This is a genomic window from Streptomyces sp. NPDC001415 (assembly GCF_053597395.1).
The window spans coordinates 1-47,600 of record NZ_JBSFIE010000045.1; the positions used below are offsets into that span (position 1 = coordinate 1).

Below are 47,600 nucleotides of genomic sequence, written 5' to 3' on the forward strand. Positions count from 1 at the left end.
CCTGCGCCATCTGGCACAACCGCACCATCGACGCACCCATCACCAGGTCACTCATCGCCTACGACCACTGAGCCACAACGGAACTACTCGTCTAGTTGACGGCGACGGCCGACCATGCGGCAGCGACCGCGTTCTGCTCGGCGCTGCCCGCGCCGTACAGGTCCTTCGCCGCGTTCAGGGTCGCCGTTCGGGCGGCCGCGTAGTTGGTGGAGGACGTCATGTAGACGGTCAGCGCGCGGTACCAGATCTTGCCGAGTTTGTCGTGGCCGATGCCGGAGAGTGAACTGCCGTCGCAGGTCGGGCTGTTGTAGGAAACCCCGTTGATCACCTTCGCGCCGCTGCCTTCGGAGAGGAGGTACGCGAAGTGGTTGGCGACGCCCGAGGAGTAGTGGACGTCAAGGTTGCCGACCCCCGAACTCCAGCAGTCGGCGGACTTGCCGTCGGTGGACGGCTTGTCCATGAAGCGCAGCGCGGGTTTGCCGAAGCCGGGCTTCACTATCTTCTCGCCGATGAGGTAGTCGCCCTGGTCGGAGCTGTTGTTCGCGTACCACTCGACGAGCGTGCCCATGATGTCGCTGGTGGCCTCGTTGAGACCGCCGGACTCACCGGAGTAGGTCAGCGCCGCGGTCTTCGAGGTGACGCCGTGCGACATCTCGTGCCCGGCCACGTCGAGGGCGACCAGCGGTCCGAAGGTCGTGCCGTCGCCGTCCCCGTACGTCATGCAGAAGCAACTGTCGTCCCAGAAGGCGTTGTTGTAGTTGCTGCCGTAGTGGACGCGGTTGTACGAGCCCTTGCCGTCGCCGCCGATTCCGGTGCGCCCATGGACGTTCTTGTAGTAGTCCCAGGTGGTGTTGGTGCCGTACTGGGCGTCGACGGCGGCCGTCGCCCGGTCGGAGTTGGTGCCGTTGCCCCAGTGGTTGTCGGCGTCCGTGAACAGCACGGCGGGAGCCCGCACGAAGCAGATGCCGAAGAAACACAGGTCGGTCTTGTTCTGCGCGTCCCCTGTGTACGTGTTGCCGCGCGTCGGGTCCTTGAGCTGGTACGTGGACCCCGCCTGGGTGGTCTCCAGGGGAACGGTTCCGCTGTACAGGGACTGTCCGTCGCCCGTCGCGGTCTCGATGGAGTCCCAGGCGTCGATGCGAGCACCGGTGCGGGCATCGATCAGCACGACCCGGGCGACCGGGTTGCCGAGCGAGTCCTTGGCCGCGGTCTGGGTGCGCCAGGCGAGCCTCGGCGTGCCGTGCAGGGCGTCGACGATGAGCTGCGGCTCGGCGGTCAGCTGCTTGAGCGTGCCGGGGTGGGCCGCGCGCAGCTCGGCGGAGGCGAGGCCGGCGGCCTTGGGCGCGGAGACCTCGGGGGTGGTGCTGGGCACGGAGAGATCGTTCGTCACCGCCCGGTCGGCGCCGCGGTAGGCCCCGGCGGGCGTGAGGTGCACCACGAAGTCGCCACCGAGGACGGGCAGTTGGCGGAAGGTCCGGTCGTAGCGCACGTGCTGGCTGCCGTCGGAGTCGACGATCACATCGCGTACCGAGGTCTGCTGGGCAGCGGTGAGCGCGAGCTGGGCGGCGTGCGCGGAACTCGCGGCGTTCGCGTTGCGGATGGCGGTGGCGCGGTCCGGCGTCGGGTGCGCCGCCCCCGCCCCGGTCTGCGGCAGGGGGGTGCTCGCGGCGGACGCGCCGGTGGAGAAGGCGGTGGCGAGCAGGGTGGCGGCCGTGACGGCCACGCCGGCGGTGGTGAGGCGCGATGTTCTCCGGTTCTGTCTCATCGGTCTCCTCTGAGGGGGCAGTCCAGACGTGATGCTGATGCCGTCTCAGATTTAAGGGGGCATGACAACTCGCTGTCCATAGCCGTCCACCAGACTGTTCCGAACGTTCGACAACTCATGGTGTCGGAGGGGGAGTTGATGCCACAGGGAGGGTTCGCCGTGGCCGGAATTCGGCTCGATTGCATGCCGGGCAGGGCGACGCACGCCACCGTCAACCAGGAATCCGAGCCGTCGTCGCTGAACTGCCCGCTGAGCCGGGCCGGACTCCACGGCTTGCGCGTAGTCGCAAGGCGCTGGGCAAAACCGGCGGCACTCCAGGGGGGCCGGCCGTGTGTGTCGGCGCCGAGGGGCATAATCCGGGCTGTGGACCTGAGACCGGAGTTGTTGCCCCCGCCGGTGAGTCGGCAACGACTGGACGAGCTGTGTTCGGAGATCGAGCGTATCGCTGACCTGCTGGCATCGAGCCCGGAGGCGGCGGACAAGGCGATCGCGGCCTTCAACGTGACGACCGGGCACGATTACGAGGCTCTCGACTGCGCCGAATACCACGGCAGCAGGAGCCTGGAGGAGTTCGCGAGGGAGGCGGCCCGGCCGGCTCACCCGGTGATCGCAGACATCTCCCGGGATGAACTGGTTGAGATCGTTCGCAGACTTCTGACGGCCTCCCCGGAGAGCGATTACTATCTGCGGCTCCTGGAGGCGAACGTGTCGCATCCCCGGGTGAGTGACCTGCTCTTCCACCCCTCGGACACCCTTGAGGATGCGTCTGCGGAGCAGATTGTCGACGAGGCTCTGAAGTACCGACCGATCGTGCTCTGAGCTGCGGGGGAGGTCACCAGAACCGCGGCGAGTGGGGCAGGGCTGCTGTGCTCACCGGTGTGTGGCCCCGGGGCGGGGCGTTCCGTCACGCCGGCATACGACCGGCCGCCTGCCCCGGGGCGGATGCAGCATGTCACGCTCGGACCGTGCCGGTCGGGTCGATCGGTTCAGGTTGGCTGGCAACGATCGTGTGTGCAGGGCCTGTTGGGCTGGTGCTCGGCGATTTGGTGACCCGGGCACGATCGAGTTGGCCAGGGCGGGTGTGCTGCCCTGCTCTCCAGGTGAGGCTGAGTTTGGCCAGTGCTGTCCGTCCAGCCCGTCGGGATGGCGTTCTGCGCTGCCGTGAGCTGGCCCTTGCCGGAGCGGGCCGCGGTCGAGAGTTTGGCTTCCGCGCTGTCCTGGGGGTGGTTGGAGCCGTCGCCGGGCTTATGGTTCCACACCCCGGCCCGGCGCCACGTACGACTACGCACCTGCTCGGCAGCCGGTCATCGGCCGGGCAGTGCGGCTCCTCACGGTCCGCGAACGCCACGGCATGCCGCTGAGCGCTGTCGCGCTGCGCTTCCCGTTCCGCCGTTCCGCCGTCGCGCGGTCGCGAGCGTCCTGACGGGCGCGCATTCCTGAGGAGGTGCGCGACGTGGTGGAGCAACTGCGACGCCTGATTCCGGACGGCCTTCCGATTCCGGACGGCCTGTGGTCGCGTTGAAAGGGGACGTACGGTGAGCGGCGCCGACAAGGCCGTATGGCTGGGCACCCCGGCCTTCCTCAAGGCGGCGCGCACCGTGCTCGCCGACCCCAGCTGCGGGCGGACCCGCGCCGGGCCGTGGGAGGAGTGCCTGCGCGCCAAGTCGCCGTCTCCGGCGCCGACTTCGCCGCAGCCGACATCGGAACGGTCGTGCTCGTGGAATCGGAGGGCGGCGACGAGCGGCGGTGCCTGACTCTGTCCGAGACGCTGATCACTGTCATGGGTAGGCCGACGCCGTCAACACCACGATCGCCGCGGCTATCGCCGCCACCTCCACGCTCACCGACTGGTGGACCCGGGCCGACGGTCTGGACCTGTACAACTGGCTGATCGCCCGGAAGCCCAACCTCGTCGTCAACGAGCGGGTCAAGCGCGACCTCGGTCTGGGTGACTTCGCCTGCCCGGAGCAGACCGTGCCCGCCGCTCCGCTGGACCGGCCCCGGGAGACCTGCGCCACCATGAACGGTGCATGGGGCTACAGCAGTTGGGCCGAGAACTCCTACCGGTCCGTCAAGGACATCGTCCAGGAGCTGGTCACCGTCGTCTCCCGTGACGGCAACTACCTGCTCAACATCGGCCCCAAAGGCGACGGCACCGCCACCTCCGGTTCCGTGACCGTCCTCAACGGCCTTTGCCGTTCTTCTTGGTGATCCTGCCCCAATCGGCACAGCGGCAAGGTGCTGGACAACGGCAACACCGACACCGAGGGCAGCACGGGCATCCAGTGGTCCGACAACGGCGGCTCCCCGCCGAAGTGGACCTTGACGAAGATCGGCTGACTGACCTATGCGTGATCTTCGTTCAGCCCGCGGAAGAGGTTGAGGAGGCCATTGGGCGCGTCGGCGCCGAAGATCAGGTCGATCGTCCGATGTGCGGAGAGGGCGGCGGCTTCACTGCGCGGGAACATGGCTTTCTCGTAGTCGGCCAGCGCGGCCTCGATGTCGTCGGGGTTGGCCACGATGGCCTGGGCGAGTTCGGCTCCGTCCAGCATGGCGAGGTTCGCGCCATCGCCTCCGGGGACGGTCGCGTGGGCGGCGTCCCCGATGAGTGTGACCCCGGAGACTCGGTTCCACCGGTGACGGTCGGGAAGCTGGTAGATGCTGCGAAGAACGGGCGCTCCCTCGCCTTCCCTGATCAGGGCCGTCACCTCGGGGCTCCAGCCGTCGAACTCGGCTGCGACTTGAGTCCTTGAGGCGGTGGCGTCGGTGAAGTCGATGTCGTCGAACCACTCGACGGGTCGGTGGAGGATGACATAGGTGTGGATGACGTTCCCGGCCTCGCGGTGGGCAAGGAACCCCTTGCCGGGAACGAGGGCGTAGAAGGCGCCGTCACCGACCGTGTCGGCCACGCCGGGATGCTGTGCGTCGACATCGTGGAGGTGGGTGTCGACGTAGCTCATGCCGGTGTAGGTCGGCTGCTCGTCCGAAAGCAGACCACGAACCTTCGACCAGGTGCCGTCCGCGCCGACGAGGACGTCAGAGAAGACCGTCGACCCGTCCTCGAACGCCACTTCATGCCGACCGTTCCCGACAGCGGTCGCCGAGAGGCATTTCTTTCCCCACTGAACGGTCCCGGCAGGCAGCGATTCCAAAAGGATCCGCCTGATGTCCCCGCGGAGAGCTTCCGGCCGTTCCATGGTGCCGTCATCGGGTAGCTCGACGAGGATCCGGCCGTGCGGGTCGAGGACCCGCTTGGCGCCACCGCCCTGGTGGATGATCGACCGGTATTCCTCGGTCAACCCCGCGATTTCGAGGGCGAGTTGGCCATCGTGCTCGTGAAGGTCGAGTTGACCCCCTTGGGTGCGTGCGTCAGCGGAGGCTTCCGCGTCGTAGACAGTGACGGGAACGCCGTGGAGGTGCAGGACGCGAGCGAGCGTCAGGCCGCCGAGGCCCGCGCCGATGATGGTGACCGAGGTGGTCATGGTGTTCCTCTCGGAGAGACGGGTCGAGCTTCCTGATGTTCGCCGGGTGACTTATCCGATCAAGTAGACACGAACAATGTTCCATACGATCATTGTTCGTGTCGAGTGGTAGGGTGGAGACCATGGCTGGCAGGCGGGCATCCCGAGACGCCATCACTCGGGAACAGTGGGCGGAGCGGATCGCCGCTGCGGCATCAGCGGATGCCGAGAGTGCGACCGGCAGCGGCGAGGGGGCTCGTGGTCATCGGCGATCGCGAACACCGATCTCGGTCGAGCGCATCGTCGCCGCAGCGCTCGACGCGATCGAGATCGGCGGCTTCGACGATCTGACGATGCGCACAGTGGCCGCGGCCTTGGACACGGGACCGGCATCGCTGTACGCGCACGTCCGGAACAAGGCCGAGCTCGGAGACCTCCTCATCGGTGAGCTGTGCTCGCGTGTAGAGCTTCCGACGCCGGACGCCGGGCGCTGGCAGGAGCAGTTCCTCGATCTCTGCGCGCAGCTGCGTGACCAGTTCCTGCGCTACCCGGGAGTCGCCCGAGCCGCACTGGCCGCCGTTCCCGCTGAACTCGCGTCCCTGCGCCTCGGCGAGGCAATGCTGACGCTGCTGCTCCTCGGTGGCGCATCGGCGCGGGACGCGGCGTGGACCAGCGACGCCGCTTTCCTTTACGTCACCGCTTACTGCTTGGAGGCCGCCATCGTCCAGCGGCAGAGTCAGGATCTCGAAGGCGCAAGCATCGACCGCGCTGAGATCGTAGAGCGCTTGCGCATGCTCCCGGCCCAACAGTTCCCGAACACGGTCGCGCACGCCAAGGAGCTCACGGCGGGCGCAGGACATGACCGATTCGACTTCGCACTCAGTCTCATGCTGCGCGGACTGACCTGACACCAGGTCGGTACCGCTCTACGAACGGCTCTCAACTGACGAGCCGACGGCTTTTCGCCCTGCGCTGTAACCCGCTCTGCTATCTCCTGTTGGGGAATGCCGTTGCCCGGGGAGGGAGCGGCGGGCCGGGATGGTGAGGCATGGTGATTCGCCGACCGAAGGGGCGCGGGCGCGAATCCGGCGGCCGGGACGCTCCGGCGCGCTCGGGGGACCGGGGCAGGCCGGACGACGGCGCGGATGCGCAGCGGCTGCGGCTCGTGCGTGGTGAGGTGTACGCGGACTGGGAATCGGTCTACCGGGACAACGTGAGCTTGGTGTTCCGGGTGATGTTCGCCAGGGTCGGCAACCGAATGGACGCCGAGGACCTGACCACGGAGGTGTTTCTCGCCGCGCTGGGCCCCCTGCGTACGACGGCGACCGTGCCTGAGGTACGTGCCTACTTACTGGCCACCGCCCGCACGGTTCTTGCCGCGCACTGGCGGCGTGTGCTGGGGCACGAGGTGACGACGCTGGCAGCTGACTACCTGGACGAGCTCGCGGTGCGCGAGCCTTCCGACCAGGTGTCGGACGCGCCGCGGCGGGCCAGGGCGATACTCGATGCTCTTCCGGAACGGTACCGGCGCATCCTCGAACTCCGTTTCCTGGAAGCGCGATCGGTGAAGGAGGCGGCAGCCGAACTCGGAGTGTCCGTGACCAATGCGAAAGTGCTCCAGCACCGTGCGTTGCGCCAGGCGGCCCGTGGTGCGGCACCGGCCAAGCAGCGGGAGGGTGAGGGCGATGAGCTCTGACGCGTTGTGGCGCTATGTCGAAGCGTTGCTGCGGTCGAGGCGACCCCGTCCCTTCCGGACGCGACCGCAGGACACCGAGGTGCTGCGCACAGCCATCACCCTGCGCGCGGCTCGGCCGGGGAGCGACGTACCGCGCGAGGAGTTCGTCAGCGCGCTGCATGCCCGACTTGCCCGGGAGATGACCGAGGCGGCGACGTCGGGGGCTCGCCCCGTGGCGGAGCGGCGGACAGGCAGTGCGCGCAGACGCGTCGTGCAGGGTGCGGCACTTGTGGCCGCGTCGGCTGTTGGTGTCATCGTGGGGCGATCGCTCGACGGTGGTACGACGGACGCGCAGGAGCGAGGGGGGTCGGCGTCGGCGACGCTGCAGCCGAATCGGGGCGAGTGGCGGACGGTCGCGGCCGGCGCCGACCTTCCCAGCGGTGCCGTACGCGCCTTCGAGACCGAGGCGGTGTCCGGCTTCGTTTCGCGCGAGGGTACGCGGCTGCGAGCGGTCTCCGGGGTATGCACCCACCAAGGCTGTGCGCTTGTCCTGGACCGAGCGGCCCAGCAGCTCAACTGCCCTTGCCACAACTCCGCCTTCGCGGTCACCGGCGAAGTACTGCACCATCAACTCCCCATCCCCCTTCGGGCGTTGCCGCGCATCGCGGTGCGCGAGGCGGATGGGCAGGTACAGGTGTACCTGCCGCCGCCATCGGGTGTAACCCCGCCTCCTATCCAAGGGTGAGGCCCGCACAACGGGGGGTCTGCCGGGTTCGCCGCAGGGGCGGGCCGAATGCGGGGGGATCAGATGCGCACACCGAATCTCGCACGCCGGACAAGTAGGCGTGGACGGGCGATCGCGACGGCTGCGGCCATGCTTGCCTTGGCCGCCGCATGCGGCTCGCCCCAGGGAGGTGGGAGCGCATCCGCACCGGCCGGGCACTCTGCGATGCCCGACACCGGTGCACCCGCGGCGAGTGGTTCCCGGCAGACCGGAGCCGGCGGTGAGAGCCCTTCCACCGCCGGCTCCGTATCCATCAGGAACGACGCCTTCACACCCAAACTCCTGACAGTCAAAGCGGGCACCACGGTGACCTGGACCAATGCCGACGAGGAACCGCACACCGTCACCTCGGACGCGAACGGCCCTCTTCACTCACCCGGCCTGGATGCGGGAGCGGTCTACCACTTCACCTTCACCGCACCGGGGACGTACACCTACCTGTGCACGATCCACCCCTTCATGCACGGCACCGTGACGGTGACGCCGTGACCGGGCAGGACGAGGGACGGCAGCGCATGTCACGGCGCCAACTCCTGCGACACGGCGCATGGTTCGGCTCAGCGGTCGTCCTCACCGTCGGCGGCGGTGAGATCGTCAGCCACCTCGTAGGGTCGGGGCACAAGCAGGCGGAGCCGGGACCGGGGACGCTCAGCATCGTCCAGCTCAGCGACAGCCACCTCGGCTTCCACGGCGCCGCCAACGCCGATGTCACCGGCTCCTTCTCGCGCGCGATCGAACGGGTCAACTCCCTTGATCAGCGCCCCGATTTCGTGATGCACACCGGCGATCTCACCCATCTGTCGACACCGGACCAGTTCGACCAGGTGAAGCAGATGATGACCGGCCTGAAGACCGGGCAGGTGCACACCGTGCCCGGGGAACACGACGCCATCGACGACGCGGGCCAGAAGTACCGGACCGCTTTCGGAGCCGGAAGCCGGGGCGACGGGTGGTACAGCTTCGACGCCAAGGGCGTCCATGTCATCGCGCTCGTCAACTCGCTGAATCTGAAGAAGCTGGGGCACCTTGGCACGGATCAGCTCGACTTCGTACGCAAGGACGTCGCGGGGCTGTCCAGCGACACACCCATCGTGGTGTTCAGCCACATCCCGCTGTTCGCGATGTACCCGGCCTGGGGCTGGGGCACGGACGACGCGGCCCAGGCGCTCTCCCACCTACGCCGCTTCGCCTCGGTGACGTGCCTCAACGGCCATGTGCATCAGCTCTTCACCAAGACCGAGGGCAACGTGACCTTCCACAGCGCCACCACCACGGCCTACCCCCTGCCTCACCCCGGCGATGGACCCGCCCCCGCACCGGTCACCCTCCCCGCAGGCCGACTGCGACAAGCACTCGGCATCCGGGACGTGACCTACAAGCGAGGCTCAGGTGCTCCGGCCGTCAGGGACAGCGACTTGGCATGAGAGCCCGGCTGCGCGCCGCGGTGCGTTCATGCGGCAACGCTCGCCGCTGCCGGCCCTGGCTTCGCGGTACTCGGCGGTGGCTGCGGAAACCCACGCCGCATGACCGCCCGCCTCGTCGGACGGCACGGTCTGCCTCTTGACATCGTGGGGCCTGTTGTGGCTGGTCAGGGCGGTGAAAGGGCCTTTTTTGCCCTCGGTCATAGTAGGGCCATGGACTATGACGTAGTAGTGGCCGGAGGCGGCCCGGTCGGACTGATGCTGGCCTGCGAGCTCCGGCTCGGAGGCGCGCGGGTGGCCGTCCTGGAGCGCCGCACAGAAGTGGACGCGACGATCAAGGGCGGGGTGATCACCGCCCCCTGCGCCGAGGCGCTCTACCGCCGGGGCATGCTGCCCGCGCTGGCCGAGGTGCAGCGGCAGGCGATGGACCGCTTCCACGCGTTCATGCGTGAGCGCAACGGCGGGGAAGGAGGCGGGGCCGCGGGCCAAGGGCTCGGGTACGTCGGGCACTTCGCCGGGATCATGCTGCGCGCCGACCTGGTCGACCGTACGGAGCCGGGCCTCGGCGACGCCGGACCCGCCGCCGAGATCTCTCTCGTGGCGCAGCAGGACATCGAGCGGCTGCTCGGCGAGCGGGCGGACGAACTCGGCGTCGACGTGCGCCGGGGAGTGGAGCTGACCGGCTTCGACGCGGACGAAGAGGCCGTCACCGTGCGGACGAGCGGCGGGGCGATACGCGCCGGCTGGCTCGTGGGCTGCGACGGAGGCCGCAGCACGGTCCGCAAGCTCGCGGGGTTCGAATTCCCGGGTACAGACCCGGAGATCACCTGTCACCAGGCGGTCGTGGAGATGACCGGCGCCGAGGACCTGCCGGTCGGCTGGGCGACCACGGATACCGGGGTGTACGCCCATGGACCGATGCCGGGCCGCATCGTCACGGTGGAGTTCGACGGCCCGCCGGCCGACCGGAACGCGCCGGTCACCGCCGAGGACCTCCAGGCGCGGCTGCGCCATGTCTCCGGCGTGGACGTCACGATCACCGCGGTGCGGACCGCGACCCGCTTCACCGACCACGCCCGCCAGGTCACCGAGTACCGCAAGGGCCGGGTGCTGCTGGCGGGCGACGCGGCGCATGTGCACTCCGCGTTCGGGAGCCAGGGGCTGAGCCTGGGTATCGGGGATGCGATGAACCTCGGCTGGAAGCTCGCCGCGGTGACCCGTGGCCGGGCGCCGGAAGGGCTGCTTGACACGTACACCTCCGAGCGGCATCCGGTCGGCGCGTGGATCCTGGACTGGACCCGGTCCCAGGTCGCGGCCATGCGCCCGGACCCGCAGTCCCGGGCCCTGCGCGAGATCGTCAGCGATTTGGCGGGGACGGTCACGGGCACCACGTACCTCACCGCGCGGCTCAACGGTGCTGGGCTGCGATACGAGCTGCCGGGCGAACACCCGCTGACCGGACGCAGCGCCCCGGACCTCGAACTCGCCGACGGCAGCCGCCTCGCGGACCATCTCCACGGCGGCCGGGCGCTCCTGCTCGACCTCACCGACGACCCGGAGCTCCGGGCCCTCGCCGCGGGGTACGCCGGCCGCGTCGACACCGTGACGGTGGGCTGCCCGTCCCGCCCGGAACTGGCGGCGGTCCTCGTCCGCCCGGACGGCTTCACAGCCTGGGCGGCCGACGCGGAGGGGCGGACGCCTGCGCCGAGGGCCGGGCTTGCGGAGGCGCTGCAGGAGTGGTTCGGCGTGCCGGAGGGCGCGGTGACGCAGGGCTGATCCGCCGCTTCGCGTGGGGCGGGGGCGTGAACTGTGCTCCCTGACCGCTGTGTTCGTGGTCGTCCACGATGCCCCGGGATCCGGCCGCCGGGCATCGTGGGAGCCGCGCCGGGCGGCACCGGCAAGGCCCCCGCACCGGCCGCGATGCGAGTGTCCGCTCCGGGCCGGGGGCCTGGTCACTGGCCGCCCGGTTCCGGACGGACCGGCGCCGCCGACCGCCTTGCCCCGGCTTGCGGGCGGACTCCGCCCTGTGCCACACCGCCCGGCCCGCTAGAAACACGGACCGGGCGGCGGCTGGGCATCAGGCCGACTTCCGGCGCCGGAAGGCGGATCCGTCGCGGACGAACAACAGCAGGACCGCCAGGACGGCGAGCAGGCCGATGAGGATGCCGGTGCGGCCGCCGACGTAGCTGCGGATCCGATCCCAGACACCGATCGGCGGGGTCTTTGCCGTGTCCGCCAGCCAGACTGTTCCGTCGGTCGCCGTCGTCGGGCGGCGTGCGGACTTGTCGATCGTCTGCGGAAGTCCGGGTATGCGCCGGTCCATGTCCGCGGCGCTGAGTCTGGTGGAGTTCAGCTTGCTGAAGTCGACGCCGCCGGTGCGCATGATGTAGGTGACCGTGGTGTCGCCGACCTGCGTGGTTTGTTTGTAGGTGAAGTCCCCTTCGCGGATGGATCGCAGATACGCGTCGTACACCTGCCGCGGCCGCCAGTTTCCGTCCTGGACCGCGGAGCCGAGGCCGCCGGAGCCGATCAGCTTGTCGAACGAGGTGGTCTCGCCCTTCTCGTGCCGATCGCGGATCCACTGAGCCACGATCCGGGCCAGGAAGACCTGACGCAGCGGCGCGTATTCGGGGGCTGTGTTCACCGCCTGCGCGATCTTGGGCACGACCATTTCCTGCTCCACCTGCGCGTTACGCGCCGTCGCCTTCGGATCGGCGTTGCAGGAGGCCTGCCCGAGGCCTTGAACGTTCTCGGGCTTGGCCTTCACATCCAGGGTGGCTTTGAGGATGTAGAGCGAGGAGCCGTCCTGGCGTACCTCGATATTGCCGGGAACGATCCACATGCGAGACGAATAGCAGGTCGGCCCGTCCGAGATGCCTATTCTCCGCCAGTACTCCGCGCCGAACGCGGTCTTGGGATCAAGCAGCTTCCCCTCGCTCTGCTTCATCTGCCAGTCCGCCTCCAACAGAGCCCGCCCGGCGTCGGTACGACCGAGCTGTGCGTCGATGATGCGATCCGGCTCGTTGGGGTTGAGGTTGACCCAGAACTTGTCCGGACTCAGTGCCAGCCAGGTCCGCAGAGCGCCCATGCTGTCGGTAAGAGCCTGGCGTCCCGCGCGGGGGTCCTGCCCCTGTCCGTCTTTGGCTGCCTGCCCCGAGAAGGCGTACTTCACCGCGGAGTCGCCGTCGTCCGAGAGGTAGCGGAGCTGGAGGCTGGAGAAGTCGATGCCTCCGTTCTGCTGCGAGCCGAGCGCTCCGGTGAGGCCATTCGCGCTCGGGTCGCAGGGGCCGGCGGCCATGGGCAGGGCGGAAAGGCCCATCGTCTGTGGGTTGTTCACGTGCGAGCAGGGAGCCTTGAGGCCCGCCTTGTTCAGGGCCTTGTCGATCTGTTCCCCGGCATGCTTGTCGTACGAGGTCTCCAGAGGGTTTTTGAGCCGCCCAAGTGTCGCGCCGGCGAGCTTGGCCTGTGGTGTGTTGAGGGCGTCGTACGGGACGATGAAGAGTCGCTTCCTGAACGCGTAGCCCCACTTCGCGACGCTCTTGACGCATGTGTTGCAGAAGCCTCGCGGGCCGGCGATTCCGGCGCCGACCTTCGTCTTCATCGTCTTGACGACGTTCTCGATCTCCTCGCGTTCGGTGTCGGTGCGTGCGATGTGCAGCAGGGTGTTCGTCATGGTGCGCTGGAACCATTCGTCCATGGCGTCTTCGGAGTGTCTGCCGGTCCCCTGGCTGCCGGTGGCGAGTTTCAGCACTTGTTCGTTTCCGTAGCGGTCCACCGAACGTGTGCCGAGCTCCTCCATGAGTCTGTCGTAGGCGTAGTTCTCGGCATCGACCATGGTTGCGTTCAGCGGGTACTTCCATGCGGGAGGAGTGCTGGGAGCTCGTATTTCCTCGTGCAGCCGGCCCATGAAATCCTGGTAGCGGTCCCGAACCCACGCCGGGATCCCGGTATCGGTTTCGAGCCAGGCGAAGGTGAAGAACGCCACCTGGGTGTTGATCGGACGCTGGTCCTTCGGGAGTAGATCGAACTGCTTCATGGCGAGGTAGAGCTCCTCGCCCATGGGGTTGTCCACGATCTTCTCGGCGAAGCCGGGCAGCTCTTTGTCCTTGGGGGACTCCCCGGCTTTTATCACGAAGGGGCCGTTGATGTCGGGTGCGGGGGACGGCGCCGCGACAGCCAGGTGTTCCCCCGGAATTACTGCCGGAGCGAGGATCATCAGCAGTGCGGCGAGCAGCATGCCCAGGCGTGAGAGGCTACGCCGCATGATCACGCTCCGCCGTCGGCGGGACGATGCCCGTGGCCGCGAGGTATGCGGCCAGTGCCGGGCGCTGCCCTCCAGCGTCGTCCGGGGCTTGCTCGGCGTGCACCTGCCGCTCGGCTCGGCGGAGGACGAGCACGCCCGCCGCGGCCAGCGCGCCGAGGGCCAGTACGGCGACGACGACGGAGCCGGTCGCGGAGGTGGCGGCCGAGCACGTGGGGTGCTCCCTCAGATCCCTCATGCTGATGGACGGCTTGTAGCCGACACCGACACTGCAGGCGGACGCCGCCGGAGCGGTCGGCAGTACGACGCACAGCGCCAGGACCATGGCCACGACCAGCCTCGCGGCGAACCCGCGTCCGGCGCGCATCACAGCCGCACCGCCTTGGGCTCACCCTTGACCCGCATCACCCGTGCCCTCAACTCGTCCTCCTCGTCTGCCATTTCCGGATCGTCTCCTGCACGCGAGGCGGCCAAGTCCAATTGGGCGCACTGGAGCCGGTGCAGGGCCAGTGCGATGCGCCAGCCATGGGTGCGCCACGTGCGCACCAGCGCCCAGAACCTCATGGAGGGAGAGGCCAGGACGGACGCCTCGGCCGGTGTGACGGGGCCGGCGGGCGTCGCCTCGGTCGCGAGCGCGTCCCGCAGCAGGCCGGCCCGTGTCCGCAGCCCGACCACCAGGAGCGCCACCGCGACGGCGAGGAACGGGAGTTGGGGCAGCATCCACAAGAGCGGCGAGATCACAAGCGTGTCCAGAGTGCTGCCCGTCTGGATGTGATCGCTCACCCGACCGGCCAGCCAGCCCGAGATGGTCTCGGCCCCGGCCGAGCCACCGATCCCGGCCAGTAGCCCCGCCACGACGAGCTTCCCTCGTTGCCGGGCTCCTACGGCTGCCCCGAGCCCGGCGCCGACCAGGGCCCCGAAGGTCACCTGGCCACCGAGCAGACCGATCGACTGACGGATCCAGTACTCGAAGCCGCCCGTGGGGCCGAAGAATGCCCCCAGACTGCCGTAGATCTTGATGAAGAGGATGCTCTCCACGAAGTTGTAGCCGAGACCGACCGCCGCGCCGAGCACCAGACCTGTCACCGCGTCGGTGACGCGGTGACGCAACAGCATCAGCAGCAGCGCGACTCCGGCCGCGATGACGAGCCCGTTGGCGAGGCTGAGGTGCACGACCAGCAGATCCATGGTGTGGCTGAGATTTTTGGTGAAGCCGCTGAGGTCCGTTGTGCCTGCCTTGGGTCCGAGATAGCCGTAAAGAGTCCCGAACCCCAGGCTTGTGTACGCGCGGCCGAGCCCGAAGACGATCAGGGCACCCCACCCGAAGGCCACGAGCAACGCCGCCCATGACAGCCGGCCGAACCGGACGGTCGCACGCAGCGCCAGCAGCACCAGGGCCGTACTCGGCAGGCACAGCAGCGCGACGGGGAAGTACGAGAACACCACCGTCAGAGGGATCAGCCCGAACGGCAGCAGCAGACAGCCCAAGGTGATCCACGTCAGCACGATCGCGCGTCGGCTGCCTTCCGCCTCGGCCTTGCGGCGGGTCAGCGCAGCGAAGATCTGAATCGCCGCCCCGGCCACGATGCCCGCGAGCACGGCCCAGAACACGAGCCGGGGCGTCGAGAGCAACTTGCCGATCGAACCGGATGAGCCAGGGAGCTCGTAGAAGATGGACAGAGCCGGCTCGTCGGGCAACAAGTGCGGCCGGGCAAGATTGAGCAACAACTCGATCAGGTAGAGCGCGATGGCCAGCCGCCCGATCAGCAGAGCCCGGGCCCGCAGCACGGGATCGTCACCAATGGCCACAAGATGCCGCCCGCTCACGAGCCACCCCCGGACATGCCCGGCAGGGCAGTCGGCAGGTCAGTGGGGAAGTTGGTGGGCAGACCGGTCGGGAAGTCGGTGGGTAGGTCGGTAGGCAGATTCGTGGGGAAATCCGAGGGCATGCCGCCGACATCAGGAGCGGACGGCAGGGGTGGCATGGATGGTAGGGCGGTCGGCAGCCCCGATGGTGTCGGCAGGCTGGGCACGGCGGTGGCGTTCGCCCCAGTCAGATCCACCGCAAGCGCCACAGCGAGCAGTGTGACGCCGAGTGCGCCCCCAGCCACCAACAACCGTGTCTGCACTGGTACTTGAGTAGACAACCGATCCTCCGCCCCGTCGCACTTTTCGCTCTGTCGGACAGCTGAGCTCTCTGGATGCTCAGTCACGCAGAACCTGGCCCGGCAGGGAATCCGGAACGATCCGGAGTCACCGTGGAACTCCAGGAACTGCTCGGTCCGCGCCGAACCGTCCCCGAGGCAGCGCGTGACCTCCCTGGCCTCGCGGCCGACGCCGATCCCCAGGCGCGGGTGGCTGCCTGCGGCCGGTGGGAGGACCCTCTCCGCGCCGCTGCGGAAGCGGTTGTTGGCCGACACCGACGGCACGGTGCGAACGGCGGCGCTGCTCGCCCACCACGCCGGCGCCCCCATGCCCCGCGATCATGCGGCATGAGCCTGCCATGGGCTGCTCGTGGTCTCAAGATCCCGTACGTGGTCCGCAACGACCGGCAGAGCCGAGGCCCGGCCATGGCCGCCGCCCTGACCTGCTACAAGAAGCTCGCCAAATGCCGTCGGCAGGCCGTCACGCGAGATCGAGGCACGTCGACTCCAGGACGAATCCAGAACGAATCCAGAACGAATCCGGGACCCTCCAAGGATGCGTGTTCGCCGTCTCCGTGTTGTACGGCCTGTTCCGGCGCGACGAAAGGAACAGCAATAAGTTGGTCGGCCAGGGAAGCTGCGGCGGCCACGACGCTGCCCGTGGCTCTTTCATCAACTGGGTCGGCGGTGCGGCGATCATCAAGGTCAGTTCCCCTTGCGCGCGGCTCCTGTCCTCCGCCGCATCGACCTCCACGGGAGCTCCTGATGAGGCATCAGGTGAGCGGATGGGTGTCAACGTCTCTCAGTCGAACCCCCGGGCATCGTGCGGGGATGCCTGCTCGGAACTGCTCGGCCCACTGGGCGTCGATGCGGTGCAGGAGTTCGACCTGCTTGGCGAGCCAGCCGATCCGCGTGTCCCGGTCAGCGGGCCACCGGTCCCGCTGCTTCAGCTCCCAGTGCATGGCCAGGGAGTTGGTGGCGTCGAGGGCGACCCAGTGCAGGGCTTCGTTGAGGTCCTCGGTGGTGGTGCGTTGCTGGGATTCCACGCCGCGCTCCATCACGACCCAGTGGATGACCCCGTCATGAACCTCGATGTAGGGGTGGGAGGCGCCCCGGATGCTGAACCCGACCAGGTCGTACCTGCGCCCGTCGTAGAGCTTGGCGGACATGTCGTGCACGGCGGCTCGCACATCCTCGATTGTTATCGTCATGGCGACGATTATTGCATCTGTTCGATCTGCCTCGGGAGTATCGAGCCGCCGTACCGGCAGTCAGCCGGTGAGTCATGCTCGTCGCCCATGTCGGCTTTGCCGTGCCGGCTTTGGCAGTGATGCCCACTCCCGGCACCCCGGAGCTACGACTGGCGCGTCAGCCTCCTGGGGGGACTCTGTGCCGCGGACCCATGCCGCATCGCACGGAATCCCCCGCCTGCTTCCCCGGCTCGCGGCAAGGTCCGTACCGTACTTTGACGCAACGGTGGCTTCACGCGGCCGTCGCCTCCCCTGGCCGGGTCCGGTGCCGCCGCCTCGTACCTGCCCTCGTACCTGCTGGGATCGCGCACCCTGTTCTCCTGACGCCGCAGCCATCGCAAAGCGCCCACGGCCCTGGGGGCACCACTGCCCAGCCGCGGACGGATTGCGGACGGCTGCCGGGAACTCCTTCGTGTAGGCCACAGGGCGGCTGACATCACCACAGCGTTGTGGGGTCTGTATCGCTGGGACCTGGGACTGGGCTGACCGCATCAGGTGGGGCTGTCGGAGGTGATGTGGGCCAGTAGTTCGCGGGTTTGCCGGGTTCGGTGGTGTCCCGCGGGTAGGAACTCTTCACAGCCCGCCAGTGGCTGGCGGGCCTCTGCTTCAGCCCTGCGCACGACGGCCCAGGCCGTGCAGGGCGGTGGTGGCCCGGCCCGCATGCAGGAGCTGTTTGCGGAAGTGCGGTCACCACCCTCAACTCTCCTGGCCCACGTGCTCCGGGTCTCCCGCTGCCTGGCATGATCGGTGGATGCCCGCTGATCCATTGGAACCTTTAGCCCTGACGGCCGGTGAGTTCGTGCTCCGTCCACCGAGTGTGGAGGAGTGCAGGGAGGTCCTTGCCCTTGGCCTCGACCCGGATGTCCGGCTCTGGAATCCTCGCTGTCAGATCACCGACGAGGCATCTGCGGTCAGGGACTGCCTCGCCGGAGCCGACTGGTCGGACGGCAGTCACGCCACTTTCTCGATCATCCACCGCGGCACCGGGCGCTACGCCGGCAACATCGCCCTGCACGGCATCGACCGCGTGAACTCGCGAGCCGGAGTCGGCTACCGCATAGCCCCCTGGACACGCGGGCGGGGCGCGGCCACGGCCGCGGTGCGCAGCGTCGCCAGTTGGGCCGTGAGCGACCTGGGACTCACCCGTATCGTTCTGACGCACGGTGTGGAGAACACCGCCTCGTGCCGGGTGGCCCAGAAGGCCGGCTTCGGTCTCGAAGACACCCTGCCCCTGGCCAAGCGGTTCGGAGACGGGCAGCTCCACGACGAGCACCTCCATGTCCTGCTCGCTCCTCCCGTCTCCTCAGCCGACGCCTGACCCGGGTGGCATTGGAGGGTGTTGGAGGTGCGGGCGTTCCGAACCACCGGCCCTTCGAAGCGGGCCGGGGTTGGCAGTGGTTGGGCACGGTCGCCTTGGGCGAGTGGTGGTTGCTGACCGTGGTGGAGGTGTGGCCGCCGGGTAGGTGGCCCGGGTCGATGGTGAACACCGCGATGCCGTATGGGTAGTTGATGTCGGGGTCGCGCTCATCGATCTGCGAAAGCGCCCCCGGGCGTGCTGGGGGTCCCAGCCTGTTCGGTGGTGTTCCAGCGACAGTGCGCGGGCCCCTGCTACGTGGCCTGTGCGGCCTGTCGGCGGTGCGGGGGTGGGGTTGTCCCCCGTGTGGTTCGGCCGGTCAGCCGGATACCGGGCCAAGGCCATGACGACGATCATGAATTCCCGAAGCCGACAGGGCCGACAGGAAGGGTAACCGTGCGTACCAGGATCTCAGCGGCGAAGCGAGCCGCTGGACTCAGCGGGCGAGCAAGGAGCAAGGGCACCGCAGTCGCTGTCCTGTTCACCGTGGCAGCCGGCACGGTGCTGGCTGCGGGGCCCGTCGCCGCGGTGCCGCACGTCACCGATCGCGTGGACGGCGTGTGGCGCAGTGACGGGTACGACACCGTGCTGTCCATCAAGGACGGGCAGTTGCAGGAGTACCAGACGACCGCCGTCAGCTGTCTGCCCGGCGACACCGCACGGCGCACCGGCCTCGGTGACAAGGGCTCGGTCCTCTACGCCGGCGACGACGCGACCGTGTACCGGATACGCCCCGGAGCGGGCGGGACGAGCGCCACCTTGCACTTCGACGGCTCGGTCGGCGACCGCACGCTGCGGCGCCTTCCGGCCCTGCCCGGCACGTGCGCGAAGACGGCACCGGCGGGAGCATTGGCGACTTTCGACGTCTTCTGGCAGACCTTCGAGGAAAACTATCCTTTCTTCGCCGCCAAGAAGATCGATTGGCAGACGATGAGAGACCGGTATCGGTCCAAGGTGCGCGACGGTATGCCGGACAGCGAGCTGTTCGCTCTCCTGCGGGAGATGGTGCTGCCGCTGTACGACGCGCATGTGCACGTCGACGCCGAAGCCACCGGGTCCTTCGGGCAGAGCCGCCCCGGCACGGTGGTCCCGTCTTCCACACTCGACCAGCGGGCTCAGACGTTCATCGCCCAGCATGACCTCGGCGGCACCCAGCTGCGCCAGTATGCCAACGGCCGCATCGGGTATGCCGAGTTGCCCGACGGCATCGGCTATCTGCGGATCTCCGGCTTCGGGGGATACGACAAGGACAGTCCCGCCTACGCACGCAACAGCGCCGTCCTGGACCAGACGCTGAGCGAGGTGATCAGGCCAGGACTGCAAGGCCTGGTCCTGGACCTGCGGATCAACGGCGGCGGTTCCGACGCGCTGGCGCTTCAGGTCGCCGAACGCCTCACCGACCACCCCTACTTCGCCTACGCCAAGCGGGTCCGCAACGATCCCGCCGCCCCGGACCGCTTCACCCGCCCGCAGCAGGTACGCGTCCAGCCCACACCCGACCGCTTCCGCCACACCGGCCCGGTAGCGGTGCTCACCGGCGGCGAGACCTACAGCGCCGGCGAGACCCTCACCCAGGCCCTCATGCAGCGCCCGGCGAAGACCATTCGGATCGGGCAGAACACCCAGGGCGTCTTCTCGGACGTTCTGGAGCGGAAGCTCCCCAACGGCTGGTCCTTCGGCCTGCCGAACGAGGAGTACCTCACCCCGTCAGGCAAGACCTTCGACGGCGAGGGCGTCCCTCCCGACATCCGCACAGGCAACTTCCTCCAGGAGATCGAAGCAGGCACCCACGACTCGGCCTTCACGCAGGCTCTCGCGGCACTACGGCGCCATGACCGATAGCGCATCTTCCGGCAGACCGAGGCGCGCTGTGCGGCATCGTCGGTGCCACCGCGCTCACCACGACCCCGGAGTCCGCGGCCGATCAACGGCATCAAGGACCCCAATTACCGCGGAGAAGTGCCCAATCGTGCGTGCAGCGTCGCGGGACTGCGCGACAAGGCTCAGCGGCTGACCGCCGCCGGGATGCAGGTGCTCTACGGGTTCTACGAGTACCGAGGCGGCAGTCCCCGACGTCGGCGGCAGGGGCTGAAGGAGCCTGGAAGGAAAACTGGGCCCCTTGGAAGGCATCACCACGACCGGAACCCGCGACGAGGCCCAGGCCGCCTTCGACCGTTCCGGTTCCGGATTCCCGAACCGCCGGGCTCGTTCACGAGACGGGGGTGGGGCCCTGCATGTGCTCGCTGATCCACTGGATCAGCCCGGCGGACTCCATGTTGGGCACGTAGGTCGCGGCGTTGTGCTTGCCGCCCTGGATGATGCTCAGCTTGGTGTGGACGGGGCCCTTCGTGTAGTGCTTCACGAAGTCCTCGATGGGGGGTATGGCCGCGGTCTCCTTGGTGCCGACCTCGAAGGCGAGGTAGACGTCCGGATGCCCGGACTTGATCAGCTTCGGGGCGAGCACCTTGGGGTTGTTCTCCGCCTTCTCCTGATCGTGGCCCTTCCACAGGCGGGAGTCCGGGACGATGTCCGGGCCCGCCGCGATGACGGCCTTGAACCGGTCGGGCTTCTGCAGCACGGACTTCAGGCCCGCGAAGCCGCCGGTGGAGGCGCCCATGAAGGCCCAGCCGTCACGGGAGGTGACCGTACGGAAGTTCTCCTTGACCAGGTCCGGCACGTCCTCGGTCAGCCAGGTGCCCATCTTCGGCTGGCCGGGGATGTCACTGCCGTCCCAGTACTGGCCCAGCTTGGGATCCTTGGGGTCCCTGTCGTGATCCTCGGGGTTGAGCACCGGCATGACCACGATGAACGGCAGGCTCTTGCCCTCCTTCGACCACTTGGAGATGCTCGCCTCCAGCTTGAGGTCGGGCCCCATCCAGTAGTTGTTCGGATACCCGGCACCGCCGGGCAGCGCGATCATCACGGGGAAACCGCTCTTCGCGTACTGCGGGTCCTTGTACTGCGGCGGGACCCAGACCCACACCTTGCCCTTGAACCCGGACTTCTTGCCCTTGTACGTCGTGACGGCGATCTTGCTGCCGTCCTCCGGGACGGTGCCGGAGATGGTGAAATCGGCCTTCGGACCCGTCGGCATGGACGCCTTGGAACCACTCGTGCCGCCTCCTTCGCCGCCCTGCTTGTCGTCCTGGCCGAAGCTGATCGAATCGCCCTTGTCGGAGAAGACGTCGAAGTGGCTGAGCACCGGCCAGGCGACGAGCCCGACCACGGCCACCACCGCGGCTATGAGGACCCATCGCTTGGTACGGCGGCCGGGGCGGCGGCCCTGAGCGGGCGTGGCCACGGTGTCGGGGGGTGTCATCGTCTGTGCTCCACGTGGGCTCGTGACTGGGGGCAGGGCGGTCCTCCCGGCCTGTTCCCTGCGATGAACAGCCCCGAAGGACAACGGGAACAGATATGTCAGAGCCTGCTAAGAGTTTTCTAAGAGCGTTGTGGCAAACCGGATCTCATTCGAACCGGATCTCAATCGACTCATTTAGGCCCTTTCGGGCCTCGCGCCGCCGCCCGTCTTCGCGATGGAATTCCCGCGGTCGGCAGGATGCGCGGGCGCGGCGGTCGACGCTGGACCGCTGAATGCGACAGCGGTGGTCGGCGTCGCCTCTGACAGGGCACGGTGCCGCCTGTTCGGTCTTCGGCCCCGTCCTCCTTGGTGACGATGTAAACCTGGTATGGAAATGTTCGTTTTCCCCTTGTTTTCCGATTGGTTGCGTTCAGGGCCCGCACTGAGTGCGGTCGGGGATCATGCGGGTGCCGCCGGGTCGGCCCTCGGGATCGACGCTCCTTCTTCGGGCTCACCGTCAGACACCGTCTGGCTCGACTCACTGGATTCTCTCCTGTCGCGCCGGTACCTCTCTCTCCTTCCATAGGGCCGTTCACGCTGGCGCGCAAACATTCAAGGCGCCACGGCCGTCGACAGTGCTCGGTTTCAGAATGCGCAAATTGGCCGAATATCTTGATGGCTTGGTGGCCGTCGGCCGCGTCGGCGGATGATGAGAGGCCGGTCTGGCAGTCACTGGCCGTCGAGGTGACTGCAGCGGAATCACGACGGAAACAGCCCATCTGTGCGGCGGTGATGGCGGATGATAGCTGCGCAGATGAAATTCTGATGACCCCGGGCAGGTCAAGGCTGCATAACAGCCCATGAAGGGTTATGGGTTTCGCCTCGGACCGGCCGATTCCGTCATCGTCACTGCGTCACTGCCGACGCTAGGTTCATCTCGATCGACCGCTTCCCACTACATAACTGGCAAAATTCCGGCCTGGGGTGACATGTCGCCCGGCCAAGGAAAGGGCATGATGAGCCACTTGAGATCTTCCGGCCGCTGGGCCAGAGGGCTGGTAGCCCTCACCGTGACCGCTGCATCGACGCTCGCCGCGATAACTGCCGTGGCCGGCCCCGCCGGCGCGGCAGGGCATCCGAAACCCGCCGCCGCGGCGCAAGCCGAGCCCGGCGGTGCCTGCACGTCGGCCGACCTCGGCACTCGGCACCCGTATATCAAGTCCTCCGAGGTGACTCCGACGATCACCCACTTCAAGGGCTGGTACGTCACCGCCGGTTCGACGGGTACCCAGACCGTCAATACCAGTGTCCAGACGACCATCTCCGTCTCCGTGGGTCTCACCGGCAACGTCGAAGGTAGCTTCGCCGTGGAGACCCTCGGCAAGGTGGGCGCGAGCCTGGGTCTGAACGTGCAGGTGAGCTACACCTCCACCAGCAGCACGTCGACGTCCGTCACGTGGAACTTCGGCAGTCCCGGCTATTACGGCCTCTACAAGGGCACCAAGAAGGTCACCGGTACGTACGGCAGTCTCAACTGCAACCGCGTCCAGCAGGGCGACGGCAGTTGGGCGCTGAAGTGGACCGCGGGCCCCGACACCGGCAGCTACACCACCTTCACCACCCTTGAGGAAGGCGCGGTGCGCTGCGAGGACAAGGTCCCCGCCAACAGCATCATGGCCAAGGCCCAGGGCCTGTTGGACTGCGGCTCGGCCTCCGCCACCGCGCAGCACCCGGCAGGTCCCGTCCCCTCGGCCAAGGCCGACCGGGCCAAGCAGGACGCCGACAGTGCCGCGACGGCCGCCCGGGCCGCCCAGGGCATGAAGGCCACCCAGGCCGCCAGGCCCGCCGCCTTGAACTGCCAGCCCGCCGTCTACCGGATCGAGGTCCCCGGCAAGCCCCTGAACTGGAGCGCACCGCTGCTGGCCAACGACGGCGTCCGTCTGCGCGAGTCCAATTTCTTCAGTGCTCATCTGGACAACTGGCGGCTGTGCAATGTGACGGAGAACAACGGGGTCATCGAGGCGTCCCTGTGGAACTGGGGCAACGGCGGTTGCGCGACCATCCCGGCGAACATCGCCAACCAGGAGCAGGCCTATCTGACGACGGCCTCCTGCGGGGAGGACGATCTCCAGCGGTTCTACATCTACCGCGACGTACCCGGCAGTTCGAAGATCGGTGTGCAGAACAAGTACACCGGCTCCATGCTGGGCCACGACCGATACGCGGACGGGGAGTTGATCCGCCAGTACTCCAGCGGCAGGCAGGACGGTACGGGCACGTACGCCCTGACCGCGGTCTGACCGCCTCCGCCTCAAGAGCGCGGCCCCACACGTGAACCCCCGGCCTCCGGGCTTCCTTTCCAGTGGTCGTCGCAACACCCCGGCTCAGGGGATGCGATGGACCTCAAGACCCGGAAGAGCCGCAAAGAACAAGGGCGTCTGAAACTGCATCGTGAGCGGGAGGATTACCTCCGGCTCGTGGAGCATGGACTCACCAACGCGGAACCAAGCCGACGTGTCGGAGTCAACCCTCGGACCGGTCGTGAATGGCGTAACAGCCGTCCTGAGGGCGGCAAGAAGCGGCCGAGGCCGCCCGCCCGTGCTGGGCGGGCGGCCTCTTCGCCGTCCGGGTACCTCTCTGACCGCCTCTACTGCGAGCAGGACGTCGAGACGGTACGGCGCGTGCGCATGCGGCTCACCGCGGGGCTGACCACGGAGACGATCGCGAGGGTGCTGCCCTGCGTCCGCGCGGAGAACGAGCTGCTCGTACCGGTGTGTTCGGACCTGGAGGCTCAGCTGCGGCAGGAGCGGGAACGGATCACCCGTCCGCTCGCCCGCGTCGGGCTGTGAGCGGTCACTGGTCAGTCAGCAGCGGCCTCGATGAGGGAGAACGGCGCGGCGTTCTCCAGTGGGGTGACCGAGGTGAGGGTCAGGCCCGCGCGGTCGCACACATCCTCGAAGTCCTTCCGGGTGCGTTCCCTGCCACCCACGTTCACCAGCATGTTGAGGTCGCTCAGATAGGTGACTCCATTGTCGGCGGCATGGGCCTCGGCCTCGTTGCCGACGGAGTCGGGCAGCACGGGTTCCACGATCAGGACGCGGCCGCCGGGCGGCAGCACCTCGCGGCAGTGGCTCAGGATCGTGACCACTTGTTCGTCGGTCCAGTCATGCAGGACGCTCTTGATCAGGAAGAGGTCCGATCCTGCGGGAACCGAACCGAAGAAGTCCCCGGCGATCAGAGCGCAGCGCCCCGTGAGCCCGTGCCGCCGCAGCGTCTTCGGCGCCTCGGCCAGGCCCTGCGCCGTGTCGTAGACGACACCGGTCAGCTGGGGATGCGCGCCGAGGACGGCGGACAGGAGAGTGCCGTCCCCGCCACCGACATCCGTGACCGAGGTGAATCGGCCGAAGTCGAAAGCGTGAGGCAAGGCGGCGGCGGTCACCTGGGTGGCTTGGCTCATTGCCGCGTTGAATGCCGTTGACAGCTCCTGGTGTTGGGCGAGGTGGCTGAAGAAGTCCGTGCCGAAGACCGCGTCGAACGCGACGTCGCCGGTGCGGACGCTGGAGTCCAGATGTTCCCAGGCGCGTATGGCCACGGGGTCGGTGAACACCCGTACAAACGAGGTGAGTGAGCCGGGGTGGTGGGGGTCGAGGAGTGTGCCTGCGGGGGTTACGGAGAAGGAGTCGGGGGTGTGTTCCTTGAGCAGGCCGAGGCTGGTCAGGGCGCGGAGCAGCCGGGTCATGGACTGTGGGTCGGCTTTGGCGTCGGCGGCGATTTCGTCGACTCGGCATGGTGTGTCGCCGATCAGTTCAACCACGTTCAACTGCACGGCCGCACGCAGGGTTTGTGCGGCCATGCTTCCGAAGGCGGTCCGGACGATCAGGCCGCGATCGGCCATGTCTGCTGCTCGGACATCGGTGGTCGCCACAGGTGTTCCTTCCGTTGTTGGATGGTGAGGTACGCGCACTTGAGTGAGGGGCCCGCTGTGTCGGTGCTGCCGGTCAGCCGGTGGGCGTCGCCCGCGCGGCCAAGGCGCCCGGCGTGCACCCGGCGAAGGACAGAACGTCGCGATGGAGATGAGGCTGGTCCGCGTATCCGCAGGCCAGGGCGACATCCGTAGGGCTCTCGCCCGCGCAGAGAGCTCGGGCGGCGTGATCAAAGCGGACCAGCATGGCCGCGCGCTTGGGTGTGAGGCCGATCTGCGCGCTGAACCTGGACCACAGCTGCTTGCGGCTCCAGCCGCAGGACGCGGCGAGGTCATCGATCCGTACCCGGCCTCGGCAGGCCACGATATGGTCCCAGACGGCTGTGACCTCAGGCGCCATCCGCGGCGCCCGCGCGGCCCGCCGCACGAGGAACTCCTCCACCAGCACGAGGCGTTCCTGCCACGTACCGGCCTCGGACAGCTGCTCGCGGAGCCGTTGTTCGTGGCGCCCCCACAGGTCTTCGAGACTGATGACGGGCCGACCGAGTTCGCGCGGGGAGACGCCCAGCAGTGCATAGGCCGCCGGGGGCGACAGACGCATTTCGATGCACTCGACGTGCTCGCCGCGGATGCGGGCGGGACCGGGCGACAACGCGGCAGCGAAGCTTCTCAGAGGCTCCGGCGCGCTGCCACCCTCGACCGTGAACGGGGCGGCCCCGAGCCCGATCACGACGACCACGGCAGGCTGAGGAAGCACCCTCTTGTCGAGCCCGGCAGCGATACGGTCGCGGAACCCCGCCATGCGGACCCCACCGACGGAGGTGCCGCCGAGGGGGAGGGCGACCTCCCAGCCGTCCCCGGCATCGCGATCCAAGGGGTCCGGCCCCGCTTCGTGGCTGTGCATGCCTCTACAGTCGCCGACTTCGGTGGCCCTGTCTTGGACAAAAGTTCCCCGGGCGCAGCGGATTGGTTGTCAACAGACTGGAGACGGTTGTCCTCTGTTCATGCGGTCGTCGGCGGGGGAGGGGCGCGGGCTGACGACTGGCGGCTGGCGCCCGGCAGGCGTCGGTTACCTTCTGCGGCCGCTGGGGTACCTGGCTCGGTACGGACCACTCATAGAGAGGAGCACCCACCTGTGAACGACCGTAGGCCCGAAGGGCCAGGACCCGCCGGAGCACCTCTACCCGAGCCGGTACCGCGGGACCTGCCCGACCAGCAGGCCGGAGCCGATGGCGACCCCTGGGAAGCGGAAGGCCAGGCTGTGGAAAGTACGCGCAGTGACCAGCCCGATCCTGAGGTCCCCGACACGGACGAGGCAGGCACCGGCCGCCGAGGCTCCCCGCATTCCGGTAGCAGGCGCCCCGGGCACCCCGTACCCGACGAATCGCCCGCCTGACAGGAACGGCCTTCCGGAAGCAGAGAGTCCCCGAAGAAGGTCATGCGGCGTGGCCGAGGCCCACGGTGCCCATATGGGCCGCTGGTGCGGTTGCGGGACTCCGGCGCCTGTCCACGGTCAATCCGTGTGGGTGGCGGGGCAGACCGTGTGTCCGCCCCGCACCGGGAAGGTCAACGGCGGCCGTTCCGCCACGGCGCCAGGAGGTCGGCGACCCTGCATACCGAGTCGATGACTTCGCTGGTGTCGACGGCCGTGTAGCACAGCCGGAAGTAGCCCGGCTCGGCGCAGGACAACAGCTGCCCCGGCAGCAGTTGCACCTGGGCGTAGGTGGCGATGTACCAGCGCAGCCACTCCTCCTCGCTGGAGATGTCCGGGAAGAGGATCGGCAGGGCGACCGTCGCCTTCTTCTCGGCTTCAGCGGCGAACGGCTCCGGTACGCGGTCGAGCTGCGGGAAATGCGGCCCGATCTCCGGCGGAATCACCGCCGTCCCGGCAGGTGGCAGATAGGCCCGCAGGTCGAGCCAGAAGAACTGCGCCGCGTTCTGCCCCTCGCGGTAGCGGTACGGGATGTGGCCGTCCGTGAGGGCGCGGCGAGTGTCCTCGAACGCCGTGGTCAGCCAGCCCCGGTACTGCCGCATCAGCTCCAGCGGGTAGCTCTTGCCGTCGACGACGGTCTTCAGCATCGCCCCGATGACACGGTGCTTGAGAGAGTCGAACGGGCTGAACCAGGCGTAGCTGTTCTGCTTGTCCTTGATGCCCTGCATGGCCACATGGACCATCGGCGACTTGGAGATCACAACTCCCGCCTTGAGGCCCGAAAGACCGAAGTCCTTCGCGAATCCCCACACGACATGGACCCGGTCCCGCGCCTCCGGATGGTTCCTGTAGGCATCCAGGGCCAGAGCGCTGACGAACTCCGGCCCGGCCCCGGTGAGTTGGGAGTGCGCGTACATCTCGTCGGAGACGATGTGCATGCCGGTCTCGGTGAGCACCCACCGGTAGATGCTCTCCAGCAGGTCCTTGCTGTAGTTGTCGCCCAGGGGGTTGTTGGGATGGGTGAGGACGAGCAGCTTCGGCGGCTCGGGCTGGGTCCGGTAGGCGTGCCGCAGATCGGCGAGGGTGAGGTCGAAGTTCTCCGGGCCGTTTTCCCGGAGGTGAACGGGAACGGTGACCAGCTCGGGCCGCTGCTCGAAACACCAGTTGAAGCCCTGCCAGTACGGTGCGGGCAGCAGCACCCGATCGCCGCTCTCCAGGATCCCGCCCTCCTTGAGTGCGAACGCCAGGCACTCCAGAGCAGCCGACACTCCCGACGTGCCGAAGATGTCCTCACTCCTCAAGTCCGCGGAGAGCATCGGGCGGAGCATGTCCGCGATGCCCTCGCGGATCTCGGAACTGCCGTACGACGGCGCGTACTTGACGTCCTTCTGCTCCAGGACCCCGAGCCGCTCGAACACATTGTCCCGCAGCGACGGATAGACCAGCACGTTCTCCGCCGTCGCCAGGTTGACCACGTCCGGGTACAGCTCCTGGTGGACGGCCAGCCGCTGCTCCGGGTCGGCGGCCCCGGCGAGCAGCGCCGTGATCTCCTCGGGAGTCCGCTCCCCGGGGTCCTGCTGCCCTGTCGTGGTGCCCTTCGCGTTCGCGACCATCGTGCATTCCTCCGTCGGTAGGCGTGACGTTCCCGGCAGTCCCCCATCTTTCGGGAGGAACGGGGAGGCTGAACAGAACACGAATCGGCCAGGTGGTGCGTCGGCACCCATGTGTGCACCCACTGCTTCGTTCCGCTACGGTCACCACCGCCTCGGTCACGGCACCGGCGCAGGCTTCCAGACCCGCCTCTACGTCAAGACCAACGTCGCGGCCGCACGCGGGCGACCACCCTGGCGCTCAGGGGATTCTCTCAAGGTGGATGTAGCTGGGCCGGCGGCAGCGGTCCGTCTCAGCTGGTGATCTCCACGGAAGACGGGGCATCGTCCAGGCGTTGCCCGCGGGTATGAAGATCAGTGAAGCTGCCCGAGTCAGTGGTGTGAGCACGCGAGCGCTGCGGTTCTACGAGGAGGAGGGCTTGATCGTCTCCGGGCGCAGCGCCAACGGCTACCGGGACTACTGCGAGCCCACGCTGGAGCGGGTCCGCGTGATCCGGTCGTTGATGGAGGCGGGGCTGCCGCTCAAGCTCGTCAAGGACGTCCTGCCGTATGTGCCCCTGGCCGAGGGCGTCTGCCCGGCCTTTCTGGCTCAGGTGCAGGGCTACCGCGACAAGCTGGCGGAGCGGATCGCTTCCCTGACGGCCCGGCAGGAGGCGCTGGACGGCTTCCTGAAGGCCGCTGGACAGGGCGCTTGACCTTCACACACGCGGCAAGGTTTTACGGTCCCGGGCATGGAAGACAACGAGCAACTCATGAACGTTCTGGTCCAGCACTCCGACCAGGGTCCGCAAGACCTCGCTCCGGCCGAGCGCCCCATCCCCACCGCCGGCCCCGGGGAGTACCTGATCCAGGTGGGGGCGGCCGGGGTCAATTTCGCGGACGTCATGCAGGCCCACGGCCGCTACCAGGGCGGCGCGGCGGCCCCGTACATCGCGGGCCTGGAAGCCGCCGGAGAAATCATCGGGATCGGACCGGATGTCGAAAATCCCCTCCCGGTCGGTACCCACGTCGTCGGGCTCGGTCCGGGCGCCTTCGCCCAGTACACGACCTTGACCGCCGCCGCTGCCCTGCCCGTTCCGGACGGCTGGAGCGATGCCGAATCCCTGGGCATGGTCGTGAACTGGGCCACCGCCCTGGCAGCCCTGCGCCTCTTCGGCGCCATCGAAAAGGGCGCGACGGTGCTGATCCAGGCCGCCGCCGGAGGGGTGGGGCAGCCCGCCATACGGCTCGCCCGCCACTACGGAGCCAAGATCGTCGCTACCGCCTCGCCCGCGAAGCACGCCATCGTCAGGGAGCTGGGTGCCGACTACGTCCTGGACAGCCGGCGCCCCGATTTGGCGGAGGAAATCCTGCGGCTGACCGGCGGGGTCGACCTGGTGCTGGAATCTGTGGGGCGGGCGACGTTCGCGGCCTCCCTTGCGGTCACCAAGCCGGTGACCGGCCGCATCGTCGTCTTCGGCGCCGCCTCCGGCCATGCCACCATCTCCACCAGCGATCTCCTGTTCACCCATCAGGTCCAGGTCACCGGCCTGCACATCGTGAACCTCGCATTGCGTGCCCCGGACCTCTTCGGACGGCTGCTGGCCGAACTCAAGACGCTGATCGTCCAGGGCGTCTACCCGCCCGGCACCCCTCAGGTCCACCCTCTGGCCGACGGCTCCGACGTCCTGCGGTGGCTCGGGGAAGGCCAGACCACCGGTAAGCACGCTTTGGATCCGTGGCGGTAGAAGGCCCCCTGACCGGATTGGCTGCCCCATGCCGGTCACGTCCGCTGGAGGGGGGTGATGAGCGTCCACTCCGCGCAGCGCGTCAGCGGGTAACCCCTCGCGGTAGTCGGTGGCGGACCACCCGTCGCGCGCAGCATCGGCTTTCGGGCTGCGAGACTGATGTCAGGGGGGCTGCTCGGAACGTACAGCAGCGGGTAGCGGCTGGTGGACACGACATTGCCGTCGCTGTCCGCCGGCGCGCGACGCCGAAGCATCCGACGATCTACACACAAGTAACATCCAGGCCATGTCACTAAGCACCAGGCTGGAAGGGTCGGTCAAGGCAGGGCTCGCTCTGCTGGCCGTCGCCGCCCTCGCCACCTCGCTGAACCAGGCAACGCACACCGACGAGGGCGCCGCGAACTGGATCTCGTACTTCACCAATCTCTCCAACCTGCTCGGCGCCGGCGTCCTGCTGAGCGGTGGGCTGGCCCTGTTGCGCGCCTCCCGCCCGGTCCCCGACCTGTTGCGCGGCGCTGCCACCCTCTATCTCGTGATCACCGGAGCGGTCTACTGGACCTTGTTGGCCGGAACCATCGACGGGAACACGATCATCTGGGCCAACGACGTCGTGCACGGTGTCATGCCGGCCGTCTTCCTCGCCGACTGGCTACTGCGCCCTCCGCTGCGCCGTATCTCCTGGACCAGGTCTCTCCCGTGGCTGGCCTTCCCGCTGCTCTACCTTGCCTACTCGCTGCTGCGCGGGCCGAGTGCCGGTTGGTATCCGTACGACTTCCTCGACCCCCGCAAGCCGGGAGGCTATGAGCACGTGGCGACCTGGTCGGTGATCATCACGCTGGCCTTCACGGTGGTGGCGTCGCTGCTTGTTCTGTATGCCAACGCGCGGAGCAGGCGTGGCGGCAGCGGCGGTAGCGGAGTCAGTGAGCGTGACGGTTGTGACCGGGAACCGAGCTCAGCGGGTGCTGTCGCGGCGGAGCTGCGGCAGTAGTTGCTTGAATGCGTCCGAGGGGAAAAAGCGCAGCTCGCCGTCCTTGACGGTGGCGTTGAGGGGGTCCAGTCGGCCGTCGTGCAGCCAGAACGCATCCTGGCTCAGGACGGGGCCGTGTTCGGCCAGGCCCCGGACTGCGGAGATCAAGGGATCGAGCAGGCTCAGGTCGTCGCCGCTGTGGATCGGCACGGCGTAGAAGCGGTTGTTGCTCGGCATCGCGACGAGCGCGCCGTGCGGCAGCTTCTGCCCCAGCACCTGCTCCAGGCGCAGGACGTGCCCGGCCCCCGGCAGCCCGTCCTGGCCGGTGACGACGTGCAGGGCAGAGCCGCCGTTCCCGCCCGCGAGGGTCTCGACCGCCAGGCGGTCGTGCTCCATGTTCCGCAGCGCGCGGGCCAGCAGGTCGGGGGGTGTGCTGTTCCAGCGGGGTGTGAAGTGCGCGGGGACGGCGTGGGCACGGGCCGTGCCGGGTGCGCCCATCGCCACCAGGAGCGCGGCCAGGCCCCCGCCGAGCTGCGCGGTGATCGAGTCCGAGCCGAGATCGGCGATGGGAGTGACCACCAGGCGGAGGCGGGAGTCGAGTTCCCGCACCGGGATCCCGGCAAGCCTGCTGCATGGGTCGTGATCCGGACAGCCCTCACCGGAGGCCGCGCCGCGCCGTTTCCCTCGCCCGAACAGTGCCATTGCTCTCCCCTGTCGCCGACAGCATGCGTGTCTTGAGTGACGCATGCGTCATCGCTGGCGGTTCCGCCACGAGCCCGGGCGTGATGGTCGTCCGCGAGCCGGGCGGCCGCATGGATGCGCCGCGCCTGGGCACCTCGGCCCGCGAGCGGTGAGGGATGCCGCCCAGGGGCTCACGCCGGAGCAGGTGGCGGAGGTGCGGGGCCTGAGCGGGGAGCGCCGGGCCGCCGCTGTTCAGCCGACGGCTGGCGGGGAGTTGCCGGCATTGGTGTGGGACGAGCGGTTCGGTCTGGGCGACCTGGTCGAGCACGATGATCCGCGCGTACGCCGTCCCCGGCCGACTGGCCGCCGCGGTCGCATGACACCGGGCGGAGTTGGGGCGGTCGCCGAGCAATGCACCCGGTGGTTCTCGGCAGCCGCCGTACTTGACGGGACAATGGGAGTCGGCAATGCACCCGGGCCGCATAGCCGACGTATGACCAACGCCGAGGTGCAGCTCCTGCGTTCAGGGTGGGGAAACGGCTCACGTCCGTGCCGAGCTCGGCGCGGATGATCTGGGCGGTGGCCGCCGAACTCAACAGCCGCCCACGCGAAACGCTCGGCTGGGAAATCCCGGCCGAGCGTTTCGCTGAGCTCCTGGCAACAGCCAGTTGATCGAGTGTGTCGCGGCGACCCCTGGAACTCGTCCGTGGCTCGCGGAGGGCGTTCCCTGATGCGGGATCAGGCGACGACGTGGTACCAGAAGAAGTTGTGGCTGTCGAGACGCAGGCGGACGTAGTGGATGGAGGTCCCCGTCTGCTGTGCCTCGTACATCATCTCCTGACTGGAGGAGTCCTTCCCGGCGTAGATGATCACGTGGTGGGTGTGCCACGGGTGGTCACCGAAGTACTCAAGGTCGCCGGGCTGGCGCTGGTCCGCGGAGATGGGCACCAGGTGGCTGTCGCTGGTCTGCTGATTGGTGTCACCGCCGTTGGCGAGATCGATCCCGGCCCCGAACCAGTACGCGGTACGTACCAGGCCCGAGCAGTCGAGGCCGACTGTGTGCTCCGCCGGGCAGGGCTGGATGGATCCCGTGTAATAGGCGCACGTGCCCGTCGAAGGACCGGGCTGCCCGTGCCCGCCGCCCCACACGTACGGGTAGCCCACCTGGTTCTTGGCCGCCGCGAGCACCTTGGCGTAGTCGATGGACCCGGTGTGCGGCGGAGGGTTGCCCGTGGAGACCGGTCCCGATCCGCCGCCGTACAGGGCGTCCTTGGTCGCCGGGCCCACGACACCGTCCGCCTGGAGGTGCCTGCTGTTCTGGAAGTTGCGCACGGCGCCGGCAGTGCCCGGGCCGAAGTCGCCATCGGCCTGAATACCGGCTCCGAGGCGGTTGAGCATGTTCTGGAGCGTGGTCACGCAACCGCCCTTGGCACCCGTCTGGAGGACTCCGCACTGGGTGCGCAGGTCCATCGCCGTCGACGATCCGCCGCCGCTACCGCCCTTGCCGCCGCTGCCTGAACTGCTCATCCCGTACAGCGCGTTCTTGGTGGCGGGGCCGACGACGCCGTCGGCGTCGAGGTGGTGGGCCTTCTGGAAGTCACGTACCGCAGAGCCGGTGGCCGGGCCGAACTGGCCGTCCACGGCCACGTGAGCCCCGGCGGCGTTGAGCTTCTGCTGCAACGTGCTGACGCAGGCGCCCTGGCTGCCCGGGCTGCCTTGACTGCCCGGGCTCTCCTGGAGGGTGCCGCAGTCGCTGAGCAGGTTGATGTCCGAACCGCCCCTGGTCGGGGATCCGTTGAGCGCGGCCTTGGTGGCGGGACCCACGACGCCGTCGACGACAATCCCGTGGTCCTTCTGGAACTTGCTTACGGCCGTGTAAGTGGCCGGGCCGAACTGGCCGTCGGCGGCCACGTGGGCCCCGGCGGCGTTGAGCTTCTGCTGCAACGTCGTGACGCAGGCGCCCTGGCTGCCCTGCTGGAGGGTGCCGCATGCGTTGGACATGTCGACGCTTCCCTTGACGCCGCCGGCGGCGGAGTCCAGCGCCGCTTTGGTGGCCGGGCCGACGACGCCGTCGGCGCCGAGGCGGTGGGCGTTCTGGAAGTTGCGCACGGCGGTGGTGGTGGCCAGCCCGAACTGGCCGTCGGCGGTGATCCCAGCGCCGGTCAGGTTCAGCTCCAGCTGGAGCTGGAGGACGCAACCGTCGCTCTCGCCCTGCTTCATGTCGGTCGGGCACGCGGGGGATTCGAGAGCGATTCCGCCCCCGGCGTTCCCGGTGTTCGCCGCGGAGTAGGCGAGGAAGGACCCGCTGTTCGGCGCGGCCAGGGAACGGGAGCCGGCGTCCGCCGCGGAGTTGCTGTCCGTGTTGCCGTTCGTGGGGTCGCATGCGGTGAGCATGGTGACCGCGACGAGCAACCCCGTCAGACCGACGCGCGCAGACGTCCGGCGTGGTATTCGGAAGGGGCCGAGCATAAGAGGGTTCCCCCAGTGAGTGGTGAACGTGGGTGAGCGATCACGCTCGGGCTGGGACGGCAGACCGGAGCGATCAACGCGGGACAACTCTGCGACGCTCCCGCACGCTTTTCCGCCGCCCTCGGGCGCGATGAGGCCGCGCGGCCCCCGTCCCACCGCTGTGACCAGCGCTTTGGGACGCCGTCCCGGATTTTGCTTGGGACGCCGAGAGCGGAAGAACCCCTATGCCCGGCCGACCGCCCGGCCCCCATAACGGCTCTCGCGCGCGCCACCACGCACCACACAGAGGGTCCCGGGCCCCCGACGCCGCGGACTTCGGCGCTCCTGCGCAGCAGGTCACCACCACCGCCCCGACCAGCTCGATGGCCGTTCCGGCATGCCGTCATCAGCTGGGCGCCGCCGAGGCGGGCCGCGGAGACAAGGAAGGCCTTGCGCCCCATCGCGGGGCTGCCAAGAAGGCAATGGGGCCAGTGGGGAGGAGAGCCGATCCAGCGGTGACGCCGCCGCGGGACGCGGTGACTCGGATGGTGCCCGTGATCAGGACCACGGTGTCGGGTAGAACCGGAGCGCGCATGCCGGGCCGGTAAGCGCGAAGTTGGACGGCGTGATCGTCCGTCGGCCCGGCGGCTGTCGTCCTCTGACACCCGTGCAAGGTGCTGGGCGCGCGCGTTCCACGGCTCAGGCAGTCGGTGACCTGGCTGCGGCCGTGGGCCGAGGGTGCCGGGCCAAGGCTTCGGCGTAGTCGCGTGACGTCCGTTTCGTGATCATGTGAGTCCGAGGAGGGCGAGCGGTCGGCTGGCGTCGCGGGCGTTGTGCCGGAGGCCGGCGGCGATGCTGCTCTTCCCGGCGGGGCGAGGGGCGCCGATGGCGAGGTTGCGCCAGGTCGCCATGGCGCGGGTGCGGAGCCGGTTCGCAGGTGGGAGGCGTCCTCGGCGAACGTCACGTCTCGGACGTGGTGCAGGGCTTCGATCTTCCAGTGGCTGCGGATCAGCCGGGCGAGCTCGGCGGGTGTTGCCTGTTCCGCAGTGAGGCTGGTGACCGCGTAGACGGTCCTGATGCTGATCTTGCCGGTCTTGCGGTCCATTCGATGGCGTTTGAGCTGGATGGCCGGGGGGGCGCCGGGAAAGAGCAGCTTGTTCGCCGTGCACAGCTTGATGCGGCGGATCTCATCGCGGCCGTGTCCGGTGTCGTGGGTGCGGTCCTGCAGCGGGATCTGCTTCCAGGGAAGGGACTTGAGCTGCTTGTGGAGCTTGTTCTGGTCCCCTTGCGCGATCACGATGTACTGCGCGCCTCGGCCGAGCAGGTAGCCGGCGTGCTTGCGCTGGGTGTGCATGGTGTCGCTGGTCACGACCACGCCGGCCAGATCGGCGGGGCGTCGGTGATCCACTCACCCACTGCCGGCAGGGAGGTCGCTCCGGCCAGAACCGCGCGCGGTCAGCGCAAGCATGACGACCAGAGCGTGCCGTACGCCGCGCGGATCGCGAGGGTCGGGCACCTTGGCCGGACGCCCCAGCAGGCCCGGGACCTGCTCGGGTACGGCCCCGGGATGCGTCAAGGGCTGTCAGGATCGGCGATGACGCGTCGGCAGCACGGTTCATTCGCCCGCGACGTCCTCGGCCTCCCAGCGAAGCAGGTCGCCCGGCTGGCACTTGAGCACCTCGCAGAGCGCGGCGAGCGTCGCAAAGCGCACCGCCTTGGCGCGGCCGTTCTTGAGTACCGCCAGGTTGGCGGGCGTGATCCCTACGCGGTCTGCGAGTTCGCCCACGGACATCTTCCGCCTGGCCAGCATCACGTCGATGTCGACGGCGATCGGCATCAGATCACCTCGTCCAACTCCGCCTGCATCTGCGCCGCTTCGACGTCGCGGGCGACGGCCTGGGCGAGCAGCATCCGCAGCACGAGCACGATGAGCGCGACTCCCAGGATGGCCACGCCGATCCCGCCCATGATGAGGGTGACACCCGGGTCGTCCCGCTGGCCGGGCGCATTGATGGCCGTGACCGCGAACCACACGAGAGCAGCCGCAACGATCGCGCCGATGATGCCGTCCACGTACCGGAAGGCGGCGTGGGAGAACACGGTTCCGCGTCGCACCATCGTTACCAGTCGCCATACACAGACCAGGGCGACCTGGGCCGTCCCGATGCCCAGGATCGTGATCACGCGCAGCGGGGTCAGCGGGAGTGACCCGTTCTCCGGGTCACTTTTGCTGACCAACGCCCACACCATCAATGCCTGTACGAACAAGGTGCCGGTGAGCACCACCACGAGCACGGCGCGCAGCGCGCGCACTGTCAGTTTTCCCATGCCCCGTCCTCCCATCGAGTTACGATGGAAATCTATCGACTATCGACAGGTGAAGCAAGGGCTGGGCCGAAGGGCGGGCGGCGGTTACGCACGACGGCGGGATGCCGCCGCCCCTCCCGCGGCACGGCGCGATGCGAAGGTTTGCGATCTTGCCGAAGCCGACGTCGCTTAACCACAAATCGGACGCCATACGTCTACGCCGAAGCCTTGGGGCGAGCTGCCCCTGCTCGTCAGTGATCGCTGCATGGGTACGCTGGGCCGGTGGTTTTGAACGGTGGCAAGGGAGGCAGTTCGCGGTGTTCGGGAACATAGGACCGGCGGAGGCTGTGCTGCTCGCCGCGCTGGCCTTCGCGCTTTACCTGCTGCCGACGTACATCGCGTTCCGGCGAGGCGTGCACAACCGTTGGGCGGTGGTCGCCATCAACATCGTTTTGGGAGCGACTTTCCTCGGCTGGTTGGTGGCTCTGTTCCTGGCAACGCGCCCGGTCCAGTCGCGACGGCTCCCTGCCTGATCCTGGGTCAGTGTGGTCTGACCGCGCGATGTCTCCCAGTTGGCGAGCCATCCGCGTGGTCGTCATGCGCAAGGCTCAGTGACGGCCGAGCGCAGTGAGGCAGGCGGTGGGGATGGCGGCCAGGGCGAGGCAGAGCAGGACGGTGCTGGCCCGGCGTACGAGTGGACTTGGAGTCGGCGCGGTGTTTGGTCCCGCGGTCGGATGCTCGGAGTCGGCGGTGCGGAGGAGTTCGCACAGCGCGCAGGCCCCGGCCGGGCGTACGGGCAGGGGTGTGTTGAGCCAGTACGCGTCGGAGAGGGAAGCGAAAGACACGGGGGTGCGGCTGTGGGCGCTGCTGGGAGAGGTCACGCTTGTTCAACGGCGCTGATGGATGCCCGGGCACGAGGGCGCGGTACGTTCGGGATGCGGACCGTCGTTTTCCGGCCGTGATCTGCGGCCGGTTCAGACAACGGACCGGAGGGGCTGGAAGTTTGGAGCTCCACCGCCCGGCGGACGCCTCGCGGTGACCGTGGTCGCGGCGCGACGCACGCTGGGTAGGTGGTGCCGCGGGCGCCCAGATCGGTGATGACCACGCGGGCGAGTTCGGCAGCCGCCGCCGGGTCGGTCTCGGGCAGTTCAGTGCGCCTGGGGCAGAACCACCGAGTGTGCGCCCACCACTGAGACGATGCCCTTGTGAACGAACGTCCCCGGAGCGCGAGTTCCGTCACGGCAAGGTTGCCGGCCACCCGCCCGAAGCCCAGGACCAACCCCTGCCGTGCACGACTTCGTGGCTCGCAGGCTTCTGCGAACCCGCGTCCTCGGCGAAGTCATCCACGAGTACCAAGCGGAGTCATCAACGAGTACCCATATGCCGCTTGAACTGCGGCGATGACTTTTCGAGCTCCCCAGGCCATCCTGTCTTCCGGTCCCGGAAACCAACGCGGTTTACCGGCGGGCATGGACATGGCATGATCTTTCCTCCGTGCACGATTAGGTAACCGTGACACCAAAGCGGGCGATTCGGGGGAATCCGTGCGTAAGGGCAAACGACAATCGACCGGATTGCGCCGGGCCGCTCGCGCCTGTCTGGTCGCGGGACTGCTCGGGCTGTCCGTCGGAGGGGTATCGGCCGCCGCGGCAGATGCGCCTCGACTGACCTATTTCAGCTCTCTGCCCAGGGTCGAGGTGGGCGGGGACGTCGAGTTCAACGCATGGGACGTGCCCGCCGGTACGGACAAGGTGACCATCACCTCGCCGGCCCTGGCCCAGCCGATTCCGCTCGCCCCGGTAGAGAAGGGCTCGCATCAGTTCGTCCAGGCGGACCGGCCGGGGAAGCCGCCCTATGAGGTCCGCGGCGACATCTCCCCGGGCAGCTACCCCGCTACTGCGACGGTCGAAGGCCGCGCCATCGCCACCACGAGCCTCATCGTCGTCGCCAGAGGGAGGGTCACGGCAGACAAGTTCGTCATCCGCCCCACGGACGCGCCTCCGTGCACCAACATCCCCGCTCCCGTCCGGCCGGGCGGAGACGTCAAGGTGCTCATCGCCGACCGTCGGCTGGGCCTGGACGACGACCGGCTGACCATCGAGTCGCCCGTGTTCAAGCACCCCTTGACGGTCGCCAAGGACGCGGACAACCCCGGCTGCATGGGCGATGACGGAGCCGTCGTCTACGGGGGGCACGCCACACTGAGGGACGACATTCCCGAGGGACAGTACGCGATGACCGTGGTCGGCCGTCACCGGCACCAGGACATCACCCAACAGGTGACCGTGGCCGGCCGGGCCGTCTCGCGCAACGACCGTTCCTGGCTGACCAGTGGGGCCATCGCCGCCGGGATCCTCGCGCTCGCCGCCGCCGGTTTCATCCTGTGGCGCAGGCGGCGCACGGCTGCCGCTTCCTTCTGACCGCCGCACCAGGCGTATGACGCGCGGGACGCGCACCAGTGCACCCGTGTGCGCTTCTCCCGCCATTCCCGCGGTACTTCACATTCCCCTCCGGACCGTGACGGCCGGAGGCCATCACCACTCAGGCAGAGAGAGTTCCTTGCATATTTCCCGCAGACGAATATGTCGCCTCGCCGCATCTGCTGTCGGTGCCGCATTGTTCCTGTCCGGTGGAGGCGCTCTGGCCCACGCGGACGGCACGAAGCACGGCACGCCCGCGCCCTCCAGCCACCATCCGGCAACGCCCGCGCCCTCCGGCAACCACCCGGCAACGCCCGCGCCCTCCAGCCATCAGCCGGCAACGGCTGCACCCACACCCGAGCCGACTCCGCCGGCACCATCGCCCGCCCGCCCCGAGGCAGGTAACGAGAACAGTGGTTGGACGGACGGGGACGCACTCCGTTTCTGGACGCCCGAACGCATGGCCTCGGCAACGGACCCCGCACGGCCCGCCGCAACACCGGACCCGAGCGCCAAGGCCGGGCGGGCCGCGCCCGAGCGCATGGGGGCGGCGGCGAGCATGCCCACCGCGGAGCACATCCTCGGCCCCAAGTCCGTCGGTGCCCTGTTCACCTACAAGCAGGACCCGACCACCGGCGAGATGCGGGCGCACTCCTGCTCGGCCAGTGTTGTGCAGAGCCCCGGCCACAACCTGATCCTCTCCGCGGGACACTGCAGCGGTAGCAAGGCGGTCTTCGTCCCCTGGTACCGCACCGAATACTCGCTGGACAAGCAGGAGTACGGGTTCTACCGGATCGACCAGTGGTTCTACGACCCCCGGTACGCCCCGCACAACACCAAGGCGAAGGTCTCGGACCTGGACTTCTCGTTCGCCCGGCTCGCGACATCAGCGAACGGTAAGAACGCACAGGACGTTGTGGGCGCCAACACCCTCGCCCGCACACCGAAGTACAACAACGACGTCACCATGGTCGGATACCCGGCGGCCTCCCACGATTCGGAGGATCACGCCGTGCGCTGCCCGACCCAGACCTGGGCACTACCCGGCTACTACCAGATCCAGGCCCTGTGCAGGGGCATGTACGGCGGCGTCTCGGGCGGCCCGTGGTTCTCGAAGATGGACTGGACCGCCGGTACGGGCGAGATCATCGGCAACGTCGGCGGCTACAACGGCGGAGGCAACGACGCCAACGTCGACTGGCTCACCTACAGTCCCATGCACGGCGACACGTTCTTCCAGCTGTACGACGATGCCAAGAACAACCGAAAGGTCGAACGCCCCGGCTCCTACGACCAGCCCTCACTGCCCTACTCCATGGGCGGCGGCTCGACCTGGGAACACGCCAAACTGATGGCCTCCGGTGACTTCAACGGCAACGGACACAGTGACCTGATCGTGGTGTGGACCGACGGCGAGGTCACCCTCTACGACAGCGACGGCAAGGGCCACTTCACCGGCGAGCACCAGTTGGCGCCCGAGAAATCCATCTGGTCCCACGCGGAGACCGTCACCGCCGGCGACTTCACCGGCTCGGCCCAGTTCGACCTGATGGTCCGCTGGTCGGACGGTGAGGTCACGCTCTACGGCGACGTCGGCTCCAAGGGCCTGACGGGGGACGGCATCCAAATGGTCGACCCCCACAAGACCGACACCTGGAAGTACGCCACTCAGATCAGCGCCGGCCGCTTCAACGCGGCACAGTACGTCACCGACCTGATGGTCCGCTGGTCGGACGGCGAGGTCACCCTCTACACCAACGTCGGCGCGGGCACGTTCGGCCAGGAACACAAGCTCGTGGACCCCCACAAGACCGACGCCTGGAAGCAGGCCAAACTGCTCACCAGCGGTGAGTTCTCGGGCAATCAGAAGTGGGACCTGATGGTCCAGTGGGCGAACGGTGAACTCGACAACTACGTCGGCACCACAACCTCCGGCCTCGGCACGCCGTCCCGCATCCAAGACGCCAATGCCGGGACGTTCACCCACAACACGGTGATGACGACCGGCAACTTCACCGGCAACGGCCGCACCGACGACCTCGTCATCCGCTGGTCCGACGGCGAGACCACCCTGTACGCCGACACCACCGTCGGCCGCCTGGGCACCGAGGTCAACCTCGTACCCAAGGCGTGATGTCGCTCCCTTCGTAGTGCTGTACGCATCGTGATCGAGACGGGGAAGCCCACCCCGCAGGTCGTCGAGGATCTCGGGATTCATCCGGGCACGCCGCACAGCTGGGTCTCGGGCGTCGAAACGGTTCCGGTACTCCGACCGCCCCGCGCCCGAGGCCACCGGGCGGATGCGGGAGAGCGAACGCACAGAACTGGAACGACTCTGGCGGGAGACCGCGGAGAAGAACAAGCCGATACGCGAGCTTGAGACGGAGCGCGATGTCCTCGAACGATGCATGGTCCTCCGGGTGAAGTGACCGAGCGGGCGTCGGCCGAGGTGGCCACACTCGTCGGTATCCAGAGGACCGAGCACCCCGTCCCGCACCGTCTGACCTGCCGCATCCTGGGCGTGTCGGAGCCCTGGTTCTACAAGCGGCGCGATCGGCCGATACCGGCCCGCGAAGTACGGCGAGGACTGCTGGCCGACGAGGTCCGGCGGATCTGTACCGGCTCGGGAGGGCTGGCGGGTGTCGGTGAACACCATCGCGAAGCTGATGGCCGAACTCGTACCGGCTGGACGGGTGTTGCGCAGTCGCCGGGCCTGACCGGGCCCGGCGAACGGGCCGTGGACTTCGTCCGCCGGGACTTCACCGCCGAGGCACCCGACCTCGTCTGGGCGGGCGACATGACGGAGGTCGTCACGGGGAGGGAAAGCTGTATCTGGGCACGGTCATCGATAAGGCCGGCCGGAGCGTCGGACGCTCTGGATGACCAGTTGATCGGTCAGCTGGTGGACCGGGCGAAGGCCGACGGGATCAAACTGACCGGCCAGGGCGGCTTCGAGATCACGGCAAGCGGCGGCTCCTTCATGGAACGTGCCGACCGGGCTCCGGCCGGGTACTGGCAGCGCACTGGCAACCAGCTCCTGCCCGCCGGCAAGTGACGTCCTGTCCTCCGGGCCCGACAGGGCAGGCCTCCCGCATGTACCACCGTCGACCGTTTCACCACCGCCCGCGAAGCCGCCTTGGCAACTGCGCGGGGGCTGGCCCGTACGATCGCCGACCCCCTCACTGCCATGTACCGGGCGCCGCCGCCCACCTCGTCCTGTCCTGGGACGAGGACGACGACGTCCTGTGGCTTCAGAGCATCCGGGACCCGGGGCGTCGGCCGCGTGCGGCTGGAGTCGGGGCGCCCGTCGCGCGGCAGTACATGGCCCCGGAACTGTGCTGGTCCCGGGACCGTATGTGTTTCTGTTTTCCGATACCGGCCGGTCGATCAGGCGATCAAGGAAAAACGTGGGGGCGGGTCAGTGCCAGACCCAGCCGTAGACGTGGCTGTCCATGTTGAAGTTGAAGACGCTCTCACAGGGCCCGACATTGCAGGAGTCGACGGGGGCACTGGCGGTGGTGCTCGTGCCGGGAGTGCTGGGTGCTGCTGTCGCGGTAGCGGCAGTGAGACCGAGGAGACAGGCGGTGCCGAGTATGACGGCTGCGGTACGGCGCATGGGAGGGTTCTCCTTGAGTCGGTGGGGGGTTGGCTCAGCGGCTGACCCGGACCGCCACACGGCCGGGACAAGGCGCCGGAGACGACCGGCAGCCGTGAGCCCGTTGTTCATGGTCAGCCTCACTCCGCGCCTTCCGGCGTGACAGCGGGAGGCGGCCGAACGGGTGAAGTTCAAGATCCACGTTTCGAACGCACAGGCGCAGAACGCCAGGAGCGGGCCGGACGCAGGGCTACGCGCAGGAAGGCCGCACCTGATGGGCAACTCCGCACTGGGTCGCGCCAAGGTCGAGTTCGCCGATCTGGTCAGCGCCTACCTGTGATGGCCTGTCCTGAATCAGGCGGGGGGGTGACACCACCTCGGAGCTGGAGCCACACTCGCGGCGGGGTGTGCCTCCCAGGGGGCGGTTGCGGGGTGTACTCGCTCTTCCATGCCGGGCTGGCCGCCAGCGGGGTGAACACGGTGCCCCAGGCGTCCGTGCGGGCCCTGCCCTGTCTGTAAAGCGAGCTTGACAACCACTGAAGGGTGACAAGTAAGCTTTACACGTGCGAAACAGCGTCAGGAAACTGCGGTCGGAACGGGGGCTCTCCCAGGGCCAGCTGGGCACAGCCCTGGGGGTCTCACGGCAGACGATCAATGCCATCGAGACCGAGCGGTACACGCCTTCCCTGCCGCTCGCCATGTCCCTGGCCAAGTTCTTCCAAGTCAGCGTCGAGGAGATGTTCCATGCCGAAGAGGACCCAGCAGATGACCAGTGACACAGCCAGGCAGTCCGTCCCCGGCTTCTTCCTCGCCGTCGGAGGCGCCTGCCTCGTGGCCGCGACGTTCGGCGGCCGCCTCGCCATCGGCCTGGTCACGTTCGGGATCCTGGCGGTCTGCAGTCTCGTCTTAGTGCGGCTGGGACGCCGGAGCGAGACCTACCAGGGCCTCACCGAGAAGGAACCCGACGAACGATTCGCCCGGATCTCGGGACGAGCCTGGGCCGGCACTGGCGTGGTGCTCACCGTGGGGAACCTCGGCGCCTTCATCGGTGACCTGGCATCCGGACGAAGTGGCGATCCGTACCTCTGGTTCGTGGCCACCGCCGCCATCGCCTACATCGCGTTCGTCGCCTTCTGGTCCCGGCGTGCCTGAGGCGTCATCACCTCGAACGGTACGCACCGTATGTCCGGCCGGGCAACGCGACATACCTGTCACCAGAGGCCGGTTGTCCTGGTGGGGTAACCGGCGAGGTTAATCGCTGTCGGTCGGTGGCGCGGGGAGCTTCTATAGGTCGTCAAGTGGTCTGTGGGGGCGGTGTTGGCCTGACGGTCGCCGCCTCGGTTGAGCCGGTGACGGTTGGTGCGTCCGGAAGAAGCGGAGACGGGTGCCGCTCCGCACAGGTGGACGAAGGGGGCTTCGGAGCGGAGCCGGTCGGGGTTGCCGCCCGCGCTGGTCAGCAGTTGGCCGGCGGTCTCGGGCCCGACACCGGGCAGGGCAACCAGTCCGGGGGCAGCTTTTGGTGGCCAGTGGCTCGATCGGTACGGGCCGCGGCTGGTCGTCCTTGACCCGGGCGTACCTGTCATCGCCCTCGCTCAACCTGCGCCACGTGCGGAGAGCGAAACCCAAGCTCCCAGCCCGGGCCCGGCCAGGGGAAGTTCTAGTGCCCCGCGTGCGGTCACGCCGTGGATCGCCACCCCAACAGCGCCGCGAAGGTCATGAAAGCAGCCGGCAGGCAGATTCTGGCGGTCGTCTCCGGTAGAGGGGAGACCCAAAAACGTGCGTGGAGCCAGTGCAAGTCCCCTCGCCCCAGCGGGAGTTGGGCATGCGGCGTCAAAACGTGAAGACACCGGACGACGTTGTTGCCACCCCATGGTTTGTGTCTGGCATGCAGGGTCCCGGGACAGTGGCTGTGGCCGTGTCCCGGGACCCTGTGTGCCTCTATGTTCCTTGGCCACCTGTGTTCTGTGGGTGGTGTGGGGAACAGTGGGGGTGGGTCAGTGCCAGTTGCCCACGCCGCTGTCCTGGTTGAAGTTGAAGTCGTTGTCGTGGCAGCCCTGGCCGCACTCGTCGATGGGGGTGCTGGCGGTGGCGGTGTGAGTGGGGACGACTGCTGTTGCGGCAGTGGCGGTGAAGCCGAGGAGGCAGGCGGCTCCAAGGATGATGGCGGCGGTACGGCGCATGTGAAGGTTCTCCTTTTGTGTCGGGTCAGTTGGGGTTGGCTCGGTGGCTGGCCCGGGCCGGCCCTTGGGTGTCCCTGCGGACGGGCGTGCGCCGGTGGGGCGCCAGACGACGGTAGCCGTGAGCCTGTTTTCATGGTCAGCCTCTCCCCGGACCTCCTGCTGCGACAGCGGAGAGCGGCTGAATGAGTGAGGACCAGGATTCCTCCCTGGAGCCTCCCGGGAAGCGAACGCCGCGTATGCGGGTGTGTGGGGGCGGCGATGCCCGTGCGGGCGGGTTTTCTGGTTGGACCCCCACACTCCGAGCCGCGCCTCATGCTCGTGGCGCCGGACGGGACAAGCCGGCGGGTCGGCCCGCATGCGCTGCCGGTGTGGAAAGCGGTGTGACCGTGCTCTGCTTCCTCCTGCGCCACAAATGCCGTCCAGCGCCTGGCTGTCGAGTTGTTCGAGACCTCGCACCCCACTTCTCCCGCTACGGCACGTTGCCGCGGCCGGCGGTGCGTGACGAGCTGAGGGGGCTGGGGCGACCTCCAAGTCCGAGTGAGATAAGTCAAGTTGGCGCCTCTGCGGCGCTCGGCCGTGCCCAAGCGCGTACGCCCGGCGTTACGCGCGGGGCGCCGAGTTTTGGGCCCGACGGGTTCGCGGTCCGGGCATCGTCGCGGCTCCGGCGGTCAGGTCCAGCTCGAACCGGCCGGATGAGGGATCTCGCGCGTCCAGAACGGCGGGGACGGCGCCCTGTGGTGCGCGTCGGAGTGCGGCTGGAGTAAGCCGTACGGGACATTCTTGAGTCGACTCTTGTCAACTTTACTGCCGCGCGCTATATAGGTGGTGTCGCCATGTGTATCGGTGGATGAGTCGGGAGAGGAGTGAGCGATGATGCTGATGCGGACCGATCCTTTCCGGGAGCTGGACCGGCTGAGCCAGCAGATGTTGGAAACCGCGCCCCGGCCGGTGGCCATGTCCATGGATGCCTTCCGCGCGGGTGACACCCTCGTCGTCGAGCTGGACCTGCCAGGTGTCGACCCCGAGTCCATCGACCTGAATGTCGAACAGAACGTCCTGAGCGTCAGGGCGGAACGGCGGACCACCGCCTGCGCGGAGGACAGCGACGTGCTGATCGCGGAGCGCCCCTCCGGCACCTTCAGTCGCCAGCTGTTCCTCGGTGAGACGTTGGACGTCGACCGTATCGAGGCTTCCTACGAGGCCGGGGTGCTGCGGCTGAGTATTCCGGTCGCAGAGAGGGCGAAGCCTCGGAAGATCGAGATCAGGACCGCGGACGGCTCACGCAAGGAGATCGACGCCTGACGGGCGCGCGGCAGGAAGGCAGAGGCGGGTCGGCCTTCCCCCGGCCCGCCGCCGGCCATCTTCCGTTCGTGGTCGCCGCAGTCAGCCGGGACGAAAGCGAGGCAGGGATCATGCCCGAAGAACTGCCTTTGGTGGCCGCGATAGAGCGCGCCGACGGACACATCAAGATCGCCGTCTCGGGGGAGATCGACATCCTCAGCGCGCCGAAGCTCCGGGTAACCCTCGATGAGGCGTTGTCCGGCGGTGCGCGTGTGGTGGAGGTCGACTTCAGCGGAGTCGAGTTCTGCGACTGCTATGGACTCGGCGTCCTGCTGGAAGCCCGCCGCAGGGCGACGGAACAGGGCGCCGCTCTGCGCCTGGTGAGTGTCACGTCACCCCTGGTACGAAGCCTCCTTCAGCGGTCAGGCACAGCGACGGCCCTGCTCAGGCCGCCCGCGACGTGAACAGCCGAAACGTTCAGTGATTCTGAGAGGAGCGGATGATGGCACGCGCAGTCGGGATAGATCTGGGCACGACCAACTCCGTCGTCGCAGTGCTGGAAGGCGGCGAGCCCACGGTCATCACCAACACCGAAGGAAACAGGACCACCCCTTCCGTGGTGGCCTTCGGCAAGAGCGCCGAGGTCCTGGTCGGAGAGATCGCCAAGCGGCAGGCGGTGACGAACGTCGACCGCACCGCCCGATCCGTGAAGCGTCACATCGGGGAGCCGGACTGGCGTTTCCCGGACGCTGGCGACATCGGCGGCAAGCGGTACACGGCGCAGGAGATCTCGGCACGCGTCCTGCAGAAGCTCAAGCGGGACGCGGAGGCGTACCTCGGCGAGGACGTCACGGACGCCGTGATCACCGTGCCGGCGTATTTCAACGACTCCCAGCGCACCGCGACGAAGGAAGCCGGTGAGATCGCGGGCCTGAAGGTACTGCGGATCATCAACGAGCCGACATCCGCCGCCCTGGCGTACGGGCTGGACAAGGAGAACGACCAGACCATCCTCGTTTTCGACCTCGGCGGCGGCACCTTCGACGTGTCACTTCTGGAGATCGGCGAAGGACTGGTGGAGGTCAAGTCCACCAACGGCGACACCCACCTCGGCGGCGACGACTGGGACCAGAAGATCGTCGAGCACCTCGTGAAGCAGTTCCAGAACGCCTACGGGGTCGACCTGTCCAAGGACAAGATGGCACTCCAGCGCCTGCGGGAGACTGCGGAGAAGGCGAAGATCGAACTTTCCGCCGCGACGGAGACGACGATCAACCTCCCTTATATCTCCGCGTCCGCTCAGGGCCCGCTGCACCTGGACGAGAAGCTCACGCGCTCGCAGTTCGAGCAGCTGACCGCCGACCTCCTGGAGCGCTGCAAGGCGCCCTTCCACAACGCGATCAAGGACGCCAAGATCAAGGTCTCGGACATCGACCACGTCATCCTGGTCGGCGGGTCCACCCGTATGCCTGCCGTGACGGAGCTGGTCAGGGAGCTGACCGGCAAGGATCCGCACAAGGGTGTCAACCCGGACGAGGTCGTCGCGATCGGTGCCGCTCTGCAGGCCGGTGTCCTCAAGGGCGAGGTCAAGGACGTCCTGCTCCTCGACGTCACTCC

43 protein-coding genes and 3 pseudogenes are annotated in these 47,600 nt (G+C 68.2%); 26 read left to right on the top strand and 20 right to left on the bottom strand.

Features of this window, described 5'->3' with window-relative positions:
* Nucleotides 1-91: 91 nt before the first annotated feature.
* Nucleotides 92-1,765 (bottom strand): M4 family metallopeptidase, encoded by a 1,674-nt coding sequence (locus ACWC2B_RS34460; protein WP_450723662.1) that lies wholly within the window; start codon nt 1,763-1,765, stop codon nt 92-94.
* A 363-nt stretch (nt 1,766-2,128) separates the two neighbouring features.
* Here ACWC2B_RS34460 and ACWC2B_RS34465 point away from each other — a divergent pair, with 363 nt between their 5' ends.
* Nucleotides 2,129-2,584 (top strand): hypothetical protein, encoded by a 456-nt coding sequence (locus ACWC2B_RS34465; protein ID WP_450723664.1) that lies wholly within the window; start codon nt 2,129-2,131, stop codon nt 2,582-2,584.
* 1,008 nt (nt 2,585-3,592) lie between these two features.
* Nucleotides 3,593-3,973 (top strand): annotated as a pseudogene (locus tag ACWC2B_RS34470) (alpha-L-fucosidase); the annotation flags it as partial.
* A 137-nt stretch (nt 3,974-4,110) separates the two neighbouring features.
* Here ACWC2B_RS34470 and ACWC2B_RS34475 read toward each other — a convergent pair.
* Nucleotides 4,111-5,247, bottom strand: coding sequence for an FAD-dependent oxidoreductase (locus ACWC2B_RS34475; RefSeq protein ID WP_450723666.1), 1,137 nt, complete (start codon nt 5,245-5,247; stop codon nt 4,111-4,113).
* 122 nt (nt 5,248-5,369) lie between these two features.
* On the opposite strand from ACWC2B_RS34475, the gene ACWC2B_RS34480 reads away from it, so the two are divergent.
* The 6 genes from ACWC2B_RS34480 (at nt 5,370) to ACWC2B_RS34505 (ending at nt 10,882) form a co-directional block, all read left to right on the top strand.
* Nucleotides 5,370-6,134 carry a TetR/AcrR family transcriptional regulator gene (locus ACWC2B_RS34480; RefSeq protein ID WP_450723668.1) on the top strand — a complete coding sequence of 255 codons (765 nt, stop codon included), beginning with the start codon at nt 5,370-5,372 and terminating at the stop codon, nt 6,132-6,134.
* Between the two features lie 140 nt (nt 6,135-6,274).
* Complete coding sequence (locus tag ACWC2B_RS34485) at nt 6,275-6,922, top strand: RNA polymerase sigma factor (RefSeq protein ID WP_450723670.1); 648 nt, start codon at nt 6,275-6,277, stop codon at nt 6,920-6,922.
* Nucleotides 6,912-7,646 carry a QcrA and Rieske domain-containing protein gene (locus ACWC2B_RS34490; RefSeq protein ID WP_450723672.1) on the top strand — a complete coding sequence of 245 codons (735 nt, stop codon included), beginning with the start codon at nt 6,912-6,914 and terminating at the stop codon, nt 7,644-7,646. Before ACWC2B_RS34485 ends, ACWC2B_RS34490 begins: the two co-directional genes overlap by 11 nt.
* A 204-nt stretch (nt 7,647-7,850) precedes the next feature.
* Nucleotides 7,851-8,174 carry a cupredoxin domain-containing protein gene (locus tag ACWC2B_RS34495; protein WP_450723674.1) on the top strand — a complete coding sequence of 108 codons (324 nt, stop codon included), beginning with the start codon at nt 7,851-7,853 and terminating at the stop codon, nt 8,172-8,174.
* Entirely contained in the window at nt 8,171-9,109 is a 939-nt protein-coding gene (locus tag ACWC2B_RS34500) for a metallophosphoesterase family protein (RefSeq protein ID WP_450723676.1), read from the top strand. Before ACWC2B_RS34495 ends, ACWC2B_RS34500 begins: the two co-directional genes overlap by 4 nt.
* Nucleotides 9,110-9,319: 210 nt before the next feature.
* Nucleotides 9,320-10,882 carry an FAD-dependent oxidoreductase gene (locus ACWC2B_RS34505; protein WP_450723678.1) on the top strand — a complete coding sequence of 521 codons (1,563 nt, stop codon included), beginning with the start codon at nt 9,320-9,322 and terminating at the stop codon, nt 10,880-10,882.
* Between the two features lie 301 nt (nt 10,883-11,183).
* Here ACWC2B_RS34505 and ACWC2B_RS34510 read toward each other — a convergent pair whose 3' ends face one another.
* From ACWC2B_RS34510 to ACWC2B_RS34530, 5 genes are all read right to left on the bottom strand, one after another.
* Complete coding sequence (locus tag ACWC2B_RS34510) at nt 11,184-13,370, bottom strand: hypothetical protein (protein WP_450723680.1); 2,187 nt, start codon at nt 13,368-13,370, stop codon at nt 11,184-11,186.
* A complete protein-coding gene (locus ACWC2B_RS34515; RefSeq protein ID WP_450723682.1) occupies nt 13,360-13,734 on the bottom strand; it encodes a hypothetical protein in 375 nt (124 codons plus the stop codon). The genes ACWC2B_RS34510 and ACWC2B_RS34515 overlap by 11 nt, the downstream gene beginning before the upstream one ends.
* Entirely contained in the window at nt 13,734-15,194 is a 1,461-nt protein-coding gene (locus ACWC2B_RS34520) for a PrsW family glutamic-type intramembrane protease (RefSeq protein WP_450723684.1), read from the bottom strand. Before ACWC2B_RS34520 ends, ACWC2B_RS34515 begins: the two co-directional genes overlap by 1 nt.
* Nucleotides 15,195-15,992: 798 nt before the next feature.
* Entirely contained in the window at nt 15,993-16,265 is a 273-nt protein-coding gene (locus ACWC2B_RS34525) for a hypothetical protein (protein ID WP_450723686.1), read from the bottom strand.
* A 19-nt stretch (nt 16,266-16,284) separates the two neighbouring features.
* A complete protein-coding gene (locus ACWC2B_RS34530) occupies nt 16,285-16,722 on the bottom strand; it encodes an Imm63 family immunity protein (RefSeq protein ID WP_450723688.1) in 438 nt (145 codons plus the stop codon).
* Between the two features lie 838 nt (nt 16,723-17,560).
* Between ACWC2B_RS34530 and ACWC2B_RS34535 the strand changes: the two genes are divergently transcribed.
* Together ACWC2B_RS34535 and ACWC2B_RS34540 are read left to right on the top strand one after the other, a co-directional pair.
* Complete coding sequence (locus ACWC2B_RS34535; protein WP_450723690.1) at nt 17,561-18,079, top strand: GNAT family N-acetyltransferase; 519 nt, start codon at nt 17,561-17,563, stop codon at nt 18,077-18,079.
* A 522-nt stretch (nt 18,080-18,601) separates the two neighbouring features.
* Nucleotides 18,602-19,957 (top strand): S41 family peptidase, encoded by a 1,356-nt coding sequence (locus ACWC2B_RS34540; protein WP_450723692.1) that lies wholly within the window; start codon nt 18,602-18,604, stop codon nt 19,955-19,957.
* Between the two features lie 367 nt (nt 19,958-20,324).
* Here the strand turns inward: ACWC2B_RS34540 and ACWC2B_RS34545 are convergent, their stop codons facing one another.
* Nucleotides 20,325-21,434 (bottom strand): alpha/beta hydrolase, encoded by a 1,110-nt coding sequence (locus ACWC2B_RS34545; RefSeq protein WP_450723694.1) that lies wholly within the window; start codon nt 21,432-21,434, stop codon nt 20,325-20,327.
* 995 nt (nt 21,435-22,429) lie between these two features.
* Here ACWC2B_RS34545 and ACWC2B_RS34550 point away from each other — a divergent pair.
* Entirely contained in the window at nt 22,430-23,713 is a 1,284-nt protein-coding gene (locus tag ACWC2B_RS34550; protein WP_450723747.1) for a hypothetical protein, read from the top strand.
* A gap of 381 nt (nt 23,714-24,094) precedes the next feature.
* Nucleotides 24,095-24,262, top strand: coding sequence for a hypothetical protein (locus ACWC2B_RS34555; RefSeq protein ID WP_450723696.1), 168 nt, complete (start codon nt 24,095-24,097; stop codon nt 24,260-24,262).
* 11 nt (nt 24,263-24,273) lie between these two features.
* Here ACWC2B_RS34555 and ACWC2B_RS34560 read toward each other — a convergent pair whose 3' ends face one another.
* The gene (locus tag ACWC2B_RS34560) at nt 24,274-25,338 is read right to left on the bottom strand and encodes a methyltransferase (protein WP_450723698.1); all 1,065 of its coding nucleotides are present in this window, start codon (nt 25,336-25,338) and stop codon (nt 24,274-24,276) included.
* Nucleotides 25,339-25,411: 73 nt separating this feature from the next.
* The gene (locus ACWC2B_RS34565) at nt 25,412-26,239 is read right to left on the bottom strand and encodes a helix-turn-helix transcriptional regulator (protein WP_450723700.1); all 828 of its coding nucleotides are present in this window, start codon (nt 26,237-26,239) and stop codon (nt 25,412-25,414) included.
* Nucleotides 26,240-26,470: 231 nt separating this feature from the next.
* Here ACWC2B_RS34565 and ACWC2B_RS34570 point away from each other — a divergent pair, with 231 nt between their 5' ends.
* Nucleotides 26,471-26,731 (top strand): hypothetical protein, encoded by a 261-nt coding sequence (locus tag ACWC2B_RS34570; RefSeq protein WP_450723702.1) that lies wholly within the window; start codon nt 26,471-26,473, stop codon nt 26,729-26,731.
* Between the two features lie 170 nt (nt 26,732-26,901).
* Here the strand turns inward: ACWC2B_RS34570 and ACWC2B_RS34575 are convergent, their stop codons facing one another.
* Complete coding sequence (locus ACWC2B_RS34575; protein ID WP_450723704.1) at nt 26,902-28,380, bottom strand: pyridoxal phosphate-dependent aminotransferase; 1,479 nt, start codon at nt 28,378-28,380, stop codon at nt 26,902-26,904.
* Between the two features lie 344 nt (nt 28,381-28,724).
* Between ACWC2B_RS34575 and ACWC2B_RS34580 the strand changes: the two genes are divergently transcribed.
* The 3 genes from ACWC2B_RS34580 (at nt 28,725) to ACWC2B_RS34590 (ending at nt 31,092) form a co-directional block, all read left to right on the top strand.
* Nucleotides 28,725-29,072, top strand: coding sequence for a MerR family transcriptional regulator (locus ACWC2B_RS34580; protein ID WP_450723706.1), 348 nt, complete (start codon nt 28,725-28,727; stop codon nt 29,070-29,072).
* Nucleotides 29,073-29,108: 36 nt separating this feature from the next.
* On the top strand, nt 29,109-30,104 hold the full coding sequence (locus ACWC2B_RS34585) for an NADPH:quinone oxidoreductase family protein (RefSeq protein ID WP_450723708.1): 996 nt from the start codon (nt 29,109-29,111) through the stop codon (nt 30,102-30,104).
* 286 nt (nt 30,105-30,390) lie between these two features.
* Nucleotides 30,391-31,092, top strand: coding sequence for a Pr6Pr family membrane protein (locus tag ACWC2B_RS34590; protein ID WP_450723710.1), 702 nt, complete (start codon nt 30,391-30,393; stop codon nt 31,090-31,092).
* On the opposite strand, the gene ACWC2B_RS34595 is transcribed toward ACWC2B_RS34590, so the two are convergent.
* From ACWC2B_RS34595 to ACWC2B_RS34615, 5 genes are all read right to left on the bottom strand, one after another.
* Complete coding sequence (locus ACWC2B_RS34595; protein WP_450723712.1) at nt 31,057-31,680, bottom strand: hypothetical protein; 624 nt, start codon at nt 31,678-31,680, stop codon at nt 31,057-31,059. The two genes, ACWC2B_RS34590 and ACWC2B_RS34595, sit on opposite strands and share 36 nt — an antisense overlap.
* An 810-nt stretch (nt 31,681-32,490) precedes the next feature.
* Nucleotides 32,491-34,146 carry an NlpC/P60 family protein gene (locus tag ACWC2B_RS34600; protein WP_450723714.1) on the bottom strand — a complete coding sequence of 552 codons (1,656 nt, stop codon included), beginning with the start codon at nt 34,144-34,146 and terminating at the stop codon, nt 32,491-32,493.
* A 460-nt stretch (nt 34,147-34,606) separates the two neighbouring features.
* A complete protein-coding gene (locus ACWC2B_RS34605) occupies nt 34,607-35,569 on the bottom strand; it encodes an ISAs1 family transposase (RefSeq protein WP_450723716.1) in 963 nt (320 codons plus the stop codon).
* Between the two features lie 246 nt (nt 35,570-35,815).
* Nucleotides 35,816-36,037 (bottom strand): helix-turn-helix domain-containing protein, encoded by a 222-nt coding sequence (locus ACWC2B_RS34610; RefSeq protein ID WP_450723718.1) that lies wholly within the window; start codon nt 36,035-36,037, stop codon nt 35,816-35,818.
* Nucleotides 36,037-36,528, bottom strand: coding sequence for a DUF2975 domain-containing protein (locus tag ACWC2B_RS34615; RefSeq protein WP_450723720.1), 492 nt, complete (start codon nt 36,526-36,528; stop codon nt 36,037-36,039). The genes ACWC2B_RS34610 and ACWC2B_RS34615 overlap by 1 nt, the downstream gene beginning before the upstream one ends.
* A gap of 326 nt (nt 36,529-36,854) precedes the next feature.
* On the opposite strand from ACWC2B_RS34615, the gene ACWC2B_RS34620 reads away from it, so the two are divergent.
* Nucleotides 36,855-37,040, top strand: coding sequence for a superinfection immunity protein (locus tag ACWC2B_RS34620; protein WP_450723722.1), 186 nt, complete (start codon nt 36,855-36,857; stop codon nt 37,038-37,040).
* A gap of 75 nt (nt 37,041-37,115) precedes the next feature.
* On the opposite strand, the gene ACWC2B_RS34625 is transcribed toward ACWC2B_RS34620, so the two are convergent.
* Nucleotides 37,116-37,352 carry a hypothetical protein gene (locus tag ACWC2B_RS34625; RefSeq protein ID WP_450723724.1) on the bottom strand — a complete coding sequence of 79 codons (237 nt, stop codon included), beginning with the start codon at nt 37,350-37,352 and terminating at the stop codon, nt 37,116-37,118.
* Nucleotides 37,353-38,081: 729 nt separating this feature from the next.
* On the opposite strand from ACWC2B_RS34625, the gene ACWC2B_RS34630 reads away from it, so the two are divergent.
* From ACWC2B_RS34630 to ACWC2B_RS34640, 3 genes and pseudogenes are all read left to right on the top strand, one after another.
* Nucleotides 38,082-38,927, top strand: a complete 846-nt coding sequence (locus ACWC2B_RS34630; RefSeq protein ID WP_450723726.1) for a hypothetical protein — start codon at nt 38,082-38,084, stop codon at nt 38,925-38,927.
* 460 nt (nt 38,928-39,387) lie between these two features.
* Nucleotides 39,388-41,061: a trypsin-like serine peptidase gene (locus ACWC2B_RS34635; RefSeq protein WP_450723728.1), complete on the top strand. Its 1,674-nt coding sequence runs from the start codon at nt 39,388-39,390 to the stop codon at nt 41,059-41,061.
* A 663-nt stretch (nt 41,062-41,724) separates the two neighbouring features.
* A pseudogene (locus ACWC2B_RS34640) lies at nt 41,725-41,877 on the top strand (IS256 family transposase); the annotation flags it as partial.
* Nucleotides 41,878-42,345: 468 nt separating this feature from the next.
* On the opposite strand, the gene ACWC2B_RS34645 reads toward ACWC2B_RS34640, so the two are convergent.
* On the bottom strand, nt 42,346-42,543 hold the full coding sequence (locus ACWC2B_RS34645) for a hypothetical protein (RefSeq protein WP_450723730.1): 198 nt from the start codon (nt 42,541-42,543) through the stop codon (nt 42,346-42,348).
* Nucleotides 42,544-42,706: 163 nt separating this feature from the next.
* Here ACWC2B_RS34645 and ACWC2B_RS34650 point away from each other — a divergent pair, with 163 nt between their 5' ends.
* From ACWC2B_RS34650 to ACWC2B_RS34660, 3 genes are all read left to right on the top strand, one after another.
* Entirely contained in the window at nt 42,707-42,862 is a 156-nt protein-coding gene (locus tag ACWC2B_RS34650) for a hypothetical protein (RefSeq protein ID WP_450723731.1), read from the top strand.
* A gap of 223 nt (nt 42,863-43,085) precedes the next feature.
* Nucleotides 43,086-43,298, top strand: a complete 213-nt coding sequence (locus ACWC2B_RS34655; protein WP_450723735.1) for a helix-turn-helix transcriptional regulator — start codon at nt 43,086-43,088, stop codon at nt 43,296-43,298.
* The gene (locus tag ACWC2B_RS34660; RefSeq protein WP_450723737.1) at nt 43,267-43,674 is read left to right on the top strand and encodes a hypothetical protein; all 408 of its coding nucleotides are present in this window, start codon (nt 43,267-43,269) and stop codon (nt 43,672-43,674) included. Before ACWC2B_RS34655 ends, ACWC2B_RS34660 begins: the two co-directional genes overlap by 32 nt.
* Nucleotides 43,675-43,832: 158 nt before the next feature.
* Here ACWC2B_RS34660 and ACWC2B_RS34665 read toward each other — a convergent pair.
* Both ACWC2B_RS34665 and ACWC2B_RS34670 read right to left on the bottom strand, forming a co-directional pair.
* Nucleotides 43,833-44,033: pseudogene (locus tag ACWC2B_RS34665) on the bottom strand (transposase); the annotation flags it as partial.
* Between the two features lie 483 nt (nt 44,034-44,516).
* Nucleotides 44,517-44,702, bottom strand: a complete 186-nt coding sequence (locus ACWC2B_RS34670; RefSeq protein WP_450723739.1) for a hypothetical protein — start codon at nt 44,700-44,702, stop codon at nt 44,517-44,519.
* An 870-nt stretch (nt 44,703-45,572) separates the two neighbouring features.
* On the opposite strand from ACWC2B_RS34670, the gene ACWC2B_RS34675 reads away from it, so the two are divergent.
* From ACWC2B_RS34675 to ACWC2B_RS34685, 3 genes are all read left to right on the top strand, one after another.
* A complete protein-coding gene (locus ACWC2B_RS34675; RefSeq protein WP_450723741.1) occupies nt 45,573-46,004 on the top strand; it encodes an Hsp20/alpha crystallin family protein in 432 nt (143 codons plus the stop codon).
* 110 nt (nt 46,005-46,114) lie between these two features.
* Entirely contained in the window at nt 46,115-46,447 is a 333-nt protein-coding gene (locus ACWC2B_RS34680; RefSeq protein WP_450723743.1) for an STAS domain-containing protein, read from the top strand.
* A gap of 38 nt (nt 46,448-46,485) precedes the next feature.
* The coding region (locus ACWC2B_RS34685) for an Hsp70 family protein (RefSeq protein WP_450723745.1) at nt 46,486-47,600 on the top strand (1,115 nt) is incomplete at its 3' end.

Excerpts from the sequence above, each read along its gene's own strand:
- ACWC2B_RS34490 (WP_450723672.1), top strand. The coding sequence starts at position 6,912 with ATGAGCTCTGACGCGTTGTGGCGCTATGTCGAAGCGTTGCTGCGGTCG.
- ACWC2B_RS34600 (WP_450723714.1), bottom strand. The coding sequence starts at position 34,146 with ATGCTCACCGCATGCGACCCCACGAACGGCAACACGGACAGCAACTCC.
- ACWC2B_RS34475 (WP_450723666.1), bottom strand. The coding sequence starts at position 5,247 with ATGACCACCTCGGTCACCATCATCGGCGCGGGCCTCGGCGGCCTGACG.
- ACWC2B_RS34480 (WP_450723668.1), top strand. The coding sequence starts at position 5,370 with ATGGCTGGCAGGCGGGCATCCCGAGACGCCATCACTCGGGAACAGTGG.
- ACWC2B_RS34675 (WP_450723741.1), top strand. The coding sequence starts at position 45,573 with ATGATGCTGATGCGGACCGATCCTTTCCGGGAGCTGGACCGGCTGAGC.
- ACWC2B_RS34585 (WP_450723708.1), top strand. The coding sequence starts at position 29,109 with ATGGAAGACAACGAGCAACTCATGAACGTTCTGGTCCAGCACTCCGAC.
- ACWC2B_RS34550 (WP_450723747.1), top strand. The coding sequence starts at position 22,430 with ATGAGCCACTTGAGATCTTCCGGCCGCTGGGCCAGAGGGCTGGTAGCC.
- ACWC2B_RS34495 (WP_450723674.1), top strand. The coding sequence starts at position 7,851 with ATGCCCGACACCGGTGCACCCGCGGCGAGTGGTTCCCGGCAGACCGGA.
- ACWC2B_RS34565 (WP_450723700.1), bottom strand. The coding sequence starts at position 26,239 with ATGCACAGCCACGAAGCGGGGCCGGACCCCTTGGATCGCGATGCCGGG.
- ACWC2B_RS34615 (WP_450723720.1), bottom strand. The coding sequence starts at position 36,528 with ATGGGAAAACTGACAGTGCGCGCGCTGCGCGCCGTGCTCGTGGTGGTG.
- ACWC2B_RS34530 (WP_450723688.1), bottom strand. The coding sequence starts at position 16,722 with ATGACGATAACAATCGAGGATGTGCGAGCCGCCGTGCACGACATGTCC.
- ACWC2B_RS34670 (WP_450723739.1), bottom strand. The coding sequence starts at position 44,702 with ATGCGCCGTACCGCCGCCATCATCCTTGGAGCCGCCTGCCTCCTCGGC.
- ACWC2B_RS34645 (WP_450723730.1), bottom strand. The coding sequence starts at position 42,543 with ATGCGCCGTACCGCAGCCGTCATACTCGGCACCGCCTGTCTCCTCGGT.
- ACWC2B_RS34545 (WP_450723694.1), bottom strand. The coding sequence starts at position 21,434 with ATGACACCCCCCGACACCGTGGCCACGCCCGCTCAGGGCCGCCGCCCC.
- ACWC2B_RS34660 (WP_450723737.1), top strand. The coding sequence starts at position 43,267 with ATGCCGAAGAGGACCCAGCAGATGACCAGTGACACAGCCAGGCAGTCC.
- ACWC2B_RS34590 (WP_450723710.1), top strand. The coding sequence starts at position 30,391 with ATGTCACTAAGCACCAGGCTGGAAGGGTCGGTCAAGGCAGGGCTCGCT.
- ACWC2B_RS34515 (WP_450723682.1), bottom strand. The coding sequence starts at position 13,734 with ATGCGCGCCGGACGCGGGTTCGCCGCGAGGCTGGTCGTGGCCATGGTC.
- ACWC2B_RS34575 (WP_450723704.1), bottom strand. The coding sequence starts at position 28,380 with ATGGTCGCGAACGCGAAGGGCACCACGACAGGGCAGCAGGACCCCGGG.
- ACWC2B_RS34680 (WP_450723743.1), top strand. The coding sequence starts at position 46,115 with ATGCCCGAAGAACTGCCTTTGGTGGCCGCGATAGAGCGCGCCGACGGA.
- ACWC2B_RS34580 (WP_450723706.1), top strand. The coding sequence starts at position 28,725 with ATGAAGATCAGTGAAGCTGCCCGAGTCAGTGGTGTGAGCACGCGAGCG.
- ACWC2B_RS34460 (WP_450723662.1), bottom strand. The coding sequence starts at position 1,765 with ATGAGACAGAACCGGAGAACATCGCGCCTCACCACCGCCGGCGTGGCC.
- ACWC2B_RS34610 (WP_450723718.1), bottom strand. The coding sequence starts at position 36,037 with ATGCCGATCGCCGTCGACATCGACGTGATGCTGGCCAGGCGGAAGATG.
- ACWC2B_RS34505 (WP_450723678.1), top strand. The coding sequence starts at position 9,320 with ATGGACTATGACGTAGTAGTGGCCGGAGGCGGCCCGGTCGGACTGATG.
- ACWC2B_RS34635 (WP_450723728.1), top strand. The coding sequence starts at position 39,388 with ATGGCCTCGGCAACGGACCCCGCACGGCCCGCCGCAACACCGGACCCG.
- ACWC2B_RS34485 (WP_450723670.1), top strand. The coding sequence starts at position 6,275 with ATGGTGATTCGCCGACCGAAGGGGCGCGGGCGCGAATCCGGCGGCCGG.
- ACWC2B_RS34510 (WP_450723680.1), bottom strand. The coding sequence starts at position 13,370 with ATGCGGCGTAGCCTCTCACGCCTGGGCATGCTGCTCGCCGCACTGCTG.